This window comes from Mucilaginibacter frigoritolerans (assembly GCF_007830615.1).
GTDB classification, from domain to species: Bacteria; Bacteroidota; Bacteroidia; order Sphingobacteriales; family Sphingobacteriaceae; genus Mucilaginibacter; species Mucilaginibacter frigoritolerans.
Genome location: NZ_VLLI01000009.1, coordinates 173,015 through 230,685, shown reverse-complemented (window position 1 = coordinate 230,685; position 57,671 = coordinate 173,015). Strand labels below are relative to the sequence as shown.

At 38.4% G+C, this 57,671-nt stretch carries 47 protein-coding genes (1 of these 47 cut by a window edge); 27 read left to right on the top strand and 20 right to left on the bottom strand.

Annotated features, from left to right (window positions below):
* Positions 1–928 carry the 3' portion of a malate dehydrogenase gene (gene mdh, locus JN11_RS16240; RefSeq protein WP_144914228.1) on the top strand. The gene continues 11 nt to the left of window position 1, outside the view, so only the last 928 of its 939 coding nucleotides appear in the window; its start codon lies beyond the left edge, outside the window; the stop codon is at positions 926–928.
* 58 nt (positions 929–986) lie between these two features.
* Here mdh and JN11_RS24780 read toward each other — a convergent pair whose 3' ends face one another.
* The 6 genes from JN11_RS24780 to JN11_RS16210 all read right to left on the bottom strand — a co-directional run bounded on the left by JN11_RS24780 (position 987) and on the right by JN11_RS16210 (position 11,450).
* The gene (locus JN11_RS24780) at positions 987–1,229 is read right to left on the bottom strand and encodes an energy transducer TonB (protein WP_262713290.1); all 243 of its coding nucleotides are present in this window, start codon (positions 1,227–1,229) and stop codon (positions 987–989) included.
* 68 nt (positions 1,230–1,297) lie between these two features.
* Positions 1,298–1,948: a toxin-antitoxin system YwqK family antitoxin gene (locus JN11_RS16230; protein WP_144914225.1), complete on the bottom strand. Its 651-nt coding sequence runs from the start codon at positions 1,946–1,948 to the stop codon at positions 1,298–1,300.
* Between the two features lie 29 nt (positions 1,949–1,977).
* On the bottom strand, positions 1,978–2,949 hold the full coding sequence (locus JN11_RS16225; RefSeq protein ID WP_144914223.1) for an energy transducer TonB: 972 nt from the start codon (positions 2,947–2,949) through the stop codon (positions 1,978–1,980).
* 262 nt (positions 2,950–3,211) lie between these two features.
* Complete coding sequence (locus JN11_RS16220) at positions 3,212–4,780, bottom strand: SusD/RagB family nutrient-binding outer membrane lipoprotein (protein ID WP_246139029.1); 1,569 nt, start codon at positions 4,778–4,780, stop codon at positions 3,212–3,214.
* Between the two features lie 115 nt (positions 4,781–4,895).
* On the bottom strand, positions 4,896–7,988 hold the full coding sequence (locus tag JN11_RS16215; RefSeq protein ID WP_144914219.1) for a SusC/RagA family TonB-linked outer membrane protein: 3,093 nt from the start codon (positions 7,986–7,988) through the stop codon (positions 4,896–4,898).
* A gap of 858 nt (positions 7,989–8,846) precedes the next feature.
* Positions 8,847–11,450: a M1 family metallopeptidase gene (locus tag JN11_RS16210; protein WP_170227772.1), complete on the bottom strand. Its 2,604-nt coding sequence runs from the start codon at positions 11,448–11,450 to the stop codon at positions 8,847–8,849.
* A 199-nt stretch (positions 11,451–11,649) separates the two neighbouring features.
* Here JN11_RS16210 and JN11_RS16205 point away from each other — a divergent pair, with 199 nt between their 5' ends.
* The 14 genes from JN11_RS16205 (at position 11,650) to JN11_RS16140 (ending at position 30,939) form a co-directional block, all read left to right on the top strand.
* Positions 11,650–12,021: a hypothetical protein gene (locus tag JN11_RS16205; protein ID WP_144914218.1), complete on the top strand. Its 372-nt coding sequence runs from the start codon at positions 11,650–11,652 to the stop codon at positions 12,019–12,021.
* A gap of 133 nt (positions 12,022–12,154) precedes the next feature.
* Positions 12,155–13,495: a TolC family protein gene (locus tag JN11_RS16200; RefSeq protein ID WP_246139028.1), complete on the top strand. Its 1,341-nt coding sequence runs from the start codon at positions 12,155–12,157 to the stop codon at positions 13,493–13,495.
* 6 nt (positions 13,496–13,501) lie between these two features.
* A complete protein-coding gene (locus tag JN11_RS16195; protein ID WP_144914214.1) occupies positions 13,502–16,756 on the top strand; it encodes an efflux RND transporter permease subunit in 3,255 nt (1,084 codons plus the stop codon).
* On the top strand, positions 16,746–17,825 hold the full coding sequence (locus JN11_RS16190; protein WP_144914213.1) for an efflux RND transporter periplasmic adaptor subunit: 1,080 nt from the start codon (positions 16,746–16,748) through the stop codon (positions 17,823–17,825). The genes JN11_RS16195 and JN11_RS16190 overlap by 11 nt, the downstream gene beginning before the upstream one ends.
* A 1,083-nt stretch (positions 17,826–18,908) precedes the next feature.
* Positions 18,909–20,045, top strand: coding sequence for a porin (locus JN11_RS16185; RefSeq protein ID WP_144914211.1), 1,137 nt, complete (start codon positions 18,909–18,911; stop codon positions 20,043–20,045).
* 11 nt (positions 20,046–20,056) lie between these two features.
* Complete coding sequence (locus JN11_RS16180) at positions 20,057–21,034, top strand: PstS family phosphate ABC transporter substrate-binding protein (protein WP_144914210.1); 978 nt, start codon at positions 20,057–20,059, stop codon at positions 21,032–21,034.
* Positions 21,035–21,098: 64 nt separating this feature from the next.
* Positions 21,099–21,992: a phosphate ABC transporter permease subunit PstC gene (gene pstC, locus JN11_RS16175; RefSeq protein ID WP_144914208.1), complete on the top strand. Its 894-nt coding sequence runs from the start codon at positions 21,099–21,101 to the stop codon at positions 21,990–21,992.
* Positions 21,989–22,834 (top strand): phosphate ABC transporter permease PstA, encoded by an 846-nt coding sequence (gene pstA / locus JN11_RS16170; protein ID WP_144914207.1) that lies wholly within the window; start codon positions 21,989–21,991, stop codon positions 22,832–22,834. The genes pstC and pstA overlap by 4 nt, the downstream gene beginning before the upstream one ends.
* Positions 22,834–23,595 carry a phosphate ABC transporter ATP-binding protein gene (locus JN11_RS16165; RefSeq protein ID WP_144914205.1) on the top strand — a complete coding sequence of 254 codons (762 nt, stop codon included), beginning with the start codon at positions 22,834–22,836 and terminating at the stop codon, positions 23,593–23,595. The genes pstA and JN11_RS16165 overlap by 1 nt, the downstream gene beginning before the upstream one ends.
* 187 nt (positions 23,596–23,782) lie before the next feature.
* The gene (gene proB / locus JN11_RS16160; protein WP_144914203.1) at positions 23,783–24,862 is read left to right on the top strand and encodes a glutamate 5-kinase; all 1,080 of its coding nucleotides are present in this window, start codon (positions 23,783–23,785) and stop codon (positions 24,860–24,862) included.
* Positions 24,856–26,103, top strand: coding sequence for a glutamate-5-semialdehyde dehydrogenase (locus JN11_RS16155; RefSeq protein WP_144914202.1), 1,248 nt, complete (start codon positions 24,856–24,858; stop codon positions 26,101–26,103). The genes proB and JN11_RS16155 overlap by 7 nt, the downstream gene beginning before the upstream one ends.
* Before the next feature lie 681 nt (positions 26,104–26,784).
* Positions 26,785–27,873: a tRNA 2-thiouridine(34) synthase MnmA gene (gene mnmA, locus JN11_RS16150; RefSeq protein ID WP_144914200.1), complete on the top strand. Its 1,089-nt coding sequence runs from the start codon at positions 26,785–26,787 to the stop codon at positions 27,871–27,873.
* Between the two features lie 207 nt (positions 27,874–28,080).
* Complete coding sequence (gene topA / locus JN11_RS16145; protein WP_144914198.1) at positions 28,081–30,477, top strand: type I DNA topoisomerase; 2,397 nt, start codon at positions 28,081–28,083, stop codon at positions 30,475–30,477.
* 57 nt (positions 30,478–30,534) lie between these two features.
* Complete coding sequence (locus JN11_RS16140; protein WP_144914277.1) at positions 30,535–30,939, top strand: hypothetical protein; 405 nt, start codon at positions 30,535–30,537, stop codon at positions 30,937–30,939.
* Between the two features lie 14 nt (positions 30,940–30,953).
* Here the strand turns inward: JN11_RS16140 and JN11_RS16135 are convergent, their stop codons facing one another.
* The gene (locus JN11_RS16135; protein ID WP_144914196.1) at positions 30,954–31,679 is read right to left on the bottom strand and encodes a glycosyltransferase family 2 protein; all 726 of its coding nucleotides are present in this window, start codon (positions 31,677–31,679) and stop codon (positions 30,954–30,956) included.
* 161 nt (positions 31,680–31,840) lie between these two features.
* Between JN11_RS16135 and JN11_RS16130 the strand changes: the two genes are divergently transcribed.
* The 6 genes from JN11_RS16130 to JN11_RS16105 all read left to right on the top strand — a co-directional run bounded on the left by JN11_RS16130 (position 31,841) and on the right by JN11_RS16105 (position 39,650).
* A complete protein-coding gene (locus JN11_RS16130) occupies positions 31,841–32,548 on the top strand; it encodes a 3'-5' exonuclease (protein WP_144914195.1) in 708 nt (235 codons plus the stop codon).
* Entirely contained in the window at positions 32,548–34,254 is a 1,707-nt protein-coding gene (locus tag JN11_RS16125; RefSeq protein ID WP_144914193.1) for an ABC transporter ATP-binding protein, read from the top strand. The genes JN11_RS16130 and JN11_RS16125 overlap by 1 nt, the downstream gene beginning before the upstream one ends.
* A 114-nt stretch (positions 34,255–34,368) precedes the next feature.
* On the top strand, positions 34,369–36,504 hold the full coding sequence (rnr, locus tag JN11_RS16120; protein ID WP_144914191.1) for a ribonuclease R: 2,136 nt from the start codon (positions 34,369–34,371) through the stop codon (positions 36,502–36,504).
* Between the two features lie 63 nt (positions 36,505–36,567).
* The gene (locus JN11_RS16115) at positions 36,568–37,542 is read left to right on the top strand and encodes a polyprenyl synthetase family protein (protein ID WP_144914190.1); all 975 of its coding nucleotides are present in this window, start codon (positions 36,568–36,570) and stop codon (positions 37,540–37,542) included.
* Between the two features lie 78 nt (positions 37,543–37,620).
* Entirely contained in the window at positions 37,621–39,210 is a 1,590-nt protein-coding gene (locus JN11_RS16110) for a M1 family metallopeptidase (RefSeq protein ID WP_144914187.1), read from the top strand.
* Positions 39,211–39,230: 20 nt separating this feature from the next.
* Positions 39,231–39,650 carry an energy transducer TonB gene (locus JN11_RS16105; protein WP_144914186.1) on the top strand — a complete coding sequence of 140 codons (420 nt, stop codon included), beginning with the start codon at positions 39,231–39,233 and terminating at the stop codon, positions 39,648–39,650.
* 184 nt (positions 39,651–39,834) lie between these two features.
* Here the strand turns inward: JN11_RS16105 and rpmA are convergent, their stop codons facing one another.
* The 6 genes from rpmA to JN11_RS16075 form a co-directional block, all read right to left on the bottom strand.
* The gene (gene rpmA, locus JN11_RS16100; RefSeq protein WP_144914184.1) at positions 39,835–40,281 is read right to left on the bottom strand and encodes a 50S ribosomal protein L27; all 447 of its coding nucleotides are present in this window, start codon (positions 40,279–40,281) and stop codon (positions 39,835–39,837) included.
* Positions 40,282–40,331: 50 nt separating this feature from the next.
* A complete protein-coding gene (gene rplU, locus JN11_RS16095; RefSeq protein ID WP_091374057.1) occupies positions 40,332–40,640 on the bottom strand; it encodes a 50S ribosomal protein L21 in 309 nt (102 codons plus the stop codon).
* A gap of 72 nt (positions 40,641–40,712) precedes the next feature.
* Positions 40,713–41,222, bottom strand: a complete 510-nt coding sequence (locus JN11_RS16090; protein WP_144914183.1) for a hypothetical protein — start codon at positions 41,220–41,222, stop codon at positions 40,713–40,715.
* Positions 41,223–41,304: 82 nt separating this feature from the next.
* The gene (locus JN11_RS16085) at positions 41,305–42,669 is read right to left on the bottom strand and encodes a dicarboxylate/amino acid:cation symporter (protein ID WP_144914181.1); all 1,365 of its coding nucleotides are present in this window, start codon (positions 42,667–42,669) and stop codon (positions 41,305–41,307) included.
* A 106-nt stretch (positions 42,670–42,775) separates the two neighbouring features.
* Entirely contained in the window at positions 42,776–43,249 is a 474-nt protein-coding gene (locus JN11_RS16080; RefSeq protein WP_144914179.1) for a Dps family protein, read from the bottom strand.
* Positions 43,250–43,402: 153 nt separating this feature from the next.
* Positions 43,403–43,723, bottom strand: a complete 321-nt coding sequence (locus JN11_RS16075) for a YbjQ family protein (protein ID WP_144914177.1) — start codon at positions 43,721–43,723, stop codon at positions 43,403–43,405.
* Positions 43,724–43,950: 227 nt separating this feature from the next.
* Between JN11_RS16075 and JN11_RS24465 the strand changes: the two genes are divergently transcribed.
* Positions 43,951–44,127 (top strand): hypothetical protein, encoded by a 177-nt coding sequence (locus tag JN11_RS24465; protein WP_170227771.1) that lies wholly within the window; start codon positions 43,951–43,953, stop codon positions 44,125–44,127.
* Positions 44,128–44,185: 58 nt separating this feature from the next.
* Here JN11_RS24465 and JN11_RS16070 read toward each other — a convergent pair whose 3' ends face one another.
* The 4 genes from JN11_RS16070 to JN11_RS16055 form a co-directional block, all read right to left on the bottom strand.
* Positions 44,186–44,734, bottom strand: a complete 549-nt coding sequence (locus tag JN11_RS16070) for a cysteine hydrolase family protein (RefSeq protein WP_144914176.1) — start codon at positions 44,732–44,734, stop codon at positions 44,186–44,188.
* Positions 44,735–44,756: 22 nt separating this feature from the next.
* Positions 44,757–46,025 carry an MFS transporter gene (locus JN11_RS16065; protein WP_144914174.1) on the bottom strand — a complete coding sequence of 423 codons (1,269 nt, stop codon included), beginning with the start codon at positions 46,023–46,025 and terminating at the stop codon, positions 44,757–44,759.
* 66 nt (positions 46,026–46,091) lie between these two features.
* Positions 46,092–46,400, bottom strand: coding sequence for a hypothetical protein (locus JN11_RS16060; protein WP_144914172.1), 309 nt, complete (start codon positions 46,398–46,400; stop codon positions 46,092–46,094).
* Positions 46,401–46,485: 85 nt separating this feature from the next.
* Positions 46,486–47,058 carry a Crp/Fnr family transcriptional regulator gene (locus tag JN11_RS16055; RefSeq protein WP_144914170.1) on the bottom strand — a complete coding sequence of 191 codons (573 nt, stop codon included), beginning with the start codon at positions 47,056–47,058 and terminating at the stop codon, positions 46,486–46,488.
* Positions 47,059–47,378: 320 nt separating this feature from the next.
* Here JN11_RS16055 and JN11_RS16050 point away from each other — a divergent pair, with 320 nt between their 5' ends.
* Together JN11_RS16050 and JN11_RS16045 are read left to right on the top strand one after the other, a co-directional pair.
* The gene (locus JN11_RS16050) at positions 47,379–49,412 is read left to right on the top strand and encodes a PAS domain-containing protein (RefSeq protein ID WP_170227770.1); all 2,034 of its coding nucleotides are present in this window, start codon (positions 47,379–47,381) and stop codon (positions 49,410–49,412) included.
* Positions 49,413–49,528: 116 nt separating this feature from the next.
* Entirely contained in the window at positions 49,529–50,479 is a 951-nt protein-coding gene (locus JN11_RS16045; RefSeq protein WP_144914167.1) for a hypothetical protein, read from the top strand.
* A 41-nt stretch (positions 50,480–50,520) separates the two neighbouring features.
* On the opposite strand, the gene JN11_RS16040 is transcribed toward JN11_RS16045, so the two are convergent.
* Together JN11_RS16040 and JN11_RS16035 are read right to left on the bottom strand one after the other, a co-directional pair.
* Positions 50,521–51,918, bottom strand: a complete 1,398-nt coding sequence (locus JN11_RS16040; RefSeq protein WP_170227769.1) for a M1 family aminopeptidase — start codon at positions 51,916–51,918, stop codon at positions 50,521–50,523.
* A 454-nt stretch (positions 51,919–52,372) separates the two neighbouring features.
* Positions 52,373–54,157, bottom strand: a complete 1,785-nt coding sequence (locus tag JN11_RS16035; RefSeq protein ID WP_144914164.1) for a hypothetical protein — start codon at positions 54,155–54,157, stop codon at positions 52,373–52,375.
* A gap of 240 nt (positions 54,158–54,397) precedes the next feature.
* Here JN11_RS16035 and JN11_RS16030 point away from each other — a divergent pair, with 240 nt between their 5' ends.
* From JN11_RS16030 to JN11_RS16020, 3 genes are all read left to right on the top strand, one after another.
* Positions 54,398–54,592, top strand: a complete 195-nt coding sequence (locus tag JN11_RS16030) for a hypothetical protein (protein ID WP_144914162.1) — start codon at positions 54,398–54,400, stop codon at positions 54,590–54,592.
* An 85-nt stretch (positions 54,593–54,677) separates the two neighbouring features.
* On the top strand, positions 54,678–55,724 hold the full coding sequence (locus JN11_RS16025; RefSeq protein WP_246139027.1) for an MOSC domain-containing protein: 1,047 nt from the start codon (positions 54,678–54,680) through the stop codon (positions 55,722–55,724).
* Between the two features lie 92 nt (positions 55,725–55,816).
* A complete protein-coding gene (locus tag JN11_RS16020) occupies positions 55,817–56,251 on the top strand; it encodes an RrF2 family transcriptional regulator (RefSeq protein ID WP_144914161.1) in 435 nt (144 codons plus the stop codon).
* Between the two features lie 31 nt (positions 56,252–56,282).
* Here JN11_RS16020 and JN11_RS16015 read toward each other — a convergent pair whose 3' ends face one another.
* Positions 56,283–57,542: an alkaline phosphatase family protein gene (locus tag JN11_RS16015; protein WP_144914159.1), complete on the bottom strand. Its 1,260-nt coding sequence runs from the start codon at positions 57,540–57,542 to the stop codon at positions 56,283–56,285.
* Positions 57,543–57,671 lie beyond the last annotated feature (129 nt).

Here is a 57,671-nt window from a genome sequence, read left to right as displayed (position 1 = left end):
TGTTGTTGGTGCCGGAGCTGTAGGTGCTACCTGCGCGGATAATATCGCCAGGAAAGAATTGGCTGAAGAATTAATTTTGTTAGATATCAGAGAAGGTTTTGCTGAAGGCAAGGCTATTGATATGATGCAAACTTCAGCTTTATTGGGTTTTGATACCAAAATAAAGGGTGTTACTAATGATTATGCAGCTACCGCTGGTTCAGAAGTAGTGGTAATTACTTCAGGCTTACCACGCAAGCCGGGAATGACCCGTGAGGAACTAATCGGCACCAATGCAGGCATTGTAAAAAGCGTTACCGAAAATATTTTAAAATATTCTCCAAATACTATCATCATTGTGGTTTCAAACCCAATGGATACCATGAACTACCTTACCCTGAAAACTTCAGGTTTACCTAAAAACAGAATTTTAGGTATGGGTGGCGCTTTGGATTCAGCAAGGTTTAAATATTACTTGAGCCAGGAGCTTGGTTGCTCACCTGCTGATTTAAATGCTGTTGTTATCGGTGGTCACGGTGATACTACTATGATTCCTTTAATTAACCATGCTACCTGGAACAGCATTCCGGTGACTCAATTGTTAAGCAAAGAACAACAGGATAAAGTAGTTGCAGCAACTATGGTTGGTGGTGCTACTTTAACCAAATTAATCGGTACTTCTGCATGGTATGCACCTGGTGCAGGTACTGCTGCAATGGTTGAAAGCATTGTTCGCGATGAGAAAAAACTAATTTCGTGTGGTGTTGCGCTTGACGGTGAATATGGCCAGAAAGATATTTCTTTAGTTGTTCCGGTTATCCTTGGTAAAAACGGTTTTGAAAAGATTCTTGATTTCAAATTGAGCGATGCTGAACAAGCTGAATTTAACAAAAGCGCTGATGCAGTTCGTAACATGAACCAGGTTTTGGTTGATTCGAACTTATTATAGTAACAAATCTTTTAAGGGAAGAGGGCTTTTATCGATTGATAAAAGCCCTCTTTTGTATTTAATATGATAATTGAAAGCTAATAGGTACAGTATAACTTACTCTTACTGGTTTTCCATTTTGCACACCTGGCTTCCAAAGAGAAGATGAAATTTTAATAATCCGCACCGCTTCTTCATCGCAACCATCACCTATGCCGCGAACAACTTTAATATTGGTTAGAGTTCCATTTTCTTCAACAATAAAGTTCACAATTACACGGCCTTGTGTTCCGTTTCTCCTTGCTTCAGATGGATACCTAATGTTTTTGCCAATAAATTTATATAAACCTTCTATTCCGTCGGTAAACTTCGGGGGCGTATCGACCGAGACTAAAATTTGTTATGAGAGATAATGCACGGTTGACGCTTGATAAGTGCTCCATCATGATAGCTTTCCATAAAACCTGTACTATCAGTTACTGCAATCGTCCAAACACTATCACGCTTACCATCTACTATATTTCCTTGTTCTAACACTTTAGTGAAGTCATCATTGAATTTAATCCATTTCCCATGACCGTTTTCTGCGAGCACCTTTCCCGTTGAATCATTACATTCCTTATATAATAGCTCACGGTCACTCTCTATCAATTCATCGGTATAACTCTTTTTATTATAGAATTTACCATTTGGATAATATTCTATTAAATCTCCACTAGGGCTGCCCGTATCATAATTTTTTATACTCATTTTATGACCGTTTGGAAAGAAACTAATAACAGAACCCTGAAATTTCAAACCGGTAATCGTCGCATTTCCAATTAATCTGATTTTTCCATTTTTATAGTATTCCTTTATAATTGATAGGTTTTTATCAATACTTGTATCAGGAGGTAGAATCATGGCAAAATAATCAGCACTATCTTTTGTTGAAACGATCTTTCCTGATTTTGTAACGTAATAAACTGAAGTATCTTTTTTTTGTGCAAAAGCCAAAAAGAAGCATGCGCTTAAAATCAGCGTAAGTAAAGATTTAATCATTATATGTTTTTTGAATTTAAAAGTATTGGTTATTTTTTCTTACCTAACAAGAAAGTAATAGGTAATGTTAAAAGTACCCTTACAGCTTTCCCATTATGTATGCCTGGCTCCCATTTAGGAGATAGTTTCATTACAATTACTGCTTCCTCATCGCATCCACTGCCGATTCCTTTTATGGTCTTTATTTCGCTCAGGCTGCCGTCTTTCTCCACAACGAAAGATATCATAACCTTGCCCTGAACTGCATTCTTTTTGGCTTCGGCTGGATATTTAACATTGCTGCCAATAAACTTACTGAAGCCTTCAGACCCACCGGGAAATTCAGGAGCTTTTTCAACGTAAGAATAAATTTTTTCTCCGGATTTATATAAACTTGCAACACTTACAATTTTGCCATTTTTATATTCAGTAATTATCTCTACCGAATCTGACTTCCGGGAATGCCACTCCCCTTCTTCAATCCCATTTATGACAGGGCCTTCTTCCTTAACCTTTGTCAGTTCACTATTGAGTTTTAACCAGGTACCGTTGCCATTTTTTGCCAGTACTTTGCCATTGCTATCGCTGCAATCCTGCAATGATGTTTTTTCTTCGCCGGTGGCTAATTTGGTAATGGTTTCCCGGTTATAAAACATTCCGTTAGGATAATATTCAATAATATCGCCAATCATTTCACCATTCTCATAATTAGTAATCCGCATTTTATGACCATCAGGAAAAAATACGGTTACCTTGCCCTGAAATTTCAAATTCAGGTTATTGGTTTTTGAATATCCTAACAATTTAAGTTTACCGCTTTTATAATACCCTTTAATAATAAAAAGACTTTTATCTATGATACTATCAGGAGGTAGAAATACCATTTTGTAATCGGCATCATCTTTAGTATTAACAACAGCGCCTTTTTTATTTAAATAATAAACTGAGCTGTCATTTTTTTGAGCAAAGACAGTGCTCATCAGTAAAATACCTGTAATAGTAATAAGAATAGGCTTTAGCATCTCTTTAATATGTGGTTAAAGATAAACAGATTCTAAAATTTTTATCAATTGATCACTCAAATAATTAATCACAGTAATCAAAGTGTTCAAAAATGAATGCTTTGAACACTATAGTGCTCGTCGCGTTAAAGTTAATTTTATTCATATTTTGAATGTTTTATTTGTAAGGGTTAATTGTGTGTTTTTAGGCCGGTGCTATTCATGAAAAATCCTGATGCACAGTAGTGCATCAGGATTTCAAATGGTTTAAATTAGAAAGGAATTAGAAGTTCTTTGGAACAGCCTGACCTTTATTGGTATCCCACCATACAGCTGTTCCTCCATTATCTGGACCGCCAAGTAATGACACGCCACCAGCTACACCAGAAGCATTATTGGTATATTCGCTGGATGGATATGCTATCCTACGGATTTGCAAGGATGTACTTATAGTACCTCCGCTATTGTTAACCACAACAGGAAAAAGCCTTGGGTAACCAGTACGACGATATTCCGTCCAGGCTTCCCAGCCGCCATAAGGGAACATAGCCAGCCACTTTTGAGTGATGATCCGCTCCAAATTTTGTTCATTGGTTGCGCTGCTATTCCAGGCAATTGTAATTGTTGACATTGCATTGATACTTGCATTGTCAACACCTGCTTCAGGAGTTTGCGGATCTACATAATTAGCCTGTGTGCTGGTGTTATCGCTAAGGTAACTGCCAATAGAAGCACCCCAATAGGCGAATGAAGTATTTATACCTGTTTCATAATCTGTTTGTGCGCTTTCAGTGGTCCAGCCTCTTAATGCAGCTTCAGCCTTTAAAAACCAAACTTCAGACGCGTTGAAGAGTACCATAGGTGTATATTCCTGCATGATAGCAAAGTTAGGGGTAGAATATCCGCTATACATTGGTTTACCACCTACAGGTGTACCTGCACGTATCCCAACATATTGCCCTGCAATACTTGCAGGTGCTGTAGCCGGGGAAAGCATTTTTGATTCACGCGGATCATTATACCCATTTAAATAGGAAGTTAAAGCTGCGCCTGCGGCCAAATCTGTCCAGCTTGTACCTATCCACCATACGTCGTTATAATAGCCATAACCCGAAAGCTGGGCATTGTCTGCGTTAGTGGTAATTAAGCCACCCGGATCTGCAATAGCTTTTAACGCTTGCGTTTTAGCCGTAGTTGGGTCAATATTTACCAGGTGCATAGCTAACCTTAACCTTAACGAATTAGCATATTTTATCCATTCTTTGTAATCGCCGCTATATAACATGTCAAACTTTTTGAAAGGGGTCAGGCCCGGGTTAGCCGAAACATAAGCTGTAAGGTTAGTAACAGCAGTATCCAGTTGCAAAAAGAATGAATTGTAAACAGCTTGCTGGGAATCATAAGCTGTATTAGTACCGGATTGTCCAACCTTGCTGTAAGGTATTGGTCCGTAATAATCAGTAACCCTGCTCATGGCTTGTACCTGCATTATTAAAGCAATAGCCCAAAAGTGAGGGTTTGCAGTCCGTGTTCCTTTACCAGCTATTACTCTTACTGGTCCCATTACATTTTGATAAGCTATAGTATATACGCGCGAATTCCAGCCGTCTACTAAAGCATAGCTCTGGTTATTGATATTTCCCCTGAACGGGTCAGGAGACATATAGTAACCCGCATAGCAATCTGAATTTAAATTTTGCATCAGCTGATAATCCCCATTCACACCAAATATACCTTGCTGTATACCTGGGTAATACAAACCGACATTATTGAAATCGGGTTGTAATTCAGCATTCGTTATCCCAGTGTTGTCTGTATTATAGGAGTCGAAGTTTTTCGTACATCCATTCATTAGAATGATGCACGCGCTAACCAGGATACATTTACTTAAAGTATTAATCCCAATTAATTTATCTTTTAAAAAAGTTATATTTTTCATCACTAATTATTTTAAGATCAATTATTCACTAAAAGGTAACATTTAGTTGTGCTCCAATTCTACGGGTGGTAGGCTGGTTAAATACATCTACACCAGAAAGGCCGTTACCTGTTGACATAGTAACTTCAGGATCATAAGGTGCCTTTTTGTAGAAGTACAACAGGTTGTTTCCAATCACAGATAACCTAAGTGTTTTTATAAAACCACTTGTAACAGGGAAATTGTATCCCAATGAAGCCTGGCGTAAACGTACCACTGTTGCACTATACATATAAGCTTCAGCAATTCCCGAACGTCCTCCGATAGTTGAATACCAGGTGTAAGCATCTACCTTTGTTACTGCTTTTCCGCTTGGGTCAACAGCGTTAACAGTTACACCTCCAGCATCACGCGCTTGCCCGGTAACAAGTGATGTGCCGTAGCTATCCATCAGCATTTGGGTCATTGACATTACCTGGCCTCCAAACTTTCCGTCAACTAAGAAGTTCAATGAGAATTTTTTGTAGTTAAAGCTGTTGCTCCATCCCATTTGAAATTTCGGGTTCGGGTTACCTAATTTAACAAAAGTACCATTATTGATAGGTGCACCACTTGAGTTTACCATGATTTGGCCTGCAGCGTTTCTTTCATATTTAACGCCGTAGATATCACCGTATGAACCTCCTACAGCTAATGCAGACTCGTATGCATTAGGTCCGCTGCCTGTAAGTATAACCGGCGTGGTTGGAGCAGCAGGGTTAAGCTCAATAACCTTATTTTTATTGCTGGAGTAATTTAAGGATGAGTTCCATCCGAAATCACTACTTTTCAAAATATCATAGCCCAGGGTTAGTTCCACTCCCTGATTTTGGATATTTCCTGCATTTAAATAACCGGTAGTATATATACTGGAAGAACTGGGTGTATATTGAATAAATTGGTTGTAACTATTGGATTCATAATAGGTGAAACTAAAATTAAGCTTATTGTTTAATAATTTCAAGTCAACACCTCCTTCCTTTGATTTGGTATCGGTAGGCTTCAAATTATCGGGTACTTCTACTTGATTGAAGTTAACAGCACCGCCGCCTGCCAGGTAATTGATCGGGTTGGTGAGGTATGGTGGAATTGGCGAAGCAACCTCGGCATAGGAGCCACGTATCTTAGCATAACTAATAAAATCAGGTAGTTTGAACATATCGCTCAGGATAAATGATAAACCAATTGATGGATACGAATAAGAAAAATTATTGGTACCGGCCAACGATGCCAGCGTAGATGCCCAATCATTCCTTTCAGTAACGGTAAGATATGCCCAGCCTTTGTAAGAGAAGTTTACACTACCAAATATAGATTGAACCTGGTTACGGTTTGAAGGTAATGTAGCTGCGTTGGTGCTGGTTGATGTTAACACATTTTGCTGAATAAATACGTTTGGAATAGCAAGGCCTAAACCGGGGTTAAGTTTTGTTCCTATTGTATTATCATCAGTTATACTTGCACCTACCAAACCATCTATTTTAAAGTCTGATTTCATAGGTACTTTAAAGTTAGCTATTGCATCGCCGTAGCTTTGGGTAAGTGTTTGATCAGTGCGGGTATACTGCCCATTGGCCACGCTTAATACAGCGTTAGTGCCCGCATACAAATCCTGCTCCCATGTATCCGCTACACGGTCAACATTACCACGTACTTGTATGTTTAGCCAATCGGCTACGTCATATTTTAAGCTCGCGTTGAACAATGCCCGGTTACGTGTTGAATAGTTTGGATTTTTGTACAATATCCACCATGGGTTTTGTTGAATATCTTCATTAGCCACCCAGTTTTGGGTTAGTAATCCGTTACGTGCCGGTTGTGGTACGCCGTAATTGTTTTTATATGGAAGAATATCAACACCTACCGGGAACAAATACAGGCCTGGCAGGGTATTGAAATAAAATCCTTCACCTGGCGTATTATCTATTTTTTGGGTAATGTAATTGGTATTTACATCCAGTGTCAATTTATTATTCAAGAAATGTGCTGTTTCCCTGAAAGTGAAATTATTACGTTCCAGGCTATTGGTAGGCTGCACACCATTGGCGGTTGTGTTGGCATATGAAAAATAAGTTTGCGCCAAATCTGATCCGCTAGTGAAATTGAAGGCATTGGTGTAATTATTGCCGTGTTGATAAAAGTCACCCAGGTTATTAGCTGTGCTGGGTGTTGATAATTTTGCTCCCCAGCTTTGGTTTCCGTTTGGTGTTTCACCATACTCATTCTGGAATTTTGGTTTGTAAGAGATCGCATCATTAAGGTAAGATGATGAAAAATTGATCTGAGCTTTGCCAGCTTTACCTTTCTTAGTAGTTACCAGAATAACACCATTTGCAGCCTGGTAACCATAAAGTGCAGAAGCAGCAGCTCCTTCAAGTACAGTTATGCTTTCTATGTCGTCCGGGTTTAAGTTCGAGATACCGTCTCCACCATCCGGTGATCCACCATAAGTACCATTTGGCTGTCCGTTTGAGTTGGAAGTGTTGGTTATTGGCACACCATCGATTACATACAACGGCTGGTTGCCTTGTAGTGTATTTTTGCTACCACGTAAAATAACCTTAACTGAGCCACCAACACCAGATGAACTTGGCGAAATGTCAACACCGGCAACTTTACCGTTTAATGAATTCATCAGGTTGTCGCTTTTAACAGCATTTAACTCACTTCCTCCAACTACCTGGTTAGCGTATACCAGTGATTTTTCGGATCTTTTAACACCTAATGCAGTTACTACAACTTCCGTTAGCTGTTTTGAGTCTGCAGTTAAAACAACATTAACCGTTGGTCCGGTAACTTTAACTTCGGTTTTGTTATAGCCTATATAAGTAAAAACCAGTACATCTCCGGCATTTGCCTCAATAGTGAAGTTTCCGTTAACGTCTGATTGGGTACCTTTATCGGTACCTTTTAAAGCAATATTTACACCTACTAAGGGTTCACCGTTGGTATCTTTCACCGTTCCTTTAATAGTTGCAATAGCTTTTATAGTTTGTCCCGCATTTTCTTTAAATGCGTGCATATTATTACCTCCATAACTGTGGGCTTTTGCTCCCACGGCTATACAAGGTATTAATAAAGTAAATAGTAATTTTTTTTTCATTGTTGGGTTGTTTAGTTTGTTAATAATTTCGGAGCTAATTGTTCTTAATTTGATTTTCCCATATTTAATCTGTTTTTTAAAATGTTTGTAATCAGTTTATTAAATATTGTTTCTATTGCATATTAATGTATCAAAACGATTGTTTTTTAGATGAGACTTTGTTTTTAAAAAGCACAAAAGTCTTCCATTACATAATTTTATGTGTTCAAATTTTAATGTTATTACAATAAGTGTTGTGTAATCGTGCCCCGCTATACCAATCTTAGGACCTGTTGTTTTTTCACCTGTTGATTGGTATTATTCATTAATGTCAGGCATCGCAAGCCAAGGCTTGCTTTAATTGTTTTTGATGATACGTAATTGTTTAATCAAATGGTTATTATTAATATTAGTTAATGTTGAATTTTTATCATTTTTTAAGCGCGAATTTTAATTGAAATGTTATTAAAGCAATACAATATTTTACAATAGGTACTGTTTTGAGCAATTTTTATTCGATTTTTCACACTAAAACATTAGTTTTATTTTGTTTTTTTAATTCATCTAAAAACGAACATAAGCAATTTTACTTAATAATAACAAATTCTTTTTAAATTTTTTTAAAAAGAATCCAGTGTTGTTTTTATCTTAGTATTAATTTGTCTGATAATCAATTGTTTATGTTAAAAAAAGCGAAATTATATGTTAGGAAATAATTAGTTTGTTAACATGGATGTTACGTTGTGTTAAAGAAAAAATGCTATAAAAAAAATCCTGGCTCTATTTATAGAGCCAGGATTTATAATATAATATAAAGCAAAACAAAATTTTATTTTATATTTTCTCCATTAAAACAAAGTAATGGACTGAATAATTGATTTATTTAAAAATATCATTTGATATATTACTGTTCACTTCAGTTGTCTTGACTTTAAATTCAATCGGTTGCCCTACTACTGTAGTTTTTTCAGAGAACGGTATTTTTATCCCGGTTTGGATATCTCTGTAGTCGCTCCATTCCATTTGGGTGCTGCCTTTTACATCGGTAAATTGTTTTAATTTAAGGCCGGTTTTCTGATCATAAAAGTAGTTTACTTTTGTACCATCCGGCATAGTTACTTTTACAAGGTAGGCCAGCTGACCATTAATAACTTTTATTGTTGGATCAAGTTGCATGCTATAACCACTTTTATTAAAATCAAGCTCAGGGAAAAGTTTATAACGGGCTTTAACCGCGCCTTTTTCAGTAGCCGGAATTACAGCTTGTTTTCTCATCTGCATCACATTTAAACTGTCTCCATTAATAATGATATGGCTAACATTTAAATTGTTATAGGCAGGCACAGAAATATCCTGAAAAAACTCGTCAGGTGTTTTATACTTATTTACCCTTATTACGGCTAAGCCCTGTACAGAACCTTCTGCATTTATAGTAAGATCTTTTACGTCCTTTAATCTGTTTTCACCACCGATGGCATCAATATAGGTTTTTATAACTGTTGCAGCAGTTACTCCCTGCGGAATAGCTATACCGCTAAATGAATTGTTTTCAGGATTAACATCAGGCAAAACATGGTCAGGGTCAATAATGGCATATTCAATTTTTGAGGTTGATTTATAGGCAAAAGTCCAGCTAGCACCGCGTTGCCATATTTCTGCAGGTAAGTTAACTGTTCCGGTCTTGCCGTTTTCTTCTTTGATGGCAATAGTTACCGGCATGGCCATTTCTTCCAGGTTTTCAATGGTGATCAATGCTCCTTTTGAGGGGTCATTGTCCTGATAATCTATCGATTTAACGGCCTGGTCAAGTTTCCAGGTGTTAAAGAACCATTCATTCCAAAACCAGCTTAGGTCTTCACCTGCAGCATTATCAATGGTATGGAAAAAGTCCCATGGAGTTGGGTGCTTAAATGCCCAACGTTTAATGTATGTTTGAAAAGCATAATCAAAGCGCTTTTCGCCTAATATCTGCTCACGTAAAATGGTTAAGCCTAATGCCGGTTTCTCATATGCTGCATAACCTAAGTAATCTGGCTGAATAACATCAGGTGTATTCATAATGGCATCAGCATCTGCTGAAAACATATTGGGTGCAGCCATATGCTGATCTTGCGGCTCAAAATATTCGCCTTTATTAAAAACTTTAGTGTCTACCTTATTGATAAAAGTATTGAAACCTTCATCCATCCATGCATATTTACGTTCATTTGAACCTACAATCATCGGGAACCAGTTATGACCAAACTCATGGTTAGTAACTTCCCATAATGCACCACTTTGGTTATCCGATCCGCAAAATACAATGCCAGGATATTCCATCCCCCCTACTATGCCTGCTACGTTGGTAGCTACCGGGTAGGTATATTCAAACCATTCGTTAGAGTAAAGCTCAATACAAGCTTTTACATACTCAGTTGAGCGGCTCCAAGCACCCATGCCTTTACTTTCAACCGGGTAAACGGATTGTGCCAGTGCTTTTTTACCACTTGGCAGGTTTATCCGTGCGGCATCCCACATAAATGCTTTTGATGCTGCCCATGATACATCACGTGAGTTTTTGCAGAAGAAATGCCAGGTAAGAGTTGGTTTTTGAGGATGCAGATCAGGGTTGTTTAACTCTGCCGAATCTTTGATCATTACCGTTTTGTCGCTGTTTTTAGCTGAAGCAAGGCGGCTTATAATTTTAGGTGTTAATACTTCCAGTGGATTCAGCAATTCGCCTGAGCCAACCACCACCATATTTGATGGAGCGGTTACCGTGTAATCGAAATTGCCATATTCCAGGTAAAACTCTGATGCGCCCATGTACGGAATCACATTCCATCCGGTAACATCATCATATACTTCCATGCGTGGGTACCATTGGGCAAGCTCATAAATCCAGCCGTTTTTAAATAATTTACGCCCCATTCTATCGGTACCATATTCCGGTACATCAAAAGCATAATCAATTTTTATTAAAAGCTTACTGCCGCCTGATCTTAAGGTATCACTCAGCTTTATTTGCATACGGGTGTCGGTTACCAGGTAATCAACTTTTTCTTGTTTCCCGTTTTTAATTACATAAACGCCTTTAATTTCATCACCATTAGTAAAGGTTTTATTAGTGAAACGTCCGCCGGTTACGGGGCTGGTAGCTTCACCGCGAGAATCTTCGCGATAAATATTCTGGTCAACCTGCAGCCACAAAAATGAAAGTGGATCCGGACTATTATTGGTATAAGTAATTACAGTTGTACCGCTAACACGATGTTTGGCTGTATCTAACGTAACGTTGAGTTTATAATCAGCATGGTTTTGCCAGTATTTTACGCCCGGCGCACCTGATGCGGCGCGGTATTCATTTCCCTTAGCTGGGTAAAACAGCGGTGAAAATACCTTGTGCTGGTCGTATTTTGCCGGTGATTGATCAGTACTTTGCGCATTTACGTTATGCACGCCGATACCTACTAATAAAGCCAGTAGACTTTTGTAAAGTTTCATTTGTTGGATGTTTTTGATTTTTAAAGGCAAGTTATATAAAATATTCAGGTGTATTAATATTAAAATAATATCGGTTGTCTACTTTGCAACGCTGTAAAACGGTAAGACGCACAGCGCAACATTAATGTTACAGCAGCGTTTATAAAACATATTCTTTTAATCTTTGTATATTAGTTAAATAATATCTTTAGATATAAACATGCAATTGTATAAAACAGCCAAAATATATTTCAGCTTAGCTGTATTATTATTGGTAGCAAAACCTTTTTTAGGGTTTGGCATGTTTAGTCGTATCCATCCACCTGCTGATGAAAATATTTTTGTTAAGGCTTTTAATAAGCGTAAACAGGAATATTCGGAAGATAGTAACAATGACTTCAATACTTTACTGAAAAAGCTGGCAGAACCTGCCAAATTATTTTTTTTACGCTTTTTATATTTTTTGAATATACTTTTTCCAGCTGTTTTTGCAGCCGGAATATCGATAACTACAGGTTTATTAAATAAAATACGGTCAGATCTCTCTGATGGTAAACAAGTCTGGCTGCTCAACAGCACGCTCCTCATTTGATGATAGTTTATTAGCCATAAATATGGCTGATTGGTAAACAGTTATAGCTGTTTTATTAAACTATTTCATTCATTAATTTCTTAAATAAATGTTAACCTCAAAAAGATGCATTTGCATTTTGTTGTTGCTTTTTATGGCGATAACTGCAGATGCACAGCAATCACCCATAGTAACTTTAAAAGCGTTACTTAATTCAGTTGATCAAAAAGCACCAACACTGATAACCGATTCGGCTGCTATACTTATCCGTAAGGCACAGGCCGCTGAAACACGAAACAACTGGCTTCCTGATCTTACTTTAAACTACCAGGCCGATGTCGGTACCAGTAATAATGTTACCGGCCCTTATTTCGGTTTGGGTGTCGTACCTTCCAGTTCAGGTGGTATTCATAACACAAATGTAACAACAGCTTTATCCGACAATTTGGGTATTGCTGCTCTTAATTGGGAAGTTTACAACTTTGGTAAATATGGTGCTCAAAATAAAGTTGCCAATGCAGATATCAATGTTGAACAAAATCAATACGCCCAATCAAAATACGATTTAAGGGCTTATACCATAAGCAACTATTTGCAATTACTGCGTTTGCAGGATTTTTTGGGCATTCAATACCGCAATATTCAGCGTACGGAACAAATTTTGCGTTCCATTATGTCGCTTGCTAAAAGTGGTGTACGTGCTGGTGTGGACACCAGTATAGCTCAGGCCGAGTTATCTAAAGCCAGGCTGAATTATATTGAACTTAATGATCAGCTTAAGCAGGTACAGCTACAACTTTCAGCAGTAAGCGGACTTCCCTATCAGTCAATTGAGCCCGATACCACGATTGAGAAAACGCTGATTGCTAAGTCATCGGCCTATTTATTTCCTGCTGATACTGTTAATCATCCCATTATTAATTATTACCGGTCTGTTTATGAAAATAATCTGCAAAGGGAAAGCCTGGTCAAAAAGCTTTACAATCCCAAAATATCTGTTCTTGCAGCAGCGTGGGGGCGCGGATCAAGCGTTGATGCATCAGGAAACTATAACAGTCTTTCAAGTGGATATGATTTTCAACGAGGTAATTATCTGGTAGGTATAGGGATTTCTTATAATTTATTTGATCTGCGGAGGATGCAGTTAAAAGAACACACTCAAAAAGCCAGTACCGATTATGCTTATAAAAAATTGCAGGAACAACAACAATTGCTTGCTATAAGTGCGAATCAGGCTGATGTAGAGATGCAAACTGCGCTAAGTCGGCTTAAAGAAATCCCCAATCAGTTAAAAGCAGCTAATGACAGTTATCGGCAAAACCTTTCATTGTATAGAAATGGCTTGTCGGATATTATTACGCTAGACGCTGCACTTAATATTCTTTACCGGGCAGAGACCGACTATATGCAGGCAAAATACGATTACTCGAACGCTTTATTCCGCAAAGCCATTACTGAGAACCAGGTTGATGCTGTTTTAAACTTGTTAAAATAAAAAGATATGTCAATGATCACCTCCGCACTAAAAAGGCCCATCACGGTAATAGTAGTTACCATGAGCCTTTTAATATTTGCAGTGCTTAGTGCAATAAAAATCCCTATAGATATTTTCCCTCAACTTAACCTTCCAACTATTTATATCATAGAATCCTATGGGGGAATGTCACCCCAGCAGATGGAGGGCTTTTTTTCTACCCGTTTGCAGGATCAATTTCTGTATGTGAATGGTATAAAAAATATCAGCAGTAAAAATATCCAGGGTTTAACCCTTATTAAGCTTTCATTTTATGAAAGCACCAATATGGCCGAAGCTTCGGCAGAAGTGGCCTTGCAGGTTAATCGGGCGCAAAGCTTTTTCCCACCAGGTGCTTTGCCGCCGCAGGTAATCAGGTTTGATGCTTCTTCACTTCCTGTTGGTGAACTGGTGATGGATAGTAAAAGCGAAAGCCTGAAAGATATTTATGATATGGCAGCAACCCGTATCCGGCCTATGTTTTCTACTATCCCTGGATTGTCAGCCCCACCTCCTTTCGGCTCAAATGCAAGGTCAATTATATTGAGTATTGATCCAAATAAACTGCGCAGTTTTGATCTTACTCCCGATGAAGTAGTTACGGCATTATCCAATTACAATGTAATGTCGCCATCAGGTAATCTCAGGCTGGGGAATGAAATGTATCTCACTACCATGAACTCGTTGATCAACAACGTAAGTAGTTTTGGCGATATCCCTGTAATTACCAAAAATGGCATACCCATTTATGTAAAAGATATTGCGCGGGTAACTGATGCGGCTGATATAACAGTTGATTATGCACTCATAAATGGTAAACGCTCAGTATATATTCCTGTAGTTAAAACCGCGGATGCTTCTACCTGGACAGTTGTTCAGGATCTGAAAAGCAAGCTACCCGAAATGCAGAACCTGCTTCCTGACGATGTCAAAATAACCTATGAGTTTGACCAGTCCATTTTCGTGGTAAATGCAGTAAAAAGCCTGATGACCGAAGGTGCTTTGGGTGCTTTGCTCACCGCCTTGATGGTATTACTTTTTCTGGGTGATCTGCGCAGCTCTATAATTGTAGTAACCACCATACCGGTATCTATATTAATAGGCGTACTGCTATTAAGTTTATTTGGGCAAACCATTAACCTAATGACTTTGAGCGGACTCTCGCTGGCCATTGGTATTCTGGTTGATGAATCGACAGTGACTATTGAAAATATTCACCAGCACCTGGAAATGGGAAAGTCTAAAAAGCTTGCCATACATGATGCCTGCGTAGAGATTGCGTTCCCTAAATTGCTTATATTATTATGTATACTGGCTGTATTTGCTCCCTCGTTTATGATGAATGGCGTGCCAAGAGCCATGTTTTTACCCCTGTCGCTCTCCATCGGCCTAACCATGATTGTTTCTTTTTTACTATCACAAACAATGGTTCCGATTTTTAGTAATTGGATCATGAATGCAGAGCGCTATCAGCATTATGTACATCATAAGAAGCATGCGCATGCAGGGGAAGCTTTAGATCGGCCGGAAGAAATACAGGTAAATATGCATTTGGAAGAAGAAGAAGCGCATCCGGAAGAAAATAGCTTTTTTGAAAGGATGAAAATGGGTTATATGAACACCATCTCCCGTATGATGCCTTCTAAAAAAATCATCGTTCCGGTTTACCTTGTAGTAATTATCGGCCTGGCTGCAACTTGTTTTGTTTTTATAGGGAAAGATATGATGCCTAAATTAAACAACGGACAGTTTCAGATAAGGCTAAAAGAACCTGAAGGCACTCGATTAGAACGTACAGAAGATAAATTTAAACAGGTTTTGCAAATTATTGACAGAACAGTAAATCACCATGTAAAAATCACTTCTGGTTATATTGGTTTGGTTCCAAGTAGTTTTGGCAGCAGTAATTTGTATGTATTTAATACAGGTACCCACGAAGCTGTTTTACAGGTAAACCTTGATGAAGATTACAAGGTGAACATGGACGAATTGAAAGATGCCCTACGTAAGAATATTAAATATGAATTACCCGAAATGACCATCAGTTTTGAACCGATTGACATGACGGAAAAGATTATGAGCCAGGGGGCATCAACCCCGATACAGGTTCAGGTTGCCGGAAAAAATATGCAGCAAATTGAAGCTTACGGTGATAAAGTTTTAAATAAGTTCAAACAAATTCCGTATCTGCGCGATGTGGAAATAGATCAACCCTTAAAGTTTCCGGTTATTGCTATAACACTGGATAGGTTGAAAGTTTCCCAGCTTGGTCTTAATATAAAAGATATTTCAAGATCGGTTACTGCAAGTACTTCTTCAAGTCGCTTTTCGGAGAAAAATTTATGGTTGGATAATAAAAATGCCTACACCTATCAGGTGCAGATCCAGGTGCCCGAATATGTGATGAATACTATGGATGAACTAAAGGAAATTCCATTGTTAAAGGGTAAAAGTAGTCCAACCCTTGCAGATGTTGCCGAATTTAAGGTTGATTATCAGCCCGGCGAGTATGATCGCACAGGCCCGCGCCGTTTCATCACCATAAGTGCAAATATTTATAAAAAAGACCTGGGATCAGCCACGGCTGATGTACAAAAGGCCGTAAATTCATTAGGGAAGCCACCAAAAGGTCTTATTGCTGAAATTGGTGGAATGTCGAGTCTCTTGACTGAAACCTTAAATAGTTTGCAAAATGGTTTAGCTTTTGCTATCCTGGTCATATTTCTGCTATTGGCAGCAAATTATCAATCTTTTAAGGTTTCTTTAACGGTTTTATCAACCATTCCGGCGGTAATATTAGGATCAATAACCGCTTTATTGTTAACGGGTTCAACGCTTAATCTGCAATCATACATGGGGATGATCATGTCGACCGGTGTATCTGTTGCAAATGCCATTCTTATCGTTACTAATGCCGAGAAACTGAGACTTGAATTTCGTGATTCAAGCAAAGCGGCCATAACTGCCGCTTCTATACGTTTGCGCCCTATTTTAATGACCAGTATGGCTATGATTGCAGGCATGATCCCAATGGCTTCTGGCCTTGGGGAGGCCGGGGAACAAACTGCTCCGCTAGGCAGGGCAGTAATTGGCGGCCTGTTTGCCTCAACATTGGCTGCCCTATTTATTTTACCGCTGGTTTTTGCATGGGTTCAAAATAAAACTACTTATGATGATCCATCACTTATGCCAGAAGAATTAATCCAAATCAATCTATTAGAAATTCAACACCATGAAATATAAATCGTATTTGTTATTGGCTGTAATCGTTTTTTTTGCAGCCTGTTCCGGAAATAATAAACCGGTAGACTTAACAGCCCAAACAACTCAGATCAGCAAATATCAGTTTGGTAATGTATCAGAAAAAGCATTATCAAGTTCTGCGCGGCTACCGGGGCTATTAGTCCCTTTTAATGAGGTCAATTTATTTCCCAAAGTTAACGGTTTTGTTAAACAGCTTTTTGTTGATCGTGGTTCCATTGTAAAAAAGGGACAGTTATTAATGATTCTTGAGGCACCCGAAATGGAATCTGAGCTGCAGGCTGCTAATTCAAAATACCTTCAGGCACAGGAAAATGCCATAGCCAGCAAGGAAAAATATGAACGCCTTAAAGAAGCAGCCAAAGAACCTGGTTCCGTATCGCCTTTAGATCTGGATAATGCAAGCGCTAAAACGAAAGCTGATAATGCATTGGCACAATCAGAATTATCCAATGTGGGTTCTGTTAAAACTATGTTGGGCTATCTGCGTATTTATGCGCCATTTGATGGAATGATTGTTCAACGAAATGTTTCGCCGGGGGCATTGGTAGCGCCGGGTAAAGAAACAGATCAGCCTATGCTGATTATACAGGATATCAACAAAATGCGTCTTACCGTTTATATTCCGGAAGATTATGTAGATAAGGTTGACCTGAACCAACCCGTAACATTTACTTTTAATGCGATGCCTGGTCTGCAACAAGCAGCCAAAATAAGTCGATCAGCCAACGCCTTGGGTAGTATGCGGCAGGAAGCCATTGAGATTGATATACAGAACCCAAACGGCAAATTAAAGCCCGGTATGTATGCCGAAGTAAATATCCCTATGCTATCGGGGGCCAAATCATTACTGGTACCTAATAGCGCTATCATCCGCTCAACCGAAAAAGAATATGTTATTGCCGTGCGAAATGGCAAGGCCAACCTGATAATGATTAAGGAAGGGTTGATAAATGATGATTCGACAGAAGTTTTTGGTGATCTTAAGCCCAATGACAAATTGCTGATCCATGCTTCCGACGAAATTAAACAGGGGGATAACATTAAATAACTTCTGATTTTTTTGTTCCATACTCTATAACCGGCAGCCTTAAAAGCTGCCGGTTATTTTATAGTACTAATTAATTGTATATATTCTTATAATTATATTGAGTTAATTTTAATGTAATAAATTAAATGCAAACAGGCAGTTTACTCGTAATGAATATTTGTTTCCTAATGGTTGAATTTATCTATTGAGAAATATATAGATATGATTTATAGTTAAATAAATATTAAAATATGCTTTATTGTTAATAATTTAATTATTATATCAAATAATGAGAAATATGAAAACAATTTTGATTTATTATGCTTTATAGTTAATCATAATTATTCATCCTAAAAATTATCAATTAATGAAAGCAAAATTAATCGCCGCCCTGATTGTAGTTTCGTTTGCAAGCTGCAAAAAAGATTATTCTACAAAACCCTCACCCTTTTATGTAGGAGAAATGACAAGGTTAGATGGTGTTAACCCAAAAAGTTCATACGTACCCTACAATTGCTGCACGTGTCCTTGTAAAATAACGTCCGAATACACGGAAACTAATAGCATGTATTGGTATTATGATATCGTAGATATGAATGATACTACGCTAACGCATGTGGCAAATACTCAGCTAAAAAAATATTAATAAGTATGAAATATTTGTACTGTATTTGATCTGCTTAATAATGGTGTTTTTACAATACTAGAGCTCACTATACTTTAACTCCTCTAAACAACACACGCAAGCTAATAATAGCTTGCGTGTGTTGTTTCTTTACAATTTCTCTCCTTGTTATAAAAAATTTAATAATATTAAGTCATTGTTTATTAAGTACTTAATTATTATTATGTTTAATTTTTAACATTTTATTAATATTTATTTGTGAATTAGGATATTCGATATATCTTTACACTACTAAATTGATAGATTTAATAGGAGATTGAAAAAAGAAATGAAAACGTCTAGACAACATTTGCACATTAACTACACATCAAACTGCTACCCAATTAGCCTTAATAGCTGTATGTGCTGTTGTTGATTATATGCAGTCAGCCACATAACAGAGGAATAATAACTTAACTTTTCACGATTAATAAAAACACATGAAATTACCTTACGTAATCAGAACGGTACTCTTATTGAGTATACTTTTTAGCGCTTTAATAAGTAAAGCACAGCAAAATGATGACCTTTTAAATGTATTGATAAAAAAAGGCGTATTAACCCAGCAGGAAGCAGATTCCATTCGCTCAGATCAGGCTGTAAAAGAACAGGCAAAAAAGGATAAAGAGAAACAAAATCAGCATGGTATTACCATTGGTAGCCGTGCCCTTCAAATAAGCGGGTTGGTGCAAACAGAATATGAGGGTTTTCAGCAAACAGGCGTTAATAATACTTTCTTATTGCACCGCGCACGTTTGGACGTAAAAGGCGATATTGACGATAACTGGAACTATGAAGTTTATACAGAGTTTGCGGGTACAACCAAATTACTGGATGCTTATACCACTTATAAAATAGCAGACTTTTTAAAGTTCACTGCCGGCCAGTTTAAAGTACCTTATTCATTAGAAAGCTTAATTGCTGATAGTCAGCTTGATTTTATTGACCGCTCTCAGGTTGTTAACGCCCTTGCTGGCAGGTCCACCGACGTAATCGGCAATCAAAATGGCCGTGATATCGGTATTCAAATAAACGGAAGTTTTGTAAAAATAGATGGTCGTTATTTATTTGATTACACCTTAGGTGTTTTTAATGGTGCGGGTTATGATGTCACCACAGATAACAATGGACATAAGGATTTTGCAGGTAGATTTAGCGTACATCCAATCACTGATTTGACGGTATCAGCAGATTTTTATAACGGACAGGGCAACTACGGAACTCCTGCAAAAAACCAAAAGCGTGACCGCGGTGGTTTTGATGCCCGTTATGTAATAGGTGGATTAGGGTTACAAGCCGAATATGACTATGGTACTGATGGAATCATTAAAAGAAAAGGCTGGTACGGGCAAGCTACTTATTTTGTAATTCCTAGCAGGTTGCAACTAGCTGCAAAATATGATAATTATGATCCTAATGAAGTATCTACAAATGTTACTACTAATTATTATACAGGCGGAGTTAACTACTTCTTTAACAACTGGGCACGTTTAGCGATAAATTATGTTGATCGCCGTGAAGAAGGCACACAGATTAAGAACAATCTGTTTGAGACACAATTGCAACTCACTTTTTAATATAACCACCTATGAAAAAAATACTCAAATACAAAATACTAACAGTGGCTATTGCCGCAGTTAGTATTTTAACAATAGCATCGTCTTTTGTAAAAAGACCTCCCGTTATTGCTCCAGCAGATGACGTTGAAGGTACTATTAATATATCAGGGGCATTTGCCTTGTATCCGATAACGGTAAAGTGGGCTAGTGAGTTTAAAAAGCTTCACCCCAAAGTTGTTTTTAACATATCGGCTGGCGGTGCAGGTAAAGGTATTACCGATGCGCTATCTGGCCTGGTTGATATAGGCCTTGCTTCGAGGGATATAGATCCATCCGAAGTAAAAAAGGGTGCATATACAGTTTATGTGACAAAAGATGCTGTTGTGCCAACTTTTAATACCGGAAACCCTGATGCTGCTCAATTATTAGAAAAAGGGGTTAAAAGAGATCAGTTTTTAAACATTTTTGTTAACGGAACAATTAAAAGCTGGAACCAACTGGCCGGTAAAGTTGCTGCGCCAATACATATCTACACCAGGTCTGACGCGGCCGGTGCAGGTGAAACCTGGGCTAAGTATTTTGGCAAGAAGCAGGAAGACTTATTGGGTGTGGGCGTTTATGGAGATCCGGGCCTGGCACAAGCAGTAAAAAAAGACCCTGCAGGAATAGGCTATAACAATCTTGCTTATTTGTACGATCTGAAGACCCGCAAACAAGTAGCAGGAGTCCATGCTTTACCTATTGATGTAAATGGCAATGGTAAAATTGATGCCAACGAAAACTTTTACAGCACTATTGACGACCTAACAGCAGCCATTGCCGATGGTCGATACCCTTCACCCCCAGCCCGTAACCTTGGTTTTCTGTTTAAAGGCAAGCCAAAGAAAAAAGAACTGGTTGAGTTTGTAAAATATGTATTATCCGACGGGCAAAAGTTTGTTGAAGAGAATGGTTATATCGCTCTTTCAAAAGCTAAAATTCAGGAAGAGCTTAAGAAGGTACAGTAAGTTTATAGTTCAAGGCAGCGGCAAAATAAGCTTCCCATACTATCAACCACGAACTATAAGGAAAATGCAAATACGAATATTAAAAGATAAGATCTTATCCAAACTGATGCTAGTGTTTACACTGGCATCAGTTTCTTTATTACTGATCATTGGGATAGGATTGTATGTCCATTCTATCCCGATATTGGAAAAATCATCCTGGGGAACACTGGTCACTTCAAGTATCTGGAAACCACTCAAGGGATTGTTTGGTTTTTATCCGTTTATAATGGGTACCCTGTGGGTTACAGGCATAGCCATTGTTATAGCCTTACCACTTTGCTTGTTAACAGCGCTTTTTGTTGTTGAATATGCTCATGCTGGTATCAGGCGTGTGTTAGTGCCATTTATAAACCTTTTATCAGGAATACCTCCGGTAATTTTTGGCGTTTGGGGTGTGCTTTTCATCATTCCCTTAATACAGAATTATATTGCTCCTCATTTTGTTGAGTTTTCTACAGGCTACAGTGTATTAGCCGGTGGAATTGTTTTGGCTGTGATGATCTTTCCGCTGATTGTTAGTATTATCAGCGAGGTTTTAAATACAATTCCGCAGGAATTAAAAGACGCTTCCCTATCATTAGGTGCAACCAAATGGGAAACCATTAAAAAGATAGTGTTGCGTAAAGCCTTACCGGGTATAATTGCTGCGGTTGTATTGGCTATTTCACGTGCCTTCGGCGAAACCATTGCGGTGCTGATGGTTTGTGGAAACAATGCGGTTGTTCCTCATTCTGTTTTTGATCCAGGTTATCCCCTACCCGCACTGATTGCCAATAATTATGGAGAAATGTTGTCCATACCGCTATATGATTCTGCATTGATGTTTGCAGCGTTACTGCTCTTTATTATTATCCTTTTGTTTAACATTATTTCAAGGCTGATTTTAGCCCGTCTGGAAAGGAAGTTGACATCATGAGACGAAGAAAAGCTGAAGAATTATTTTTCAAAATATTGATGCTAATAGCCGCCATAATAGTTTGCGGCAGTTTTTTCCTGATTGTAGGGACAATATTCGCAAAAGGGTTACCTTATATGAACCTGGATATGCTTACAAAAACACCGGGCGGTGGTTTTTACATTGGTAAAGAAGGCGGCATATTAAATGCCATAATTGGCTCCTTGTATGTAGCTGGCGGTGCAACAATTTTAGGGCTTTTAATAAGTATCCCCGTAGCTATTTTTATCAATATGTACATGAATGGCAAAAAGTTTTTGTCAGATTCATTGCGCGTTGCATTTGATGTGTTATTTGGTATTCCATCCATCGTTTATGGTGCATTTGGGTTCTTAATAATGGTTTATTTCGGTTTCCGTGCATCGTTATTAGGAGGTATTATTGCCGTAACTCTACTGGTTATTCCCATTTTAGTACGCACATTGGATGAGGTAATTGGTACAGTGCCATTAGAGCTTCGTGATGCTGCCTTATCCCTGGGCGCAACCCGTTGGGAAATGGCAAAGGTTGTTCTCCGGCAAATAAGGCCGGGTATTTTTACGGCCATCCTGTTATCATTTGGCAGGGCCATTGGCGATGTTGCATCCGTATTGTTTACTGCTGGGTTTAGTGATAATATCCCCACTTCATTGCATGAGCCTGCAGCTACGCTCCCATTGGCCATCTTTTTTCAGTTAAGCAGCCCAGTTGAAGAAGTACAGGGACGTGGCTATGCTTCGGCGCTTATCCTTACCATTATTGTATTAGTTATCACTGTATTATCTGAAATACTGATAAAGAAATTTTCAAAACACAAAAGTTAATGACCAAAACACCACATATCAGTGTTCAGCATTTAAATGTGCACATTGGTAACCAGCATATTTTAAACGATATTAATATTAACATCCCCGATAAGAAGGTAACCTCCATAATAGGTCCTTCCGGTTGCGGAAAAACCACGCTGCTTAGATCATTTAACCGGCTGTTGGATAATACACCCGGTGTAAGTATCACGGGTAAAGTATTGGTAGATGGAGAGGATATTTACGATCCGAAAGCCGAAGTGACTCATATCCGCAAAAAAATGGGATTGCTTTCCCAGCGGCCCTATCCTCTGCCCATGTCTATTTATGACAATGTAGCCTATGGCCCAAGAATTCATGGTATCCGGAAAAAGCAGGAACTTGATCAATTAGTGGAAGAACAGCTTAAAGCAACAGGTTTATGGAACGAGGTTAAAGATCGTTTAAATGCCTCTGCAACACGTTTATCAATTGGTCAGCAGCAACGTTTATGTCTCGCGAGAGGATTGGCTGTAAGCCCTGAGATTATTTTAGGAGATGAATCTACATCGGCGCTTGATCCTGTTTCAACTTCAATTATTGAAGACCTTTTTATCAGCCTGAAGGAAAAATATTCTATAGTATTGGTTACCCATATCTTAAGGCAGGCACGACGGGTTTCGGATTATATTGTTTTCGTTTACGGTGGTAAAATTATTGAATTTGGCCCTACAGAAGATGTTTTACTAAATCCAAAAGAAGAGTTGACCAGGGAGTATGTAAAGGGATATATTAGTTAATAATTTCTTATTTAATATGATTTTGGTTTAAAAATATAGATAATTTATGGTTTTAGTGCAATTTTTCAGTATAAATGATTGTATTTAAGTTTTTGGTTGGTTTTTTAATGATAAATATTCAATTGTGTACTAGAATAGGTCGTAAGTTATATTAATATGCTGTATATTGCACCATTTATTGATATAAATGGCATATAATTATCACCGGATCATTATTAAAATAGGGTCGAACGTTTTTACTCAAAAAGACGGTTTGCCTGATTTGAAACGCATTGGTAGTTTGGTTCAACAGATTGCCGAAATTAAAAAACGAGGTATTGAAGTTATCCTGGTATCATCAGGCGCTGTGGCTTCAGGTCGTAGTTTAATAAGCGTTTCAGAAAAATTTGATCCTATTGCTGCGAGGCAACTATTGGCTTCCATCGGGCAGGTCAAACTCATTAATACTTATTCCAATTTGTTTGAACAATTTAATATTCTTTGTTCACAGGTGTTGGTAACCAAAGAGGACTTCAGAGACAGGCTCCATTATCTTAATATGAAAAATTGCCTGGAAATACTGTTACAGCACCAGGTTATCCCGGTCGTAAATGAAAATGATGTAGTATCGGTGACAGAGCTAATGTTTACCGATAATGATGAATTGGCCGGTCTTATAGCATCTATGCTTAATGCGCAGGCTTTGGTTGTGCTCACAAACGTTGATGGCATTTATAATGGTAATCCAAATTCAGCAGATGCAACCATTATTGAGGAAGTTTCCGGTTCAACTATTGATTTTTCATCTTTTGTAAGTTCGGGTAAATCACAATTTGGCCGTGGGGGTATGATCACTAAATCAACCATGGCGCAAAAAACAGCGCAACTAGGTATTGCGGTACATATTGCTAATGGAACCAAAGACAATATTCTTATTGATGTATTAGAAAATACAGTAGCCCATACCCATTTTAGCCCTAATAAAACAGCATCAGGAAAAAAGAAGTGGATAGCACACTCCGGAAATTTTGCGACAGGTATTGTAAGGGTCAATGATGGTGCTAAAACAGCGCTTACTTCTGCTAATGCCTCCAGTTTGTTACCTATCGGAGTTATAAACATACTGTCAGAATTTAAAAAAGGCGATATCATCAAAATAATAGATGAAAATGACAAGCATATTGGTTTAGGCATTGCCGAATATGGCTCTGATAAAGCAAACGATATGATTGGCCATAAAAATCAAAAGCCATTGGTACATTATGATTATCTTTATTTGGAATGTTAAGTAATTACAATAAATATTTTGAAGATGCTATCATAGCGGGAAGGAAAAGCCTTTCTCCTGCTGTTATCAACCAGGTATTACATGATCTGGCTTCTTCTGTCATTGTTAATACTGATAATTTATTAGTAGAAAATAAAAAAGATTTGGACCGAATGGATCCTGACGACCCCAAATACGATAGACTTAAACTTACAGCGGCCCGTATAGCAGATATAGCAAAGGACATCAATAACGTAGCAAAACTGGATAGTCCACTGGGGCAAATATTATCAGAAAAGACGATGCCCAATGGGCTGCATATTTCAAAAATCAGGGTTCCGCTTGGTGTTGTTGGTGTTATTTACGAGGCCCGGCCCAATGTAACCTTTGATGTGTTTTCCCTTTGTTTTAAAACGGGTAACGTTTGTATCTTAAAAGGTGGTAGCGATGCAGCGTTTTCAAATAAGGCTATTATTTCCATTATCCATAAAACGCTGACAAAATATAGAATAGACGTTAATTACGCTACGCTTTTACCTGTTGAACGTGAAGCTACTGATGCTTTGTTAGGGGCAACTGGTTATGTAGATGTGCTTATTCCGCGGGGTAGTCAGGGTTTAATTGATCATGTACGTTTAAATAGCAAAGTACCGGTAATTGAAACAGGTGCCGGAATTGTACATGTTTATTTTGATGAATCGGGTGATCTGCAAAAAGGTCGTGATATTATTTTTAATGCCAAAACCCGTCGGGTAAGTGTGTGTAATGCATTGGATTGTTTAATTTTAAACCAGAAAAGATTGTCAGATTTACCGGAACTGGTTAGGCTCCTGGCAGATAAAGAAACAGAAATTTATGCTGATGAAAGGTCTTTTGAAAAATTAAAAAGCCATTACCCTCCTCAATTACTTCACCAGGCAAAGCCTGAAAATTTTGGAACAGAGTTTTTATCAATGAAAATGGCTATTAAAGTGGTAGAAAATTTTGATGAAGCCTTAAGTCACATTGCTAATTATAGCTCAAAACACAGCGAAGCCATAATATCTGAGGATGTCAACAATATAGAAGCTTTTTTAAACATGGTGGATGCTGCAGCTGTTTATGTAAATGCTTCTACAGCTTTTACTGATGGTGCGCAATTTGGGCTTGGAGCCGAAATTGGTATCAGTACTCAAAAGCTGCATGCACGCGGCCCCATGGGCCTGGACGAACTTACAAGTTATAAATGGCTGATAAAAGGTAGCGGACAAATCAGAACCTAAACTTCATCACAATATATCGGTAAACAACAAAAGGTGTTCATTTTAAAATGAACACCTTTGTTCCTAACAATCGTTAAATTACTATATAAAATAATTTATAATAGCAACAAAACAAATAATAACTAAAATCACACCTTGTAATTTTTGTTCTAAAGTTAACTGGGTTTGCATCTACTATATCAATTAAGGTATTACAAATTTATACTGTAAAAGTTATGTTACAAAATTCCTTTTGATTTTTATGATTTTTATAATAAAATCATTTGATCTTTTTATAAATGTCATATTGTCATTTATAATATAAAAAAATCATAATAAAAGAACCAAAAGTTTGAGTTTTTCTTATTTAAAAGAACAATAAAAACATGCATTAAGACACTGTTAACGAAGTTTTTTCTGCTTATGCATTTCTTTCTGTATAATCAGAAATGAAAAATTCAACAACAGAAAAGAAACAACAATTTTTAAAACTTACTTTTTCTGTATTTATTATTATTCGTAGTAAGGGTTATTTTGTAACAAGAAAACTTCTTGGGCATGTTTATGTTTTGAATTAACAAAAGGTTAAGTTTTATTTTTCTTTTAAATTAATTAAAAGAAATACACTATATAGATACATTTTACCCTTATCTGACTCAGCGTTTATCAACATAAAATCAAAAAGGGTATCTTTGCAAAATTATGAGTAAGCACGGCAGGATATTAGTGGCAATGAGTGGTGGCGTTGATAGTTCGGTTGCAGCAGTGATGTTGCATGAGCAGGGCTATGAAGTTATAGGGCTTACTATGAAAACGTGGGACTATGCATCAGCTGGTGGTAGTTCAAAAGAAACAGGGTGTTGTAGCCTTGACAGTATAAATGATGCACGTGCACTGGCGGTTGGCTATGGCTTTCCGCATTACATACTGGATATTAGAAGTGAGTTTGGCGATTTTGTGATAGATAATTTTGTTGATGAATATATTGCTGGCCGTACCCCCAATCCATGCGTTTTATGTAATACCCATATTAAATGGGAAGCATTGCTAAAACGTGCAGATAAGTTAGATTGCGAGTTCATAGCGACTGGCCATTATGCTAATGTCCGTTTACAGGATAATGGCAGATATGTGATTTCAAAAGGTAAAGACGAGAATAAAGACCAATCATATGTACTATGGGGCGTATCTCAAAAAAACCTTGCCCGTACTAAATTTCCTTTAGGTAGTTTTTCCAAGCCCGAAATCAGGCAAATGGCCCTTGATATGGGGCAGGTTGAACTGGCGGGTAAAAGTGAAAGCTATGAAATATGCTTTGTGCCGGATAACGATTATAGATCGTTTTTAAGGCATAAAGTTAAAGATCTGGAAGGACGTGTTGCCGGTGGTGACTTTGTGCTGGCAGACGGCACTATAGTAGGCAAACACCAGGGTTATCCGTTTTATACCATAGGTCAGCGTAAAGGGTTAGGTATAGCTTTAGGGCACCCTATGTTTGTAACCAGTATCCAACCTGATACTAATACTGTTGTGCTTGGAACAGCCGATGAATTGGAACGTAAGCAAGCATGGGTAAAAAATCTGAATCTGGTTAAATACGAAACCATTACTGAGCCAATTGAAGCGGTTACCAAAATCAGGTATAAAGATGCCGGCACTCAAAGTACCATTGTACAAATGGGGCAGCATATGAAAGTTGATTTTCTGCATAACGTTTCAGGTATCGCACCCGGACAATCAGCCGTATTTTATGAAGGTAATGATTTGCTTGGCGGCGGCTTTTTAATGTAGATTTCTGCACTAAGTTTTAGGTTTTTATTGTTGAAATGTTGATTTTAAAAGTAAATATTAAAAATAGTATAACTTTTTAACCTTAGGAGCTTTCAACGGTAAACCTCAACATTTAACTCCTCCAACCGTATAACATTATACCTTTTCCTAAAAACAAATTGGCGTTTCGCTTTCTTTATGTTTTATTTGCAAAAAATAACTGCTTAAATGGCTAAAAATTTACTTATTGTAGAATCTCCGGCGAAAGCCAAAACCATTGAGGGATACCTTGGCAAAGACTTCACCGTAAAGTCGAGTTATGGACATATCCGTGATTTGGTTAAGTCTGATGATGCTATCGATATTGCGCATGATTTTAAACAGAAATATGAGGTTCCTGCAGACAAAAAGCAGATTGTTAGCGAATTAAAGAAGTTAGCTAAAGAAGCCGAAATAGTTTGGCTGGCATCGGACGAGGACCGCGAAGGGGAAGCTATATCATGGCATCTATATGATACTTTAGATTTAAAAGAAGCCACTACCAGGCGTATTGTTTTTCATGAGATCACTAAACCGGCTATTTTACGTGCTATTGAAACGCCCCGTAAAATAGACTATAATTTAGTAAATGCACAACAAGCGCGCCGTGTTTTGGACAGATTGGTAGGTTTTGAACTTTCTCCGGTTTTATGGAAAAAAGTAAAACCTTCACTTTCAGCTGGTCGTGTACAATCAGTTGCAGTAAGACTGATTGTTGACAGAGAGCGCGAAATCAACAAATTCAAATCAGAAGCGGCATTTAAAATAGTTGCCATTTTTGGCAAAGGCAGAGATGCCTTTAAAGCTGAACTATCCGAACGTTACAGTAAGCAAGAAGATGCAGAGAAGTTTTTACAGGATTGTATTAAGGCTGATTTTGATGTAAAATCACTGGAAACCCGTCCTGCAAAACGTTCACCGGCTGCTCCGTTTACAACATCTACCCTTCAACAGGAAGCCAGCCGTAAATTAGGTTACTCAGTTTCACGTACCATGCAGGTAGCCCAAAAACTTTATGAGTCCGGGCATATTACGTATATGCGTACTGACTCACTTAATTTATCTGATCAGGCTTTAAACGCAGCTGCTCAAGAGATTATTTCTGCCTATGGCGATAAATACCATCAGCATAGAAAATATAAAACTAAAAACGCCAGTGCTCAGGAAGCGCACGAAGCGATAAGGCCAACTTATTTCGATAAGCATACTATACAGGGTGATTCGAGCGAAACGCGGTTGTATGAGCTGATCTGGAAAAGAGCAATTGCCTCGCAAATGAGTGAAGCGCAGTTTGAGAAAACCACTGCAAAAATCAGTATATCAACCCGTAAAGAAGAACTTACAGCCAATGGTGAGGTGATGAAATTTGATGGTTTCCTGAAAGTCTATCTGGAGTCCAGTGATGAGGATGAGGATAACTTACAGGATGGTGAAAATGCTATGTTGCCGCCATTAACCAAAGGCCAGCGTTTGGCTTTGCAGGAAATGTCAGCAACCGAACGCTTTTCCCGTCCGCCTGCTCGGTATACCGAAGCAAGTTTGGTTAAAAAATTGGAAGAATTAGGCATTGGCCGTCCTTCAACCTATGCTCCTACCATATCTACCGTTCAAAACCGTGGTTATGTTTTAAAAGAAGAGCGTGAAGGCAGGATAAGGGCCTTCCGTGTTTTAACACTGAAGGAAGAAAACATCACTAAAGAGGAGAAGACTGAAAATACTGGCGCCGAAAAAGGAAAGCTGTTTCCTACAGATATAGGGGCAGTTGTAAATGACTTCCTGGTGCTGCATTTTAATGATATTGTTGATTTTAACTTTACAGCCAGCGTTGAAAAACAGTTTGACGAGATAGCACAGGGATTAAAAGAATGGACAGACATGATCCGCAGCTTTTATACACCTTTCCATAAGGAAGTTGAAAGTACCATTCAAACTGCTGATAAAGCTACTGGTGAGCGTGAATTAGGCGTCCACCCTGAAAATGGCAAAAAGATTTCTGTTAGAATTGGCCGCTACGGTCCATTTGTGCAGATTGGTGAGAGTGCTACGGAAGAGAACAAAGAAGAAAAGCCACTTTACGCGAGTTTAAGGGCAGGGCAAAGCATTGAAACAATCAGTATAGAAGACGCACTGGAATTGTTTAAATTGCCTAAGGTAGTTGGTGAATACGAAGGTAAGGTAATGAAGGTGGCCATTGGTCGCTTTGGCCCTTATATCAGCCACAACAGTGCTTTTGTATCCTTACCTAAAGAAATAGATCCGCATGATGTTACCGAAGAAAAAGCAATTGAGCTGATTAACGATAAACGTAAACGTGATGCAGAAAAGTTGATTAAGGCTTTTGATGAAGATGTCGATGTCAAAGTATTAAATGGCCGTTGGGGTCCATACATTGAATTTGGCAAACTAAATGTTAAAATTCCAAAGGATAAAGATCCGCAGAGCTTAACTTACGAAGAGTGTAAAGCATTGGCTGACGCAATGCCAAAAGATGCAAAAAAGGGACGATTTGGGAAATCAGCAACAGCTGCAAAACCAGCTGCTAAAAAGGCTCCTGCAAAGAAAAAGGCCCCGGCAAAAAAGAAATAATTTTTAATGGCTGATATTGATCGATATTCATATCAGCTGTTTAATGCTCCTATTGATATGATAAAAGATCTGCCAGAAAATAAGGTAAAAGACATTGCTATAGCGGTGGCTCTTGAGAAGGAAAGTGCTGAGAGTAAAATATGGTATGTTTATTTGATCAACCTAAAAAAAGAGCCTATTGAAAATGTATTGATTACATCAAAGGGCTATGGCGAAAAAAACGGAGAACAAGTAAAGACCTCTACACTCAGACACATGTTTCCGCTGGTTGAAGAAGGCTCATATAAATTGATTGAACCAATTGATGAGCAAACCTTTGGCTTAAATAATGAATATTGGTTAAGCTTTTATATTGGTAAAAATATCTATGATAAAAAATTCATCTTTTTACCGGAGAGCATTGTTGAGCTTAACTTTATTAAGTTACCAGTTGTAAATAAAGTTGGGGTAATGATTTTATAATGTTGGGCTAAAACTTAATTTGCCCGGAATAACCCATATTTTAAAATACAATAGATAGCCCTTACGCCGTCTTTCCACCCTATTTTCTTCCCGTCTTCATATGTACGGCCATAATAAGAGATCCCTACCTCATAGATGCGGATTTTAGGTACACGGGCAATTTTCTGAGTTACTTCCGGCTCAAATCCAAAACGTTGTTCGGTTAGTTTGATAGATTGGATAAGTTTGGTATTAAAAACCTTGTAACAGGTTTCCATGTCTGTAAGGTTGAGATTACTGAACATATTGGAGGCAAAAGTAAGCCACTTGTTACCAATAGTGTGCCAAAAGAAAAGGATACGGTGTGGATTGCTACCCATAAACCTGGAGCCGTAAACAACATCGGCAAATCCATTGCGGATTGGTTTTAACAAGTCATTGTATTCTTCAGGATCATATTCCAAATCAGCATCCTGAATAATCAGGTACTCGCCGGTCGCTTTTGATATGCCTGTATGCAATGCTGCACCTTTACCCTTGTTTACTTCATGCTTAAAGTAATTAATATCCAGATCGGGATTGGTTTGCTTATAGCTTGCAACTGCTTCTTCGGTATTATCACTTGAAAAGTCGTTTACAATAATGATTTCTTTTTGAATATTATCAATCAGGTTAACTGATTTAATTTTGTTTAATATGAGGTGTATGGTGTTACCTTCATTGTAAGCAGGAATAATAATTGATAATTTTTCTATTTTCATTATTGTGATCGGGTTTAATAAAAACCTTTTTAAGGCCCAAAAGTAACAATAATACTGACTTTTTTTACACTGCCTGGATATTACAGGCTTATTTAAAGGCAATGGCTAAGGAAAACAAAAAACTAAAAATAGTATATTGCCTCATTAAATAGTAACAACTAATGCTTGAACAATACGACCTCCATAATTTATTGGTAATTGATATTGAGACCGTTCCGCAATACAGTAGCTTCAGCCAGGTACCAGAAAATTTTCAAAAGCTTTGGGATTTAAAAACGCAGAATCAGCGGAAAGAAGAAACTGCTGAAGAATTTTATGAACGCGCAGGTATTTGGGCTGAATTTGGCAAGATCATCTGTATATCAGTGGGTATTTTTGTTAATGGAAAACAAACAAGTTTAAGAGTTAAATCATTTGCATCGCATAGTGAAAAAGAAGTACTGGAAAAGTTCGCTGCTTTGTTAGCCAGTCAGCCACCCAGCTTAATTTTATGCGCACATAATGGAAAAGAATTTGATTTTCCATATATCTGCCGCCGTATGCTGGTTAATGGCTTAAAAATCCCATCACAATTGGAATTATCCGGTAAAAAGCCATGGGAAATAAATCACTTGGATACAATGGAGTTATGGAAATTTGGTGATTATAAAAATTATACCTCATTAAATTTACTAACCGCCATTTTTAATATCCCTACTCCAAAAGAGGATATTGATGGGAGCATGGTTGGCCATGTTTATTGGGTTGAAAATCAACTGGAGCGTATATATAGCTATTGCCAAAAAGATGTAATTGCTACAGCGCAACTATTACGTCGTTATCGTGGCGAAGAGCTTATTTCTGATGAATGTATAATCATAGTTGAGTAATGCTTGAAGTAAAGGACCTAAATATCAGGTTTAAAACAGCTAATGGTTTATTTGAAGCTGTTAAAAGCATTACATTCACTTTAAATAAAGGAGAAACTATTGGTATTGTCGGCGAATCGGGGTCAGGTAAATCGGTTACTTCCCTTGGTTTAATGCGCCTGCTGAATGATGAGCAGACGGTTATTAATGGTTCAGTTTTATTGAATGGAGTTTGTCTTTGCACCGTACCGGAGCTTGAAATGCAAAAAATCAGAGGACATCAAATGGCCATGATATTTCAGGAACCAATGACATCCCTGAACCCGGTGTTAACCTGCGGTTACCAGATTACAGAAGCCATACAACTGCATTTGGGAACGAGTAAAGCGGAAGCAAAGCAAAGAACAATTAATTTGTTTAAAGAAGTGCAGTTACCCCGGCCTGAAGAGCTGTTCGACAGTTATCCGCATCAAATATCGGGTGGACAAAAACAAAGGGTAATGATCGCTATGGCCCTTTCCTGCAACCCTGAGATATTAATTGCAGATGAACCCACCACAGCACTTGATGTTACTGTACAAAAAACCATTATTGAGTTATTGCTGAAGCTCAAAGCCGAACGCAATATGAGTTTAATCTTTATCTCTCATGATTTAGGTGTAATTGGTGAAATAGCTGATCGTGTGCTGGTTATGTACAAGGGCGAAGTGGTTGAAGAAGCAACAGTAAAAGATTTGTTTGCAAAGCCGAAACATCCATATACCAAAGGTTTGCTCGCTTGCCGCCCATCCCCGGCTTATCATTTGAAAAAATTGCCCGTTATTGCTGATTTTTTACCTTCAGAATCAAAATCAGTAGAAAGCATAGAAAGTATAAGAGGAAGATTTGCATATAAACCTGAAGAAATAAAAGAACGTAAAAAAACTTTATACGCAAAGGAACCGATACTTAAAATAAATCAGTTAAATACCTGGTTTAGTGATGATAAAACGCTATTTGGCCTTAAAAAGAATATAGTAAAAGCAGTTAACCAGGTTAGCTTTGAAGTGTACCCTGGTGAAACACTGGGGCTGGTTGGCGAATCAGGTTGCGGGAAAACAACCTTGGGAAGGAGCATATTGAGGTTGATTGAACCTACTTCGGGAAGTATCAATTTTGAAAATACAGATCTCAGATCACTAAAGAAAAATGATCTGAGGGCAATGCGACGTGATATTCAAATCATTTTCCAGGATCCTTATTCCTCTTTAAATCCGCGTTTAACCGTTGGCGATTCGCTGATGGAACCGATGCAGGTACACCAATTTTATGCTAATGACACCAAACGCAAAAAACGTGTTATTGAGCTTTTGGAACGCGTAAATTTATTGCCGGAACACTTTAACCGCTATCCGCACGAATTTTCGGGCGGGCAAAGACAACGGATTGTTATCGCCAGGGCTTTGGCGTTGCAACCTAAATTCATCATCTGTGATGAATCCGTTTCGGCATTGGATGTTTCGGTACAGGCTCAGGTGCTAAACCTTATCAGGGAGCTTCAAAGGGAGTTTAACCTCACTTATATCTTTATATCCCATGACCTGGCGGTAATTAAACATATATCAGATAGGATGATGGTGATGAATAAGGGGGAAATAGTTGAAATGGGTGATCCAGATGATATCTATTACCACCCTAAAGAGGCATATACCAAGAAATTAATTGCATCCATACCGAGAGTGAATTAAAATTTGCGGTAAATTTTTAATACCGGGAATCAAATTTTATAAATCATCACATCCTGCAATGGGCATTCTGACATCCACATTCAAAAACATTGTATCTTTGTACAAATAATTCGCATGTCTAAAAAGAAAAATAGTTCATCAATAAATCAGGTCCTTACCCAAATGGTACTTGATATATTTGAACAGAACGGCAATACACCGTTAAATTATAAACAAGTCTCAGCCAAACTAAATATCCGCGATCCCGAAGCAAGGGAAGTAATATTCGATATATTAAAAGAAGAAGCCAAAAAGAACGTAATAAAGGAGCTATCTCCCGGCAAATTCCAACTACTTGAATTAAAAACATTTATTGAAGGCCGCGTTGACCTGACTAATGATGGCTCGGCCTTTATTGTTACGGATGATGAATTTGAGAGTGATATTTTTATTGCTCCCCGCAAATTGCGTAATGCCTTAAATGGCGATAGAGTAAGAGTTTACGTTTACGCAAAAAGCAAGGGTAAAAACAAGGAAGGTGAAGTAATAGAGATATTGCAGCGCGCCAAAATGGAATTTACCGGCATTGTAAAGCTATCGGAACGTTTTGCTTTTTTTATTCCGGATGACCGGAAAATGATGCATGATATTTTTATCCCTATCAATGAACTAAATGGCGCTAAGAATGGGATAAAAGCAGTTGCTGAAATAACAGATTGGCCGGTTGATGCTAAAAACCCGATTGGTCGTATCAAACATATTTTGGGTAAGCAAGGTGAGAATGATACCGAAATGAACGCCATCCTGGCTGAATTTGGTTTCCCGCTCTCCTTTCCGGCAGAAGTGGAACATGAGGCTGAAGCCATACCCGACGTAATTTCTAAGGAAGAAATTGCCCGCCGCCGTGATTTTAGGAATACAATTACCTTCACTATAGATCCATTTGATGCCAAGGATTTTGATGATGCATTGTCGTTTAAAAAGCTGGAAAATGGCAATTACGAGATAGGCGTTCATATTGCAGATGTATCGCATTATATTCAACCAGAATCAGCATTGGATAAAGAAGCTGAAGACCGCGGTACATCCGTTTATCTAGTTGACAGGGTAATACCGATGCTGCCCGAACGTTTGTCGAATGGGTTATGTTCTTTAAGGCCTAAGGAGGATAAACTTTGCTTTGCTGCTGTTTTTGAGATGGATGAAGAGGCTAATGTGCTTACTGAATGGTTTGGTAAAACCATTATTCATTCAGACAGACGCTTTACTTATGAAGAGGTACAGGAAGTTATCGAAACCAAAACAGGCGATTTTCAGCCAGAAATTGAAAAACTGAATGCCTTGGCTTACAAACTTCGCGAACGTAAATTTAAAAATGGAGCTATCAGTTTTGAAACCACCGAAGTTAAATTTAAGTTAGATGAAAATGGCAAGCCTATTGGTGTTTATGTGAAGGAACGAAAAGATGCCCATAAGCTCATTGAAGATTTTATGCTGCTGGCTAACCGCAAAGTGGCCGAACACGTAAGTAAAATGGGTAAAGGCAAACATAAGTACACCTTTGTTTACCGTGTGCACGATTCTCCAAAACCCGAATCGCTGGCTAATTTTGCTCAGTTTGCTGCTCGTTTTGGTTATAAGATCAATACTAAATCAGATAAAGAAACAGCCAAATCCCTTAATTATTTAATGGAAGATGTGGAAGGTAAAAAAGAGCAGAACGTGTTAACTCAGTTGGCTATCCGGTCCATGGCAAAAGCTATTTATACCACCAAAGGCACCAGCCATTACGGTTTAGCATTTGATCATTATACACATTTCACCTCTCCTATCCGCCGTTATCCGGATGTGATGGTTCATAGACTGTTGTTTCATTATTTAAATGGCGGTCAGTCGGCTAATGCCGAACATTATGAGAAACTGTGCCAGCACAGCTCGCAAATGGAGAAAAAAGCAGCAGATGCAGAACGTGCCTCTGTTAAATACAAACAAGCAGAGTATTTGAGAGACCAGGTGGGCAGTATTTACAGCGGAGTGATATCCGGCGTAACCGAATGGGGTATGTATGTAGAGATTATTGAGAATAAATGCGAAGGTATGATCCGTTTAAGGGATATATCAGATGACTTTTATACTTTAGACGAGAAAAATTATGCCATTATCGGTCAGCGTAAAAAGAAGGTTTACCAGTTAGGCGATGAGGTTAAAATAAGAGTAAAAAACGTTGATCTGACCAAAAAACAGATTGATTTTTCGTTGGTACAGGATTAATTGATTTAGAATATTTGATTGGGTTAAATTAGGGCTCCCTTTTTAATTCGCCAGAAATAAAAGATGAAGAAACTTGAAGATTTACAAGCAATAATAAGTAATGCTGTTGATAACCTGGCATTTCCTGATCACCCGGCTGAACTTTACGAACCCATAAATTATATCCTTTCATTAGGCGGCAAACGGATGCGCCCGGCTTTGCTACTAATGGCTTGTGATCTTTTTGGCGGTGATATTGATGCTGCCCTGCCTCCTGCTCTGGCTATTGAGGTTTTCCATAATTTCACTTTGATGCATGACGACATTATGGATAACGCGCCATTACGCCGCGGACAGGTAACTGTTCATGAAAAGTGGAATAACAACGTTGGCATCCTCTCTGGCGACGTCATGCTGGTACAAGGGTATAAGTTGATGATGCAGGTAGAAGATCACTTGTTGCGCCCTATTTTGGATATTTTTAATACTACAGCTGTGGGTGTGTGCGAGGGGCAGCAACTGGATATGGATTTTGAGCAGCGCGATAATGTCGGTATCGACGAATACCTCGAGATGATCCGTCTCAAAACTGCTGTTGTATTGGGTGGAGCATTAAAAATAGGTGCATTAATTGGCGGTGCTGATGTGAAAGACGCTGATTTGTTGAGTAGTTTCGGCGAACACCTGGGTATTGCCTTCCAGTTACAGGATGACATACTGGATGTATATGGCGATCCCGAAAAGTTTGGTAAACAGGTTGGCGGTGATATCATCTCGAATAAAAAAACTTACCTTTTAATAAAAGCTCTTGAACTTGCTGGCAATCAGCATAAAACGGCGTTAGATAAATGGATTGCTTTGAAGCAATTTGATAATGCCGAAAAAGTTGCCGCCGTAACGGCTATTTATAATTCACTAAACATCCGTCAATATGCAGAAGAAGCCATGCAGAAGCATACCGACAAGGCTTTTGAAGCGCTTGATGCCATAAATTTACCTGCAGCACAAAAGCAATACCTGCATGATTTTGCCGATGGATTATTGGTTAGGGAGAATTAATTCAAGTAACAATTTTATTGTCTTTAAATATCCAGGTGATTATTAGCTAGATTACCTTATTCAAATAATTAAGTATCAGTGAGAAAAACTTTACTCCTGTTTGCGCTATTTGCCGCAAGCCGTCTTCATGCTCAGGAACTCACCTCAGGTGGGAAATTAAAACCAGAACAGGCAATAATGGATGTAAGACATTACACCATATCGCTCAATGTTGATTTCGCACAGAGGTCAATTGATGGGTTTACCACTATTGATGTGATTATGGCGCAGCCAACACATGTTTTATTGTTTGATTTGCTGGATTCACTTAATGTGAAACAGGTATTGGTGAACAATAAAAAGCAGCCTTTTGAATATAAAGATAATTTAATCAGGGTTAACATGAATGCTGAATTACCTGCCGGTAAAGCAAGCGTAAGGGTAATTTATGGTGGCAAGCCTCATGTTGCCCGCAGACCACCATGGGATGACGGTTTTATATGGGCAAAAGACTCAACCGGGCATCAATGGATGGCTATAACTGCCGAAGGAACCGGTGGCAAGCTGTATTTTCCTTGTAAAGACCATCCTTCTGATGAGCCAAATGAAGGAGTGGATATGTTTATAACCGTTCCGAAGGATTTGGTGGTTGCAGGGCCCGGTTTGTTACAGAAAGTTACCAACCATGGTGATAAAGCTACTTTTCACTGGAAAACCAATTATACCATTAACAACTACAGTATTCTTTTTAATGTAGGTGATTTTGCTGTGGTAACCAGGCAATATACTACCGTTGACGGACATACTGTTCCGCTGCAGTTTTACGTTTTGAAGGAACATGAATCAAAAGCGGCACATCACCTGGATGTTTTTGAAAAAACTATCCACGAGCAGGAAAAATACTTTGGAGAATACCCCTGGGCAAAAGAAAAAATAGCCATTTGTGAGACACCGCACCTGGGTATGGAGCATCAAACCATGAATGCCTATGGAAACAAATTTAAGTACACCAAAGTAGGCGGCGAAGATTATGATGGCCTTATGCATCACGAATTTGGGCATGAATGGTGGGGAAACAAAGTAACTGCTAAGGATTGGGCCGATTACTGGATCCACGAAGGTATTTGTACCTATGGTGATGCACTTTACGTGAGGGAGTTTGAAGGTGAAGCCGCATATAATAAATACTTCCAGAATGCTTCATTCCGCTTTGGTAACAAAATACCCATTGTAATGGGAAAAGATATTGATGAAGAAGCCGCTTACAACGGTGATATCTACGGTAAAGGCGCATTCTTTATGCATACCATTCGCTACATAATGGGTGATAGCCTGTTTTTTCCAGCGTTGAAGAAATTTGTTACCTCGCCTAAATATACTTATGACAACCTTGTTAATACAGATGACGTACAGCAATTTTTCAGCCAGGAATCAGGCAGGGATCTTAAGCCGCTGTTTGACCTATATATTCGAAGTATTGATAAGCTGGATGTTCATATCAAACAACTATCAGGCAATCATTACCTGATACAATTACAGAACATGACTATTCCATTGCCAATAGAGGTTACCACCAATGAAGGGACTAAGAGAATGATAATTGACCAAAAGGGGCTTTTGGTAAGCAGCAACACCGTACCCGAAATTGATGAGGATACTTTTTATATTAAGAAAATCACAATAGAATAAATTTATAAACTAAACCTTTTATGAAAAAAATCCTTTTGACAGTATTTGCGATTACCTTTTTTATAAATGCAAAGGCACAATCCGCAGAGGTTGCCATAACAAAGAAAGAAAACGATACCGGAAAAATCTATACCTCTGTTGAGAAGGCTCCACAATTTCCGGGCGGCATTCAAAGTTTTTATCATTATTTAGCTGCTACCATTGTTTATCCTGTTGACGCGCGAACAAAAAATCGACAAGGGCGGGTTATTATAACAATGACGATAGAAAAAGACGGAAGTCTTACAGATATAAAGGTGGTAAGAGGTGTTTCACCATCGATAGATCAGGAAGCTGTCAGAGCAATGAGCGCATGCCCAAAATGGATACCCGCAACCCAAAATGGTCTTCCGGTTAGGGTGTTATACACAGTGCCTATAGCCTTTACTTTGGGCAAATAAGTGGCTTGTATAGATACTGTTAAACACGCATTTGAATTGGTTCTCAATTTAAAATTTGTCAAATTGAGCGTGAGCGAAATATCTTTTCATGCTATTCGAAGTTTCTGACTACACACATAGTAAACCACAAAAAAAAAGCCCGGTTCAATTACAGAACCGGGCTTTTTAATATTTAAAAGGCTGATTACTCAGCAGCTTTTTCTTCTTCTGCGTCAGCAGCTTTCTTTTTAGGAGCTGTTTTTTTTGCTTTTGGAGCTTCTTCAACTACAGTTTCAGTCTCTGCGGCAACTTCAGCAACTGGTGCTTTTGCTGCTGCTGCTTTTTTCTCAGCTTTTACAGCCGGTGCAGGTGCTGCTACTTCAGCAATAGTTTCAACTTCGAAAGGAAGTACTGAAACGTATGAACGGTTGTCTGCTTTCTTTTTGAAAACTACAACACCTTCAGCTAAAGCAAATAAGGTATGATCTTTACCGATACCTACGTTAAGGCCCGGGTTGTGTTTGGTACCACGCTGACGAACGATGATGTTACCTGCAATAGCTGGCTGACCACCGAAAATTTTGATACCTAAACGTTTGCTATGTGACTCGCGGCCGTTTCTGGAACTACCGGCCCCTTTTTTGTGTGCCATTTCTTAATATCTTTTTATGGGATGATGAAACAGTCCCGATTAAACTTTAATTATAATGTGATACCAGTGATCTCTATCTTGGTAAATTGCTGACGGTGACCGTTTTTCTTTTTGTAACCTTTTCTTCTTTTCTTTTTGAAGATAATTACTTTATCACCTTTTAAATGAGACACTATTTTAGCGGATACTTTGGCACTTTTTAAATCAGAACCTAATTTAAATTTACCTTCGTTCTCAGCTAATAATACGTTGTCAAATTCAATACTAGCGCCCTCATCGCCTTGTAATCTGTGTACAAAGATCTGCTGGTCTTTTGCAACTTTGAATTGCTGTCCGGCTATACTTACTATTGCGTACATTGTTTGTTAATTATTGTTTTAAAATTCGAGGTGCAAATATAGGGAATGATATTTCAATAAACAATAGTCCTTTTACTTTTTCTTTCTATCCTCTGCATCTGCCAAAACGTGCATAATTTCCTTTATCAGGTTAACATTGGCATCTTTTAAACGGTCATCGCCATTAAAAGATGCATCAAATAATACCTTTTTACTTTTACGCTCATAATTAAATTCGATGTAGTAATGTGGCGCTTTACGACCGTGAAAACCGGTAGTGTCACTATTCAATTCTTTTGAAGGAAAATCCCAGAAACCCAAATCAGCAGCTTTACGGTGCAGGTATAGCAAGTCGTCTTTGGTTAATAATAAATTGGTTTTTACCAGGGAGTCCTTTTTGTTAAGGTATTGGTATTCGCCGGTTAATGAGTTATAAGTATTAACCAAACTATCGCCATCGCCATATTTAAATACAAATGATTTAAATTCGGTAAACTTATAAGGCGCATTTTTCAGCATCCGGCCATAATAGTAAACGCAATACAACAGGAAAGGGACAATTATAGTTAGGAGCAAAAATACTTTTTTAGCTTTATCAGACATGAGTGTCAGTTAATTAGAGATTTATTAAATAGTGGTTATTTTATCCATTTGCGGCAAAAGTCGTATTAAATTTCAATTTTGCCTAATTTAGTTCTTTTTCCCATTTGCTTACCACGGCAGTTGCCATCGCATTACCTAAAACATTCGTAGCAGAACGCCCCATGTCCAATATCGGGTCAATACCAATAATTAGTGCGAAACCGGCCTCTGGGATATTAAACTGTGGTAATATGCCGGCTACTATTACTAGCGCAGCACGGGGAACACCGGCTACGCCTTTACTGGAAAGCATCAGTATCAGCAGCATGGTTATTTGCTGCCCTAATGCCAGATGTACGTTATAGGCCTGGGCAAGGAATAAAGATGCAAAGGTCATATACATCATAGCACCATCCAGGTTAAAGGAGTAGCCTAAAGGCAAAACAAAGCTTACAATTTTATTGCTGCAGCCAAATTGTTCCAGCTCCATTAACACTTTTGGATAAGCAGTTTCACTGGTTGAAGTGCTGAATGCCAGCAGTATTGAATCTTTTATATGATTTAATAGGGTGAATACCCTTTTGTTTAATACAAAATAACCTGCCACAATAATCAACAGCCAAAGCACAATGAGCGACAGATAAAACTCGCCTATAAAAATTACATAAGTTGATATAATACCTAATCCCTGCTTGGCTACTATAGTTGTAATGGCCCCGAAAACTGCCAGTGGGGCCATTTTCATTACATAGCTGGTTATTTTTAAGATGATATGAGATAAGGCATCCATCATTTTAATAACAGGTTGCCCTTTTTCGCCAATGGCGGCAGTGGCAATACCAAAGAACAATGCGAATACCACAATCTGTAAAATCTGATTATCGGCAAGTGCCTCAAAAATACTTTTTGGAAAAATATGTTCAACAAAGTCCTTTAATGAAAAACTTATTTTTTTGATACCGGCATCAGCGGTGTAAGATAGGTTAAGGTTAATAGCCTTGCCGGGTTCAAATAGGTTTACCATTAACATCCCCAACAATAAAGATACCAGCGTAGCACCCAGAAACCATAACAGGGTCTTACCTCCTATCCTTCCTACTGCTTTAATGTCGCCAACTTTGGCTACACCAACCACCAATGTAGTAAATACCAGCGGAGCAATGATCATTTTGATTAGTCTAAGAAAAATATCGCTTAGAATAGTAAAACCTTCTAACTTGCTCCCCCTTTGCTCATCACTTTTTTTAATGATGATGGTTTGAGCGTTTTTCTGTGTATTAAGTTGAGCGTTTAGTTCGGCTGAATTGTTTTTTGAAGCTAATTGCTGATTGATGGTTGTTATCTGTGTTTCTGCATGAGTCATTTTGGTATTGATCTCATCAATTACAAAAACATTATACAGGTATCCTGCAATTACACCCAACAACAGGGCTATGAAAATAAATAAGGTTAGTTTGCTTTTTTGCATGGACCTGTTTAAAGGCAGCAAAAGTACTAATTTAGAGAGATTAGAGGCCAGAGATTAGTTAGAATAAAGTAATTATCTCTCTAATCCCCAGCCTCTGATACATTAATTAAACAAGATGCGAACGCAGCATCCAAGCCATTTTTTCATGAGTTTCCATCAGACCGGTAATATAGTCGCTTGTACCCAAGTCATGATATTTATTAGCGAAAGGGTCAATATTGCCTCTTAAAAATTCAATAATGCTTTCGTGATCACCTAATAATTCTTTGATATAAGCCAGGCTGTTATTTTTATCGCCGATTTTTTCGGTTAAATGGGTAAGATCTAAAAAGCTTTTTAATGTAGCTGGCGCATAATGACCCAGTGTCCTGATTCTTTCAGCTACGCTATCCAATATTTCGTCAAGCTCATTATACTGACCTTCAAAAAATATATGCATTGAATGAAAATCAGGTCCTTCAACATTCCAATGTGAGTTGCGTGTTTTGGTGTATAGCACGTATTCATCAGCCAACAATTTTGATAATTCAACTGATACTGCTTTTCTGTTTTCTTCGGTAATTCCAATAATATTTCCCATAGTTGTTTTTTTATACAAAATTGTAAAATAATATTAACTAAAGGATATTAAATTGGTTTTATTACTTTCAGTTTATATAGCTTAATGCAGCAGTTTTTTTGCTGATGCGTTCCTCCGTTTTTTTCGTTTCTATAGGTTTAAATACTCAAAAAACTACACTTTCTCAACCACCACAGCAGTTCCGTAAGCCAATACTTCTGTTACGCCCTGCATTACTTCGTTGGCATCATAACGCATGTTTATCACTGCATTTGCGCCATGTTCCTGTGCGTGCTGCATCATTAATTCATAAGCCTCTTCCCTTGCAGTTTCACAAAGCTCAGTATAGATACTATTGCGGCCACCAAATACGGTTTGTAAACCTCCCATAATGTTACCACCAACACCTCTTGATCGTACGGTAATTCCCCTTATGATACCTAAGTGCTGGGTTATTTTGTAACCCTCCAAATGTGTGCTTGTTGTTACTAACATGATTGTCTTTTTTAGTATTAAATGTTTATTATAAGATATTAATTAAAGTAAAATGTTACAGAAAATTAGTGGTAGCGTTTAGTAAACAACTATCGGAAAATATGAGTAATTAAAAAACGACGACGGTAATATTTATACAATAATAAATTGTGCTAATTTATTTGAAATGAATTGTTTATTAATTAACTTAGTGTAACCAATTGATAAATAATAAAGGAGAGGAAATTATGAAAAAAGTTACTAAAAGTAATCAGCCTGATAAGGCTGAACTTAATGCCGAACCACAGATACATCACTCAAAAAAACCTTATCAAAATTACAAGCATTATGATACTACACACGGAAGAGTTAACAAAAACCATTTCGGCATCAACCACGAGCCAGGCACTTTTAACTGGTGTTAGTTAGATAGCTGATAAGTTGAAAGTAGTTTTAACCTATCCAACTCAATCAGCTATCTAATTAACTCCAGTTATCTATGTTGAGTACTTCCGCCTGGCGGGTGAAAACTTTTGTTGTGAGTACACGATGAGTTTCTTCATCCGGGTCGCCACAACAATCGGCTAATACGGTAAGGCGATAATCTTTGTCTGATGCTTCGCGAATAGTTGACAGTACTACACCACTGGTTGCAATACCGGTTAATACAAGGTGCTGTATATTTAATCCCCTTAAAACTACTTCCAGATCACTGCCGGTAAAAGCACTTACACGGCGTTTAATAACTATTATATCCTTATCTTGTTTTGTTATAGCCGGAGCAACAGTCATGAACTCATCCATGTTGATGTTGGCAAAGCCATCTTTTCTCGAAGAAAAACTTTTGTTATTCGGGCTTATTTCCGGAGCTCCCCGTCTGAAGCCAACTACTACAAAAATTACAGGTATATTTTTTTTACGGGCTATGATAATTGCCTTATTAACCATGTCGGTTAACAATGCAAACTGCGGATATCCACCTAAAATTCCGGTTTGCATATCCATAACTAAAAGTGCGGTGTTTTGTTCCATGTGTATGTTTCTATAAATAATTTTAATTGTTTAATAATTCTTCCTCCAATAATGTTTCAGGCACTTTAATGGGCGGTTTCTTCTTTATCAAAAAGTTAAAGAAAATGGCTGCAATACAAAGTGAAACCATTCCCTGACAAAACATGGTAGCCGGTGCCCCTATTTTTTGTGATACCGCACCAATAAGCAAACTCCCTAATGGTAGCATTCCAAAATAGGCCATAGCCATAAAACTCATTACTCTGCCCCGCATATTTTTGTCAGAGTTAACCTGTATCAGGGTTATGCATATGGTGGTTTGTGTCATCATCGCAAAACCACCTAAGGTTGCAAATAACATGGCAACCGGAAAATAACCGATGCGCGCAAAAAGCATCAGGCAAAAGCCAAAAATGATGGTGTTAATAAGCAAAACCCGTTTAAGGGATTTTTCTGGTTTTATTGATGCCAAAAATATAGCGCCTACAACCGCACCCAGGCCAATAAAGCTGTTGATATAGCCATAAGTAGCAGCATTCCCTTTAAAAATAACTTTTGCAAAAACCGGTAACAAGGTGTTATAGGGCAATACCAGCAGACTTAAAAATGAAAGCATTAATAATACCATAGCAATTTCGCGGGTGTTTTTTAAATAGGTAAAGCCTTCCTTTAAATCTGACTGGATTTTCTTTTTTATCGGGGAGGGTACGTATGGTTTCAGCTTCATTAATAAAAGAGATATTAATACAGCCAAAAAACTGAATGCATTAAAAAGGAAACAAATGCCCGCTCCAAATTTCACCAATACAATACCAGAAAGTGCCGGGCCAACCAGACGGGCAATATTATTCATAGATGAATTAAATGCCAATGCATTTGGTAAATCAACCGGATCATTTACCAGTTCGTGAACCAGTGGCTGTCTCGCGGGTACATCGAATGCGTTGATTATGCCAAGTATTACGCTAAGGGTTAGTATTTCCCAAACAACAAAATGATGTGTAAGTGTTAGTACGGCCAGCAATATAGCTTGCACCATGGAAGCTGCCTGCGTAACCAACAATACTTTATACCTGTTATAGCGATCAGAAACGATGCCTCCTAGCAGTGAAAAAAGGAATGAAGGGAACTGAGATGCAAACACGGTAACTCCTAGCATTAACGGGGAGTGCGTAAGTGTATAAACTACCCAGCTAACACCCGTTCGTTGCATCCAGGTACCTATTAAAGAAACACCTTGACCAGTAAAGTATAATGTGTAGTTACGGTTGCGAAAAGCCCTGAAAGTACTTGGTTTACTGGTGACGGCCATGTTTTATTTAATCAATTTAAGGAGTCTTTAATAGGATAAATGTTAAAAAATGAGATTGTTGCCCGGTTATTCTTTATGTTTTTCCTGGAAATGGATGCTCAGCATAATACCACAAGCCGCTATACCAATAAAGAAAACAATTAATGCAGGGAGACTACCAGAGGCTACTTGTCCTGATTTAAACAACAGGTAACCTATTACCATATTAAATAGCGCCCATATAACATTTACCAGAGGCGAAGAAAGACCTTTGCCCGGTGGTTTGGCAAATGGCGTAGGAAATTTATCGCCGCAAATACCTTTCACAAAGTGAGGAACTACGTTTGCCAGAAAGAAGCCTGCGAAAAATGCGGCCAGATATTGATACCATTCCATATTTTAATTTTTTATGATTTAATGGTACAAAGATGAGGCAAATATGTGAAAGCGACCTGTGATCAAAATCACAATCGAAAGGCAATTAATTGTTTTTTGCGCGGATGCGGCTCAATGTTTCACGGGTTACACCCAGGTAAGATGCCAATTGTGATAGTGATACACGCTGCAAAAGATGCGGATTGTTTTTTTCGATATGCCGGTAGCGTTCGGTAGGTGTGTAAAGTTTAAACAGATCGCTATGTTCCTGGGCGGCTAGTAGCTGGCTAATAGCCAAGCGACGGACGAAACGGGTTACATTGGGATAAGTATCATACTGTTGGGAAAGCTGGCGCAGGTTAAATATCCATGCTATAGTATCTTCCCCGGCCTCAATAATGAGTTCGGAAGGTAACCTGCTTCTGTAGCTCCGGAGGTTTGAAGTAAAATCGCCCTCAAAGGTGAAATTCATGTTGATGGCCACTCCTTCCCGGTCGTAATAAGTACGTAAATAACCGCTCTCAACCAGGTAAAAGGTACTGCATACCTCACCTTGCTTCAATAATTGTTCGCCTTTTTTTAACGGACGCTTTATCGCGCAGCTCATCAATAAAGCCAGCTCCTCTTCGGCTAATTCAATAACTGGTTGTATGTATGATTGAAGCGTTTTATGATCCATGTGTTAAATGCAGCCGGGCAAATATCTTTATTTTGATGGAATAATTTATCAGGCATTATAATCAGAGTCATTATCTCCTCCAAACAATCTCTCTCATTTTTAATAGATGTTGTTATTTAAATTACCATGTTTAACATAATAAAGTTTATTTAAACTTTTATTGACAGTATTAGTGTTTTTTTACGGTGTAAGTCTTATTATTTATAATTATTCCTTCAGGTTGTGATTTAAATTGAGTTGAATGCCATATTTATAGTTTGGAATACCCGCAGATGTTTGTATTTTTAGTAATTCGATATTTTATTCAACCTGGGCCATACATGACAAGTGATAAACGAAGTTCCAAAAACTCCAGGGAAGAGTTATATACTCTTTTTCAATCCATAGAAGGGATTGCCTGGGAAGCAGATACCGGGATGCAACAATTTACTTTCATTAGCGACAAAGTGGAACCCGTTTTAGGCTTTTCACCGGAAGCCTGTATGAACACGCCTGGTTTATGGAGGGCCCGGATCCATCCGGATGATAAGCATGTAGTAACTGATTACCTCCATTTAAAAAATCAGCCTGAAAAAAAATATTCTTTTGAATACCGGATGATTCACGCAGATGATCAGATTGTGTGGATTAAAGACAATGTTACTATTGTTTATAAAGATGGCCAACCGTTTTTGCTGCGCGGTATTATGGTTGATAACACCATTACCGAAAAATTAAGAGCCCAGGAACGTTTGGAAAGCGATATGCTTCGGTTAAATTCAGATCTTACGGTATCGCTTCAGCAGGTTTTATGCAGTTACCTGCGTGGTTTAGAAGCTTTGTTTCCCAAAATGCAGTGTTCTATTCATCGTGTAAAGAACGGGCGCCTTACCGGTGGTATGTCGCCATCATTGCCTTCAACTTATATGGCTGCAGTTGCGGGTATACCTATTGGCGAATACGAAGGCTCATGCGGAGCAGCTGCTATTTCAAAGCAACAAGTTATTGTAAGTGATATTGCTAATGATGCCCGATGGGTAAAATTCCTTCATTTAGCCGGGAAATATCATTTAGGTGCCTGTTGGTCTACCCCGGTAATAGATACCGACGGTGAGGTGATGGCAACACTGGCCATGTATTACCGTGAAGCCAAAATACCTTATCAGGAGGAAATGAAGGTAATGGAAAGGGCCACTGCCCTATTACGGATCATTTTAGAGAACCGTCAAAAAGCCGAGATTATTAGTGAAGCTAACCTACTGATGCTCCAAAGCCAGGAACTGGCGCATTTTGGAAACTGGCGATGGGATGTACAGCACGATATCGTTACCTGGTCGCCTGCGTTGTACACTATTTACGGCTTAGACCCTAAAGATTTTAAGGCCACTTTTGACGGTTACCAGGAGTTGTTGCATCCTGATGATCGTGTACAGGTTTGTGAATACATTGAAAATGTGTTTAAAACAAAAGTAGATGTAGAGTTTGAAGAAAGAATTATTCGCCCCAATGGTGAGGTGCGGCATCTGCGATCATGGGCAAAATTGAAATCGGATGCTGATGGAGTGCCTTTGGAAATGATAGGTGCCTGTTTAGATGTTACTGAAAGAGTGAATCATATAGTAGCCATTGAGCAGCAGAGTCAGCAGCTTACAGAAATAGGTGAACAAAATGCCCGAATGATCAAAACACTCCATGCATTGGAACAGAGCCATGCTGATAATACACGGATGATGAAAGTAGTGGCACATGATCTGCGTAATCCTATAGGTGCCATTAAAATGACAGCATCAGCACTGATGGTTAAGCCCGATCGTTTGGAGAAAGAACGTAAAATGCTGGAGATCATTTACAGATCAGCCACCAATTCGTTAGAATTGGTTAATGACTTACTGCAAATGCAGGGCCGGCAGGAAGATTTACAAAAGGAACCGGTTGAATTGGGAGCCATGCTGTTTCACTGTACCGATTTGCTGCGCCACCAGGCAGAGGCCAAACAGCAACAGATCAGGTTAGATGTACTCCCTGTTATTATACTATCGAGCCGTGAGAAGCTTTGGCGGGTAATAAGCAATCTTATTGCGAACGCGATTAAATTCAGTTCGCAAGGGACTACCATTAAGGTGAGCTTAAAAACAAAGGCTAAACATGTTGTTATTGCTATTGCAGATCAGGGCATCGGTATCCCGGAAAGTATGAAGGATTGTATATTTGAGATATTTCCGGGATCACAGAGATCCGGCACCGCCGGCGAACCTTCATTTGGACTGGGGCTGGTAATCTGTAGGCAAATTGTGGAGGCACACCAGGGTAAAATTTGGTTTGAAAGCCAGCTTGGAAAAGGAACCACCTTTTTTGTACAGCTTCCGATAAAGTAACCTCCTTTTTGTTCAGCCAACACTTCAAAATCTTTTTGTTAAACATTATTACTGGAAGCTTTCAGGAATAAGCCAAAATCTTTGCTTTGCCCTACTTAAACCTGTGCAGCATTTATATGAAGAAATTACTATTTTTACTTTTACTGTTTAATTCCCTCACCTCTGCTTTTTCGCAACAAAATACTGATCAAAGTCTATGGCATTTAATTGTGGTTGATAGTCTTAGTAACCATAGTCTTGCACGGGTTACCATCGCAATAAATAAAACACACTATTACAGTACAAGCATTAATGGATCTGTTAATATTGATAAAAGTTATATTAATAGAGACAGCCGTTTACGCATTTCTTGTATTGGATACAGTCCTTTCTTACTGAAAATTGGAAGCGCTGCCCTACCTGATACCATAAGACTTGCGCGGTCAATAACCCTATTACACGAGGTAAAGATAAGCCCCTATAAACCGCAACCGGTTACCTGGGGGTATTTTAAAACTAAACATATTGGCTCTTTAAATTCATCCCCCAATAATGAATCTGCTGAATATTTTCCAAATGATGCTAAGGTTTCTGGTACAATAGCCTCTGTAGATTTTGAATTAAATGACAGACAGCATGCTATAGAAAAGCCATTTGGTGTGGAGGTGCTATCCAGAAGTGATGATAGTATTTTTCCTGATACGGCGCTTATTACCGATAGCATTATTGTTTATAATCCTGAAAAGAAGCCACATGTAAGTGTTGATCTTTCTAAATATCATATACAGGTACCCAAGAATGGATTTTTTATCGTTTTTGAAACATTGGATGACTCTTATTATGAGAAAGGAACGATTTATGTGGATAATTATATGTACAGCAAAACACCCGCTATTAATATATTTCTAACTAAAAAAGATGGATATTCGGGTGAATGTTGTGATCCTATACCTCCAAAGCTAACCGGACCATATTGTATGACTGGTAATAGCAGAAAAGAATATGCGTGGTACGTAAAAACAGACCAGTGGATAATTTATCAACAGGGTATTAATTTTGCTATAAAGGTTACCATAACGCCTAATTAATATGTGAGGAGGGTTTGATATCGGGGAGATAAATCAACCTCCTACCAGCTCAATATTTTTGGTAAATCTGCACTTTGCTTTAAGTAGAGAACCGGGATATTATCCTCGTACTTAATCTCATAAGCGCTGATCAATTTAATTTGATGAAAATCGAGTAAATCGCCACGCATAAGGTATTTGTCTATTTCGTTTGTTACCTGTTGTTTTGGAAGGAATTTGGAAGCAGTAGCTATAAAATCATCTACTGTAAGGTCAATGCCTTTACTTTCAGACCTGTGTTTCAATAGGGCCAGCAGAAAATTCCTAATTGTTTTTTTACCGCCAGAAGCCAGTCTTATCTGGTTATCAAAATAAAAAGCATAAATGAACCCCCTTTGGTAAGGAAGCTTTTCATAATCATGATTTACCCAAAAGTGTTTTTCGATAGAATCGGCAGGGGCTGTTCCTACAGGGCTTTTATAATGGGGCTTTAGGTTTTTATCGTTAATATAATCAATAAATTCCGTAGGGCTAATCATTTTTGTTTTTGCCAGGATATAGGTATCAATATAGTCGTTAAATCCCTCTTCAAACCACATATACTCCATACCCTTTTGTTTAATCTCCAGTTTATTGCCAATCCATTTATGTGATGTTTCGTGTGCGATAACTTCTTTTTTATCCAGATCATATGGCCCGGTATACCGCATGCTGAACCCGTCAATTAAACCGTAACCGGTATAGTTTTTCGGTGCAATATTTAAAAAAGGCAGTACGCTGATAAAGTAATCTTTACCCCCGTAATCCTGCCAGAAATCTGTTATTGCCGGGAAAAAAGTACTGAAAAACGGTTTTAAATCAGCCTGAATGTCATTTAAACTATCCCTGCCCGTACTAATGGCGTAATAAGGAACATGGTGAACATTATAAGTATTGACAATCAGTTTCTTATCCATCACCATATAAATCTTCATCATCTGGTCAGCCTTTACATTTACGGTAGCGCCGGGTTTAGATTCAGGGGAGGCTGATGAAAAATAACCTATACCAACAGGCCACCTATCCCAGGTATAAGAAATCTCTTTATATATATTGGTATCAACCTGCATAAATAAATTGAAACTTAACGAATAAAAAGAACCGGGAACCAGTTGAGGACGGAACTGTTCATTAGCATTATTATGTTTTGCAGGTGAAATTAATGCGCCGTTTATTTCATAATGCAGCTTTTTAGGTCCGGTAGTTTTATGCCATATTGTAATTTTGCGTTTACCTGAATCAATGGAAACGGAATCTCCTTTTTCGGTTTGAATATTTTTTACAATCCTGAAAATATTTAACTGATTAGCAACATCATGGGCACGATAAATAAATGAAGTAGTATCTTTTGCCTCTGTGGTATAAAATACATCAACCTTTAGCAGGGACGAATTTCCATCCCACGAAAAATGATAATCCATATTTGGATGAGTTGTTACATTTTGTCCGAAGGCGAAAAAGCATGATAATATAAGTGAGCAGTTTATAAGGATGGATCTCATTTTTCTGAAAGTATCTTAACAGGGGTAAAGATATTATTTTTGGTGAGATGTATGGTGCAGACAGGGACTCACCCGGTCGACACTACGCTGGACCGCCCTCTCCATGACAAGTCATAAAGAGGGTAAAAAAGAAAGGTTTGCTCCATTTATCGTTTGGAAGAAAAGTGTGTTGATTGATGGTGTTATAAAAGTTTTAATTGCAGCCTTCTGCTCCCCTCTTTTTTGCTTGCAAAAGAGAGGGGAGCAGAAGCAATGACCGGGTGAGTTAACTATGCGAGCGATCTTTTAGAAGAATTTTTAAATACAAAACCCCGACAATAAATGCCGGGGTTCATTTTTGAGTGATGTAAATTAACAATAGGCAGCTTTACAGCTACTTTTTATTCTTCTTTCTTAAATTATAACTGTTTATTAAAGGTACCAGGCCACTGTATATGTGGCTTATATCTCCCGGTATTAACGTTGGGGTACTACCCGAATGGCAGGTGAAACACGAGTGTGTAGGACTCATAAAATAGGTTTCCATGGTGCTGTTAGCCAATACGCTGGTGCCTATTGCTACACCGGCAGTGGTATCTGAGCCATAGCTATTGCCGTTTGGTGGTGCACCGCCGCTTGTCCAGGTTGCCCCAATCAGCAGGTAGTTTTTCCTGATATCGGTGCCAACCAAATATTTATATATGGTATTGTTCATGGATATAACCTCACTATTGGATGCTGCTGAGCTTTTATCTTCCGGATTGGTTACCGAATCTTTGGCGCTTCCCCATGGTATAGTTAATAAGGTATTACTGGGGCTAATGGTATAAGGCTTTTTAGCAGCAATGGTATCTGTGCCGTTTACGCTTATCATGTGCGATTTGTTGATAATGCTATCGCTTGCGTTATTGCTGAATAACCAGTTTTTTCCGGTATCCTGGGGTACGGTTTGGGTTTTATTGTTCACATCAACATAAGCATAAGCAGCATTTGGCGTAATTTTCAGGTGCTCAAAAGTTGACCATACCATTTCGGGGTGACCGGCTACGCTGCCTACAATATGTACGCCTACCAATGCCATGGGCACAGTTTTTTCGCTGACAGGCACCCATAACGAGTCGGTAGTTTTATAGGTAGGGATGGTTGCATTAATAGTAAAGTAGTTTTGCGGATCAGGAAGTGAACTCGCCTCTACCCATGATGTTTTAAGCTCAATAGCCAGTGCATTTGAATCAGGCAGGGTAACATGGTTGGCCCTTGCAATGGCACAAATGCTGTCTCGTGCTGCCGCTGTTGTAGGGAATTGGCTTCCGCTCAGCTTTCCCCCTTTGGCACCGGTTAAGAAATAGGCATAAACATCATTTACCAATGTTAAATAATATACCAGTGATTTATTCTGATCCATCAGCACATCACCGGTAGCTTGTCCGGCTTCGGTTTGTACCGGGGCGCCTGATGCATCCAGCAATGCAGCCGTTCTGCCAATTATTAGCCTTTTAACAATACGCATATGATTTTGCCTGTGTTGAATAATAGGCTGAGGATGCACAATGGGCTGCCCTGATTTATCCAGAAAAGTAAGTGCCCCTGCTGCTCCTGTTTTTATTTGCGCCAGTTCAACCGATTTGCCGGCAGCGTTTTTGAGTAAGATAGGGGTCTTTGTACTTTGTTTAACAGTTTCAACCTCAAACAAATTACCGGCATTATCCCTGAATACTGGTAACCTGTCGGGCCCGTTTTTCTCCACGTGGTTATCCATGCGGAAAGGTGTATTGGGTATATGCGGACTTAAAGTACGGGTTCCTGCTGAATCAGGAGGTGAAACATTGTAAAAAACGGCGCTTTCCAAAATGCTGTGCCCGTTGCCATATTGGCCTGTTGCAGGCGAAGTGAGCCAAAGAAACATTCTTTCCGACCATTGGTAAAAGTCGCAATTGTTTTGATGCGGAAAAGTTACGCTGTTTGCGGGTAATACCAAACCATTTTGTGTGGCTTTGCCGCTGGCAAACCAATGGTTAAAAGTATCTTGTGAAACGGTGCAGGATTGTAAAACATCCTGAGGTAGCCCGTTTGCACCGGTTGCGGTTGCGGTTGAAGCGGTATGCTTAAGCCCGCAACCCCATACGGCAATTCCGAATGCAAGAATAATACATGCTGTGATTTTTGTGGAATTTTTCATTACTGTTTTAGGTGTTAGGTTATAAAATTTAGGATTTTAACGATATTTTTTTCGCTATGTTAAATATACTATTAATTATTAGATAATCAATAGGTAAAATCAATGTAATGGTTACATGCAGTATCATTTATTAACCGGCAATGATAATTGCATTTAAAAAAGAGTTAGAAAAGCCAGGTAATAACATAATTGTTTGACCATTAATAAACGATTGATTAATTTAGGTATTCAATAAGTTTTATGGATAAAAATGCAAGTAAAGCTATATGGGTGCTTTTCTTATCCCTGGTATCGGCCATTGGGTTATTGTTTGATGATAATGTAATGGGTAATATCTTTGTTAAGATTATTGTTATTGCAGGAGTTTCGATCCTTTCTTTGTTTTTTTTAATTGTAGTATATTTTTTAATTAGTGATTACAGCCGTAAAAAATAAGGCATCATCCCAGGCATAAGTGAATGAGCAGGTTAATCAATGTGGCAGATAAATGGGGGATTAGCAGAAAAAGAGCTGAGAATTAATGATGGATCACCCTACCCTGTTGCATAATCAAATCAAGCAGTTTGGATCTTTGCTATTAATGCTGCTTCAACAAACTGGCCGGCCTGCGGCAGGTACCAGGCAATCCGGCCGGCCGGCCACTTTCTTAAATCTTTTGTATATTTTTGTTTTTATGGCGAATGTGTTACCGATACTGAAAGTTAGTGGATTGTACATCTACCCTATTAAATCATTGCCGGGTATCTCCTTGCAGCAGGCAAGGGTTACGCCCAAAGGCTTTGAGCACGACAGGCGGTGGATGCTGGTGGATGAAAACAATATGTTTATGTCGCAAAGGGAAATTCCTGAACTGACGCAACTGGCTGTAGTAATTGAGGAAAGCGGATTGCGTATAACACACAAGCTAAGCGGCGATTCAATATTGGTTCCGTTTAATTATCCGGCTACAAACCCAACAGCACAGGTAACCATTTGGGATGATGTTTGTACAGCCCAATTTATAAGCGATGAAGTTGATGAGTGGTTTAGTAAAGCAATAGGCATCAAATGCCGACTGGTTTATATGCCTGATGATAGCATGCGCATAGTTGATCAGCTTTACGCTATTGAAGAATCGATAACTTCCTTTTCTGATGGTTATCCTTTTTTGCTTATCGGGCAAGCCTCATTGAATGAGCTGAACAGCCGCCTGGCTGAACCATTACCTATGGACAGGTTCAGGCCCAATATTGTTTTTACCGATGGCGAACCATTTGAAGAGGACCTGATGGGCCATTTTACCATAGGAGATATCAGCTTTTACGGCGTTAAACTATGTGCCCGCTGCGTAATGACCACTATTGATCAGGAAAAGGGCTGTAAAGGGAAAGAACCGCTAAAAACGCTAGCCTCCTATCGCCTTAAAAATAATAAGATACTTTTTGGTCAAAACCTGGTTCATAAAGGTAATGGCGTTGTTGCTATAAACGATCAATTGACGGTTACCAGCAAAAATGTGGACGAACGGTTTATAGTTGAGCCAGTAGTAAAGAAAAGGCCTGTTGACATTGATAAAAAATTGGTATAATTGTTCAACAAATCATATACACTAAGCTCCTTAACCGATTGATATAGTTTTACAGATTTCTTTATGTAATTTTGTAATTGTATTTTTAAACAATGCTATCAAAAAAAACCAAGTACGCTATTAAGGCTCTTGTAGTCCTGGGCAAAAACGCGGATCAACCGCCAATGCAAATTTCCAAGATCGCAGAAGAAGAGCGAATCCCCAAAAAGTTTCTCGAACAGATATTGTTAGACTTGCGCAACGCGGGCTTCCTGTACAGTAAAAAAGGTGCCGGTGGTGGCTATAGTCTTAATAAAGATCCTAAAGAGATATTTTTAGTAAGCATTATGCGTATTACCGATGGCCCTATAGCCATGGTACCCTGCGCCAGCTTAAATTTTTACCATAAATGCGATGAATGCAAACAGGAAACCACTTGTGGTATCCGTGATGTATTTGTGGAAGTTAGAGATGCTACGCTGAAAATCCTTTCCGAAACAAGCATTGCTGACATTATTGCCAGAGAAAACACACTGATCAACTTTTAAAGGTTGATCAGTATGTTTTTAAAGCCTTCTTCTATTTAAGTGCTTCGTTAGCTAAAGTTTTAGTCCCGTCTATTTTCTCGGTATAAGGCAAATTCAAAATGGTGGTTACCAGTGGATAAATGTTTACGTTTTTAAACGGAGGTACCTGTTTGTGCTCTTTAAAGGCAGGTCCCCAGGCATAAAAAGTTGCCAGCATCTCTTTTACTATGGTTGGATCGAAGCCATGTGTGCCCACATTAAGCTTGCGGCCATTTAAATTAAATACCTTGGGCCAGTTAGGGATCAGGATGATATCGCCAATACGGTTGTGCCAGTCGTCTGATTTGCTGTAGTTAAACTTTGCCGGCATTTCTGTACTAAGGTAAACCTGGTAGTCCTTCGCTTCTTTTTTAAGCTGATCATAAGTGTCTTTTATAAACTTAGGATCTTTAGCAAAAAGCTGAACCATTACCCCATCACCAGAAATTATAAATTTGGAAGTATCCACTGCAGCAGGTTTACCAATAGGATTTTCCCTGTCAATTTTAGTCATTCCATGATCGGAAACAAAAACATAGTTAACATCCAGTCCGGTAGTTTTTACAGCCTTAGTTAACTCATAAACGGCAGAATCAACAAAGTGTATTTCTTTTTCAGTTTCCGGAGCTTCTGGCCCATATACATGTCCTGCGTGGTCTACCTGTGGCAGGTAAAAAGTAATCAAGTGTGGGCGGCTTTCCGGTGGAAGTTTCAGCCATTCAACCACTGTTTGTATACGGCTGTGGATATTGATTTTTTCGTTGTATACATAATAATAAGTAGGCCTGGTATCCTTTATAGGTGCTTCTGAAGCTACCCAGTAAAAGCTTGCTGTAAGCATATGTTGTTGCTCGGCCAGTACCCAAAGCGGTGTGCCGCCATACCAAGAAGCATCGGCCACCTTTGCTTTATTGCTGGAGGAGTAAAACTCCTTGCGGTTGCGGTCATAAAAATAATTATCAACCAAACCATGGTGCGAAGGGTATAATCCTGTAACCAAAGTATAATGATTAGGAAAAGTAACTGACGGAAAGGAAGGAATCATATAAGGTGCCTTTACTCCTTCGTTAGCAAGTTCCTGTAAGTGGTTGGCTTTATATTTTTCAGCGTAATCATAACGAAAACCATCTGCTGATATCAGAATCACATAAGGTTTCTTCTCCTGTTCAGGACTGTTTTTTCGTCCTGCCACTATTTTTTGAGTGGTGTCGGTTTGTGCAAAAGCGTTAATTGCAAAAACACATGAAATCAGTAATACGGCGTATTTTTTCATATCCATCAAAAATAGAGTATTTAAGATTATTTAAAAGTTATGTGGAGTTAAATTTATTGTTGTTTATACCGAATTAATTTGAGTAAATTACATTTAGTTTTGAACCCATTTTATGAATGTAATGGTAAA

Coding starts and splice junctions, on each gene's coding strand:
- JN11_RS16230 (WP_144914225.1), bottom strand. CDS start 1,948: ATGATTAAATCTTTACTTACGCTGATTTTAAGCGCATGCTTCTTTTTG.
- JN11_RS16225 (WP_144914223.1), bottom strand. CDS start 2,949: ATGCTAAAGCCTATTCTTATTACTATTACAGGTATTTTACTGATGAGC.
- JN11_RS16220 (WP_246139029.1), bottom strand. CDS start 4,780: ATGAATGGATGTACGAAAAACTTCGACTCCTATAATACAGACAACACT.
- JN11_RS16215 (WP_144914219.1), bottom strand. CDS start 7,988: ATGAAAAAAAAATTACTATTTACTTTATTAATACCTTGTATAGCCGTG.
- JN11_RS16210 (WP_170227772.1), bottom strand. CDS start 11,450: ATGAAACTTTACAAAAGTCTACTGGCTTTATTAGTAGGTATCGGCGTG.
- JN11_RS16205 (WP_144914218.1), top strand. CDS start 11,650: ATGCAATTGTATAAAACAGCCAAAATATATTTCAGCTTAGCTGTATTA.
- JN11_RS16200 (WP_246139028.1), top strand. CDS start 12,155: ATGGCGATAACTGCAGATGCACAGCAATCACCCATAGTAACTTTAAAA.
- JN11_RS16195 (WP_144914214.1), top strand. CDS start 13,502: ATGTCAATGATCACCTCCGCACTAAAAAGGCCCATCACGGTAATAGTA.
- JN11_RS16190 (WP_144914213.1), top strand. CDS start 16,746: ATGAAATATAAATCGTATTTGTTATTGGCTGTAATCGTTTTTTTTGCA.
- JN11_RS16185 (WP_144914211.1), top strand. CDS start 18,909: ATGAAATTACCTTACGTAATCAGAACGGTACTCTTATTGAGTATACTT.
- JN11_RS16180 (WP_144914210.1), top strand. CDS start 20,057: ATGAAAAAAATACTCAAATACAAAATACTAACAGTGGCTATTGCCGCA.
- pstC (WP_144914208.1), top strand. CDS start 21,099: ATGCAAATACGAATATTAAAAGATAAGATCTTATCCAAACTGATGCTA.
- pstA (WP_144914207.1), top strand. CDS start 21,989: ATGAGACGAAGAAAAGCTGAAGAATTATTTTTCAAAATATTGATGCTA.
- JN11_RS16165 (WP_144914205.1), top strand. CDS start 22,834: ATGACCAAAACACCACATATCAGTGTTCAGCATTTAAATGTGCACATT.
- proB (WP_144914203.1), top strand. CDS start 23,783: ATGGCATATAATTATCACCGGATCATTATTAAAATAGGGTCGAACGTT.
- JN11_RS16155 (WP_144914202.1), top strand. CDS start 24,856: ATGTTAAGTAATTACAATAAATATTTTGAAGATGCTATCATAGCGGGA.
- mnmA (WP_144914200.1), top strand. CDS start 26,785: ATGAGTAAGCACGGCAGGATATTAGTGGCAATGAGTGGTGGCGTTGAT.
- topA (WP_144914198.1), top strand. CDS start 28,081: ATGGCTAAAAATTTACTTATTGTAGAATCTCCGGCGAAAGCCAAAACC.
- JN11_RS16140 (WP_144914277.1), top strand. CDS start 30,535: ATGATAAAAGATCTGCCAGAAAATAAGGTAAAAGACATTGCTATAGCG.
- JN11_RS16135 (WP_144914196.1), bottom strand. CDS start 31,679: ATGAAAATAGAAAAATTATCAATTATTATTCCTGCTTACAATGAAGGT.
- JN11_RS16130 (WP_144914195.1), top strand. CDS start 31,841: ATGCTTGAACAATACGACCTCCATAATTTATTGGTAATTGATATTGAG.
- JN11_RS16125 (WP_144914193.1), top strand. CDS start 32,548: ATGCTTGAAGTAAAGGACCTAAATATCAGGTTTAAAACAGCTAATGGT.
- rnr (WP_144914191.1), top strand. CDS start 34,369: ATGTCTAAAAAGAAAAATAGTTCATCAATAAATCAGGTCCTTACCCAA.
- JN11_RS16115 (WP_144914190.1), top strand. CDS start 36,568: ATGAAGAAACTTGAAGATTTACAAGCAATAATAAGTAATGCTGTTGAT.
- JN11_RS16105 (WP_144914186.1), top strand. CDS start 39,231: ATGAAAAAAATCCTTTTGACAGTATTTGCGATTACCTTTTTTATAAAT.
- rpmA (WP_144914184.1), bottom strand. CDS start 40,281: ATGGCACACAAAAAAGGGGCCGGTAGTTCCAGAAACGGCCGCGAGTCA.
- rplU (WP_091374057.1), bottom strand. CDS start 40,640: ATGTACGCAATAGTAAGTATAGCCGGACAGCAATTCAAAGTTGCAAAA.
- JN11_RS16090 (WP_144914183.1), bottom strand. CDS start 41,222: ATGTCTGATAAAGCTAAAAAAGTATTTTTGCTCCTAACTATAATTGTC.
- JN11_RS16085 (WP_144914181.1), bottom strand. CDS start 42,669: ATGCAAAAAAGCAAACTAACCTTATTTATTTTCATAGCCCTGTTGTTG.
- JN11_RS16080 (WP_144914179.1), bottom strand. CDS start 43,249: ATGGGAAATATTATTGGAATTACCGAAGAAAACAGAAAAGCAGTATCA.
- JN11_RS16075 (WP_144914177.1), bottom strand. CDS start 43,723: ATGTTAGTAACAACAAGCACACATTTGGAGGGTTACAAAATAACCCAG.
- JN11_RS24465 (WP_170227771.1), top strand. CDS start 43,951: ATGAAAAAAGTTACTAAAAGTAATCAGCCTGATAAGGCTGAACTTAAT.
- JN11_RS16070 (WP_144914176.1), bottom strand. CDS start 44,734: ATGGAACAAAACACCGCACTTTTAGTTATGGATATGCAAACCGGAATT.
- JN11_RS16065 (WP_144914174.1), bottom strand. CDS start 46,025: ATGGCCGTCACCAGTAAACCAAGTACTTTCAGGGCTTTTCGCAACCGT.
- JN11_RS16060 (WP_144914172.1), bottom strand. CDS start 46,400: ATGGAATGGTATCAATATCTGGCCGCATTTTTCGCAGGCTTCTTTCTG.
- JN11_RS16055 (WP_144914170.1), bottom strand. CDS start 47,058: ATGGATCATAAAACGCTTCAATCATACATACAACCAGTTATTGAATTA.
- JN11_RS16050 (WP_170227770.1), top strand. CDS start 47,379: ATGACAAGTGATAAACGAAGTTCCAAAAACTCCAGGGAAGAGTTATAT.
- JN11_RS16045 (WP_144914167.1), top strand. CDS start 49,529: ATGAAGAAATTACTATTTTTACTTTTACTGTTTAATTCCCTCACCTCT.
- JN11_RS16040 (WP_170227769.1), bottom strand. CDS start 51,918: ATGGATTATCATTTTTCGTGGGATGGAAATTCGTCCCTGCTAAAGGTT.
- JN11_RS16035 (WP_144914164.1), bottom strand. CDS start 54,157: ATGAAAAATTCCACAAAAATCACAGCATGTATTATTCTTGCATTCGGA.
- JN11_RS16030 (WP_144914162.1), top strand. CDS start 54,398: ATGGATAAAAATGCAAGTAAAGCTATATGGGTGCTTTTCTTATCCCTG.
- JN11_RS16025 (WP_246139027.1), top strand. CDS start 54,678: ATGATGGATCACCCTACCCTGTTGCATAATCAAATCAAGCAGTTTGGA.
- JN11_RS16020 (WP_144914161.1), top strand. CDS start 55,817: ATGCTATCAAAAAAAACCAAGTACGCTATTAAGGCTCTTGTAGTCCTG.
- JN11_RS16015 (WP_144914159.1), bottom strand. CDS start 57,542: ATGAAAAAATACGCCGTATTACTGATTTCATGTGTTTTTGCAATTAAC.